Consider the following 55361-nt stretch of genomic DNA (forward strand, 5'->3'; position numbering starts at 1 on the left):
CATAAACCACGACGCATAACTGAGGGTGGGTCAAATCTCGGTGAAAATACCGGGTCAGTTCTCAGTGACAATCAACAGGCCGCCTATACTAAGCTTCTAACGGCTGCTGCACAGGTTGTTGGAAAGCTCTGTTCAGGTGAATCTCCCCTAACCCTGCCGTATACAGTGAGCGACTACACGGAATTTGCTCAGCTTGAGCGGAAAGCACAGGCACCTGGTGCCGAAATTCGGCCAGATCAGGACATTGAAACGCAGAAAAGGAAGCTGGAAGCCGCCGAGGGGGTGCATCACAAGGCATCCCGGTTCGCTGCGGTCTGGGAAGTCTTGGGCGAGGCCAAGCAGAAGAACCTCGCGGACTGCGAACGGCTTCGTTTATTTGCCAACAATCAGACAGAATTCCTTCGCATTAGCCGCTGCCGTCCCCTTGAGCACAAGGAACCTATCCTAATTTTGGATGCTGACGCGGATACCGAAATTCTGACTGCGATTGGGTGCGATGTGCAAGTTGAACATAGGCTATCGCTACGGCCGAACGCGCATATAGTGCAGGTCCACGATCAACAGATGTCCAGCACAGCGCTGTTAAAAAGCGAACAACAGCGCCAAGGCTTCTGCCGGGTAATTGCAAGGGAAGTATTGCGAGATCAGCTCTCAAGAAAAGAGGGTGTTCTTGTTGGAGCTACCAAGAAAGTAGTCAGGAAAATATTTGAAGACGCGGGTTGGGATTTCAGCGCAAAGAGCGACGAAGAAATTTCCCAAATTTTGCTAAATACTAAGTTACATGGTGCCGATTGGCTTTGGTTCGGAGGCCGGTCGTTAGGCTCAAATCGTTACGAAGGTTGCGGAACCGTCATCGTTCTTGGACGTCAGGAGTTGCCGATCTCGGTTCTCGAAGATCAAGGTCGCGCATTCTGGGGCGATACAGCCAACAGTCCACTCGAGTTAGTGGCACCAGACTTGAATGGAAAACATCGGCTACCCTTGACTGAAGTGCCTTATGAAATGGCAGACCATAGTGGGTTTGCAGTGATGGTGCCTTGTCATCCAGATGCCCGCATCCGACGACTACAACTTCAATCTCGGGAGTTGGCTACACGTCAATTAGTCGAGAGGCTTAGACTGGCCCATGCTCGCTTTCGAAAACGAGTTATTCTGGTTTGCAATATTCCGATACCTGGTCTGCCTGTAAATGAATTAGTCACCTGGAATGAATTGCAGGGAGATCGCATTGAGGCAGCTATTGCGCTGGCATTGGTCGACGGAAGAATGGTCAAGTTCGACTACAAAGGTATTGCAGCAGGAGCCCCAAGCGTTTTCAAAAATGAACATGCAGTGAAAGGATATCTAAAACGCAATAAGGCTTCAAAGCGGCTGCTAAGTAGATTCAAAGAAGCTGCAAAGACCTTTGGAGGGACCCTTCACCTCGAAGACTGTGCAGCTATTGTAGCACCAGCCGAGGACTCTTGGTCAGTGAAGGATTTGACTTTCTAAAGGAGTAATAGCGAATGGAACGCTGCGGCGTTGGACTACTGGCTGGGCAAGGACGTCGTCAGAAATCTTCTTTATTGGGTTAGCGATCAGGGTCAACAATGCCCCCGCCAGTGGGTCGTCCACGGACAAGGTATCGCAATAAGGAATCCGGTCATCTACACCCGTTATTCTTCTCCCCCTTGAGGAGATGGTAAGGCGCATTCGCGATAAATCGGCGCAGGCGCTCCGGATCGTGCGGCCGGTCCCGACCGCTAACCCGAGCCAAGTAGGCCATATAGGCGATCGTCACGCCAGCCAGAACAACCGACGCGATTGACACAACAATGTCAAAGGTAGCCATGTCCTCTCCTTTGTTCCGTCGTCCATGTCACAATGACCAAGATACATATAGCACGGGTTCTGTCGTAAGGCATGCCGAACCACGGACATTTTGCAGGGGGCCCTTCGTTTGTGACGACGAAACAAGCTACGCTGCCGAAGTTCGGCAAAGAGGCTTTACACCGCGTGCAAACGGGAATGGGCTAATCAGCTCTTGGTGCGATCGCCAAAGACCGGCATAGGGGCATATCATCCATCTTCTTCATTTAACGGATTGCCGACCCGGAAAGACTCTATTTTTGGATCAGTCGAACATAACCACCTTGCTCCTATCACCATAGAAGCAAAGCATTTTGACGAAGATTTCTGACACCGACACCACCATTTTCCACGCAGCGGACGCCGGAGGCCTGGTAAGGGCCACCCAAGAGACGATCTCCGCCCTGCGCCGGCATGGATTCACCGAACATGCGGCGGTGATCCGGCGCGCCACAGCGCAGTTCGTCGCTGGCCGTTCACTGGTGAGGTCGGGACACTGCGCCACTGGTGGGCTCTATTTGATCCTGCGTGGGACCTTTTGGCTAATAGCCCGATTGACGATCCTTGCATCGCTGATGAGACAGCTGACATTGCCAACTCCTATATTTACTGCGAGCTCGTCGCTCTCGGGATCAATCCCAGTAAGGACGGCGTGAATACAGTGACTACATGGTCAATCACCTATGCTGACCTGAACAATGCTTATGAGACCCTGACTACCATGCCCCAGCTGACCGACCCTGCACTTGAAGCGCGCGTTAGCCAAGTGGCGGAGCTGCTGGACCAGCTGACCTACGACACCTGCGCAGACACACAGGAAGAGCTTGAGGGAGAAACCCTCGCGGCCGCTGTATTGGCGGCATGATGGCAATATCGTATGTCGATCAGATATGACCTCCACCATTGATGAACTGTTCTCACCCGGCATCACTCACATCAAAGTTCGATGTTGGGAGTGCGGTCATACGGTGACCCGCAGGCCTGGCGATGTGCCCGACGGCATTACCCAACACGAGTTCGAGCGCCGGTCTGTCTGCAAGTGCGGCACAGGCTGGCCACAGGTGACCAGATATCCGCGTAAAGCCTCTACGTCGATGTCGGCAGTTTCGCGAGACCGGTGAGTTGTTTGGTGATGCACAGACCGTGCGCGCTGCACGGCAGAAACTTTAATCATGCTGGTCCCGTTACTCCCCCAGCAACGATGAAGTCGCAATCACGCGACAGTCGTAAGATCAAAGGGTCGTAGAATGAAACTGATTATGACAACAGCCGCCATCGCCCTGATTTCCACTGCCGCTCTGGCTGACACATCGACCTACCGCCATGACCTCTTCCTGGATACCTCGATCGGTGCTGAGAAGACCTTCGGTGATGAAGCCCGCATGCTGGCACCCCTTGAGTCGACCAAAGCCAATGACATCACATTCAGCACAGCCGACAACAGTTTCGACGCGGACACAGTCATGAGCACCCGCTCCGCAAAGCGCAGCCCCGGCGAAGGCTACATCTACGGTGGCTACGGCCCCGGCAACGACAGCCGTTAAGTAACAGTAGATCAGAGATCGCTGTTTTCCCTCAGTGCGCCAGATTTAGGTTCTGGCGCACTTTTGCAATCGTAGCAATTGCTCCGAAGGCCGGTGACATGTCACCGCTTGACAGAACTTCCCCCAATGCTTGAAGAGGCTAATATCTTCAGTTGGCACTATTCACATTTTGCAAGTGCGGCACAGGCAGGCCACACGTGTCCCGGTTTCCCAGCAGGAAACCGACATCGAGGTGATAAGCTTCACGCGAGGGAGACGACATGAAACCCAAGGCGCCCAGATTTTCGTTCAAAGACCGCGCAGCTGAGAAAGCCGCCGCGCGCGAACGCGATGAAGAACTACTTCGTTCAGGTGAAGTTTCGCCCGCGGATATGGCGCGCGCTAACGGCGGTTCCGTCCGAGGGGTGCGTTACAAAGGCCCAGCAAAGAGCATTCAGGCACTCGCTGCGTCCCAGCCGTCAGAGGACGACAGCGCCTGACCTGCGGTGACCCGACAATGAAGAAGAAGAGGAAGATGCCGCGCTTAATACGCTCTGTCATGCGCGGCAGGGCGAAATGCCGATTGAGGTCGATATCCATAATATCTGAAGGATCACCGGCACGAATATTGTCAATTCACTACTCCGCCAACTTGAGCCAGCCCTTAGCATTTCGTGGTGCAGCTCGTGACCGGTCTCGTGGACTCGACGCTATGTTTAACCAAGGCTGGAGGTCAACTTAGCGGATTTTCCTGCCGTTTGCTGCCGCTGCTCAGTTTGCGCTGCGATTGCGAGGACCTTTGGAATGAAGGGCGGAAACCGGACTTTCTCTGCACGTGCGAATTCAACCCTACCAGATCATGGTGGCAGACGTTCGGACGATAATAAGTATCAGAGCAAAGCGCGACCTGAATGAAAAATATAATGTTGCCCTTTTCATGCAGACTACCTCATGATCGATCTTGATTTTTTTTCAGTTGAGCAGTCTGTCTGAGACTATTAACGGAATTTGCTAAGTAATCCGTAAATTTTTATGTTCTGCCCAAGCCGAGATCCAAGCCTCCAAACCCCAAGACCGAGCTTATCTGCGCGAACATCTAACCCGACTAAATACTTAGGTTGAGGAGACGCGATGACTGGCAATGAGCCCACATGTTGCGGCGCCACTAAGCTACAGCAATTTCATGGGCATCATCGAGCATCTGATTGAAGCTACCGCTCCTTCTAATCAAGTGATCTATCTTTGCGAGGTTCGCCTGGCAAAAATCATTTCGCAAAGCTCTATCCTTAATTCTTCGCCCTTCATCGACGAGAACTGCATTCGGTAGCGCAGATAGCGCAGCAAGAAGCAATGCGTTGGTTTCTCCGATTGGGATTTGCTCGACTTGTCGCTCCGGATCATCGGGCAAGACTCCCACGCACCATGATTCTGAATTGTGCAAAGCTGCACAAATCACGTGTTTTTCAGCTTTAGCACCTTCCAGCGATAACTCGCTAAAATTCACAATCGCACGCTTCACGGTATCGATATGAGAGAGACCCTCAGGAATTTCCCCTGCATGCTTTTTGCAAAAATTAATAAACCCTTCATCTGCCGCGCAATCAGAGTCCAAACAGATTATTATAGCATCGCACTTTTTTGACGCGAGTCGACCACTGAAAAGTCCACGACCTAAAATAGATACTTGCCTTTGCTTGAGGTTATTATTTTTGAGCCAGAGAAGCGCATTTGACCACCCGCAATTCATTTCGCTTGTCTTGTCGAGCCCTGGCTGCAGGTCAATAAAATCTGCAGAAACGCCCCTGTCAGAAAGCGCTGTTGAAAGAAAATTTGCCACTGTAATGAAATCCGTGGCCCCCTCACATACGAGACCAAAGCGCATTAAATATCGCTCCCTAATGCGCCCTCGATTTCGCCATCGATCCACATCTCGGACAATCGGCGCCCTTGACTAATTTCATGCCATTCAGATGGCGACATGCCACTTGGGGGCTGCAGTCTTTCGATCATGGTTTCACCATCCTCAGATCTTGAAACTACAAAAATACGGGTAGCGTCGTCAAAAATGTCGAATGCATCCAAAGATGTCGGATTATGGCTGGTGAGGAAAACCTGCTCCGGCCCCCTGCTGAGCGAGTATTTGGATTTCGCCTCTGTAGAATAAATTATTTCATCCAGAAGAAGGCGCGTTAATCTCGGATTCAGCGCGCTATCCACATTGTCCATAGCGAAAATCTTTGGGGATTGCTTGTGTGCGATGAGCATTGCAGCAAACAATAGGAACAGCGTCCCCTCACTACTATCATACACGGAGAGCTTATTGCGTTTGGCGTGCATAAAGCTGTCAACAAAGTATACCATATCTTCATTTGCCAGCTCCATGTCGCTGGAGGTGGTAAATTCAGAAAGCTTACCGACTTGGAACGAGGACGCCCAGCCAGGAGCAAACGGCAAATGTGCCGCTCGATTGACAAGGGTTACCTCCGGATCATTTCTCTCACCTTTTTTCCTCGACCGGTTTGGGACAGGCAAATCATGAAGAAAGGTCTTTACCGCGATTGGTAGGCCTTCACCATGCAGTCCAATTGGAGGTGTATCTACCGAACCTACTCTACGCCCTCTCAAAAATTCAGTTTGAGGCGCGTAGATGGCGTATTTGGAGATTTTCTCAATTTCTTCAGAAGCCTCTTCCGGATAATCAAAGATACTTCGAGTTTGATCCCAAATGCCTCTGTATTTGTCCATTCCGCGCTTCAAGCGGCTACCCATAGCGGTCGCACCATTCGGGCTTCTCGCGAAAAGTTTTTCTCCTGCTTGCTGAAAGTTTTCGTGCGAGAATGCAAGCGCAGTGTCGATCTCGGATGAACTCAAGGTGCAAGTATACTGAACATCACAGGAGGCTTTAGCTTTCAAAGTAAATGTTCGCGGGAGATCTTGGTATTTGAAGGCCGACTTCATCAAGGCGGGCGGTGTAATTCTGACGCCTTTGCGACGAAAATCGCTATCTGAGAGACCTCTGCTTAGAGCCGCAGAGATGATACCTATTGCCTCAAGGAAGTTGGATTTCCCACTACCGTTGCCACCGATAAAAATATTGACCCTACCAAGTTCAAGCTTTAGCGCGCGGATCGACTTGAAGCGCTCGATTTCGATTTCTGTGATCACGGGTCTGCCTCAATTTGGCCCGGTGAGGGGTCTTTGAACAAAGCTCTACACGCCTTTGAGCCGGATGGCAAATGCGGCGTTTGGACCTCCATGCCGCTAAGGCTTTGAAAAGGAAAGTTTTATCCCGCTTCGACCCTGTTCAGTTTGGATGCGTCTCGAAACTTGAGGCCCAACTCGGTGAGTAGATGTCCTCGCCGTGTATCGTGTCGGCAGAAAAATCCGCTTTGATTTTGCTGCACGGCAGCAATCGGCTGGTTTGTGAACTGCAGCTTTGGGCCGGCCGCACCAAGCGCGCCCATGATGCCACTGCGAAGCCTCCAACGGCTTACGCGGTCAGTTTGGAGCTCAAAGCGGACGTAGCGCTTCGAGGCTCAGAAACGCTCAACCGTGGCGTTGCCGCCGAGAGATCGACGGCTGTTGATCAGAGACTAAGAGCCTTCTCTGCCTCGCTGTGTTCAAAGGCGTCTGCGAGAGATTTCAGATCTTCTCCACCAACACCGAATTGCCGCATGAGAGGTCTCCACCGGTTGGCGATGACTGATGCCATTGCACGCACCCGCTTGCGCGCCTCGTGCTCCGATAGGTCGAAGAACTCCGCAGCGGCCACCGCAAGATCGAGTGACGCTACAAATGGCCCTCCTTCTATGATCGCCGTCTCCAGATAGCGATGGCGTCCCGCTTGTGGGTTCACATCAAAGAGCGGAGAGAGCCGCCAAAGGCCGTTGTCGGCGTAGATGAAGCCGTGGTTCTTCAAGTGATCATCCGTGTTGGTGACAAGGACGTTGAAGGCCATTCGCGCCCAAAGCTCATGCAGATCTGCCCGCGCAGCTTTACTGATCATCCGGATCGCCTCTGCGATCTCCGTATAGGAGCCTTGACCCGCTCCGGATCGATTAAGAGCCGTGCGCGCTGAAAAATAAGGGACACGCATGCCTGCCCGCCGATCGAAGCGCTTGATCAGGGCCACTGGATGGTCAGAGTTTTCCAGCACCAGGCGCGCATCTGGCGCACGCAGGCCGCATTCCCGCGCCAACTGGAGCGTCGCGACCTCGATGCGCTCCACAGGCCTCTGGTCTCTCAGGGACGAGAACTTAGCAATCCAGAGCGCGTTGCGGTCTTGCACATTTACCTTCGGTCGAGCGCCGCCAATCGAGGCGCCGGCGTCTGCGATCAGGCGCAGATCCTCGCTCGACACCTCGCGTCGCTGCTCGACCCCGAGCGTGATCTCCCGGAGTGCGTCAAGCTGGTTGAGGTTCGGCACTGGTGCGCGATGTCCACTGATGATCCCGCCGCCTTCTCCAGTGAACCGGAGTGCACCCTGACGCGTGGCATCATCCAACAGGGTAAGCATATCGAATTCACTGAGATCGGGGCCGTGAACGCGCGCCATCAAGAGACGTCCCCATGCATCAGGGGTTGCATCCTGAAAAACGGAAGGCAGGCTGTCGCGCTGATCGCCTGAGGATGCCTTGGTCACATAGGAGGGCGCTATTCGGAGCGGCAGGTGAGGTGCGATCGCGAAAGCGCGGGCATCGTCCAGCCAGCTTTCGAAATATTGAAATTCGGAATGATGGCGGCGCGACCCATGGGTGAACCGCAGCTTACCTACTGGCAAGAGTGCGCTTCCAAGGCAGACATGGGTGACCTTCTGTTTCGGAGCGCCCGGGGCCATCAGAAGCCTATTCCTTCATCATCGCCGTCGTCCTCATGGCGGCTATCCGGAACTCGTGTGCCGCCGCGCTTTACATAGGATATCCCCCGCTTGGGAATCGCGTCGACTGCGAGGGACAGGCCCACAGCATCCTCTTCTATTCGCAGGATCTCTGCGAGTGCATCGGGCTCCCCGAGCGCCGCAAGCACCCCGGCCAGTTTCCCGATGCCCACACCAGCATCGCCCCGCTCCAGACGCTGGATCGTCTTTTCTGACACGCCTGCGCGCTCGGCGAGATCAAGGATGGCAAGACGACGCGCGAGGCGCGCTTGTTTGATGTTGCGGCCAAGGTCTACTAAAGCTCTCTGAGCACGAAGATTCGACATTGCGGGTCTTATGTGGCTTTTAAAGTATAGATGTTGGTCATATATGACCTATTAACCGGCGAACTTCAACTAACAAGGTTGGAGCGGACCAATGGGCTCGGCGTATCGTTGCAAGATATGGTTGATATCTTGCCGCTGTCGGTATCCGAAACGCCACAGCAGGCGAAAGTTTTTCCAGAGAACACTAACACTACGGCGCCAGGGGCTGCGTCTATTCTCCAAGCGCGTTCTTGGCCTGAGGAAGGTCTTTATCATAGACAAGGTTCCCGTCCTCATCGAGGCCAACTCCAGTTCCAAGACGTCGGCGTCGTTCGAAAAAGGCTTCCTCTTCGGGCCCAGGCTGGCCCACCTTCTCTATAAACCATTCAGTCCACTTGGGGTCTGATTCATCCGGTTTTGGGTGTGTCATCCCTGTGTTCCTACTCTGCTGGACTGAGTCTATCATAAAAATGACGCTAAAACCGGGTGGCGCTAAATCTACCCCAGCGCCGCCTTAGCTTGGTTGGTTAGAAAACTTGATTGTGGACTAAGAGGTAGCAAAATCGAGATTAACAGGTGCCCCCACCCTCTTCTGTGACGTGAACTCTGAACCTGTGGCACATCGGCGATAGCGCACAGCTGTAATCGAGGTGGCGTCGCGCGACTTTCCCTAAGATAATTGCGTTACGTGGCCAATGGAACCAGGGCCGCAATTCTGGGACAATGTGAGTGGCCGTGTTCAGCCGCCTTGGAGTTGAGCTATGGGAAGATATATCACCAATCCAGATTGCTGGTTCCGAGCCCCTTACGCTTTCAATCTGGAAGATTTTGGGCCTTACCCCTAAATATTCAGTCCCGAATTTACCTCCGGTAAGGTCTATGACGAGTTTTCACCATTTCTTTCAAGAATATCTTCTCGCCCATTCTGTCGTATGCCGATATTGCATCACGCCGCTGCCGTTCACGGAAGAACTCCTCATACATTCGTATGAAGTTACCAGCCGCAGCGAGAGTTTCTAAAGGAATTTTAGGATGGTTAATATTCCGTTGCAGCCCCTCAATTATTCCTGCGAGTCGACTGGCCAACTGCTCGTCATCCTCACCGGCAAGGGCGTCTTGGCGGAGTTTCTCCGGTCGCGCGGAAAGGAGCTTCGAAACCTCTGGTCCGTTTCTCACAGATCTTAGAACCCTAAGATGGCGTTTGAAAATCTCAATCTCCGATGGCGGAATCGGCATGGCCTCCAGGGCTTCACGCACGAAGTGTTCGATCGGCACCCAATCGCTCCACGGTCGCTCCCCCTCGAGGAGGGGGAACAGATAGGAAGGTTCGGAGAAATCCAGAGGAAGAGAGAACGAAGCCTTGATCGGCCCTCGCCGCTTCGGTTGATAGGTCGCTTCCATCGTCAGTTGTGCGCCCCTGTAGCAAACCGCCACGTAAGTTGATCCTGCGTTACTCTCGGCGACAGTGCCGGATGCAACCATAGCATCTCCCTCTTCCATTACTTCGAACGGAAGGTCACCATCTTCTCCTGAGTTGCTCTTCCCTCCACCTGAACGAGGGCCAAGCCCCCCCTCAAACTTGTTGCCCTTCTGTTTCATGACGCACTCCTATGCACCAGGCGTAGTCTATTACCTTCATGCAATGCCTTGGGATAATCTGCGAGCGGACTTCGCACGCGCGCTGTATCGAACGGAACTTTACCCACCTCCTTCAGAAGGCTTGGCATGCTGATGCCCTTTTGCGCGTAGGACTTCTCTCCTTCATCCAACGGTTCGTGCCCCATGAGTTTGCGCCGGTGGGCCCCCGGACAAGACGCGTCTAATAGACGGTGGTGGAAAGTGGTGCGTAGGGCGTGGAAATCAAGCCCGTGCCAATAGACGTCATTTGTGCGGCGATAATACCCGAATGTCTTTGTGAAATTCTCGGTGTAGGTGCCCTTGTTCGCACCTCGCTTAAGCGAAGGAAAGAGGCGACGTTGGCTGTTCTTTTTTGCCCGCTCAGCCAATTCCAAGAAACCCAGTTCAATCAAAGCCGGATGCACAGGAACCTTTCGTGTCGCATTTGCCGATTTGACTGAATCTCCCAATTCCTGCCGCACGATGACGTAGGCGACCTTGCTGTCCCATTGAACATCCATCGGTCCCAGTTGGGCGGCCTCTTCACTGCGAAGTCCCATCAGGGCGGCAATCAGCGGCATCCAGAAGAGTGGATCTGCGTCGCCATTCGCCTTCCCCTGAAATACTGGAGACGCCAAAAACTCGTCAAACCGATCGTCCCAGGGCTCACGCTCCAGCAGGGCCTCCGTCGCCTTCAAAGCTTTTTCTTCACGGTTGGTGAAGGAGCAGATATCGAAGGGATTCACTTCAATAACACCGAGCTTCTTGAGCATGGTGCCCACTCTATTAACGGAGCGGACAAGCCGCACGAAGGTATTCACGCGCAGTCGTGGTTCAGCCTTTGCCATGCGGAGATCGCGAATTTCTGCCTCATTCGTGATGCCGTTTCGCCGGGCTTCGCGCTCGGCCGCATCCATGGCTGCTGCTTCGCGCTTATCAACTTTTGCGTTTAGCGCTCGGTAGCTCTTCGCAGTATATTTTCTACCCTTGCCATGGTATTTTGATAGCCTCCGGATCATTTCGATTGTGCTTTCAATGTCGTCGGGAGACGCTTGCGTAAACTCTTTCGCTCGAAACTCCTCGGCCCAAATTTTGGAAGCCGTCCTCACTGAGGAAAGCGATGACTTTTGCCACTTGTCCCCTACTGCCTTGTCCGGTTTCTGATGCCTTTGCCATTCATCGCCGAACCCTGCGGACTTCAAGGCGGTATAGACCAAGAAGCCGTCTGACACCTCCATTGCACCACCTTTCTTTAAAGCTGCGAGAACCTCAGGAGAGCAGGACTGCAGCACACCTCGGCTTCTCAATAGGGCGTGGAGCCCTTCCTCCTGTGTAGGCGTCGAGGGCGCGGGTGTGTGTTCTTCAAGAACCTCAGTTTGAAGTGGCGATGCTTTGGATGATGCAAACCAAGATCGGGGAAACAATTTCATGGCTTCTTCCTTGTCAGTTGGAGAGATGGACGTCATCGTCGTGGGAGTTTGGGCATTTGCGCCAGGGTTTGATTGTTCAGCAATCACGCTGGAAAAGTAGGGACTCGGACCGGGGAACTCTCCTTGGTCGCGCCGAACCTTCTCTTGGCTCGCATCGAGCATCACGCGAGTAGCTTCGTAGGCGAGAAGGCGCGCCTGTTCGCTCGCCGCAGCGGGGAGTTTGATGCCAAGATGGTTGGCAACATGCCGCAGCGGTTCCTGCACTATGCTGTAATCATGCTGAAAGAATGCCTTTCGCAGGACCGCCTGTCGGGCGGCCTCTCGTTCGAGCGCCGCCTGCGCGAGCTGCGGCGACCTCGGATCCGCCAGTGCACGCTCGCGATCCCCCGCCTCAATTTCGAACCGGGCAAAGGCTGTCAGCAAAGTTGTGGTATCTTGGGGAGAAAGACTCATGCTTGTCGCTGCGTAGAGGAAAATCTGATCGCTGATGGCGCTGAGCTTGCGAGCAAGATCAGCAGCCTCCGGAAAAGCATGGGTTTTCAGCGCAAAACATATGGAGATTTGCGAATCGACGGTTTGAATCCCCGAATTTTCCTCTTGCAAATTAGAAAGTCCCTCCGAATGCGCGATCGCCCTTCGCAAACCGCATTCGGTTTGGGTCGGTTTGACTCGATCTGGGGTAAATTTTGTCGATAGGGGGCTATCCGCGATCTGGTTCAGACGAAGGATTGAGCGGGGGATTCGTCGTCGCCAAACGTATCCCTGAGGCCGAAGTTCGAGATGAGGAATGCGCGCGTGTTTGGAACGGGCTTTTGGCACCAAGTGTGACTCCTTGTGACTCCGCTGTGTCCGGAGTGTGTAAGGCGGTGTGTCAAAACCTGTGTCCGAAACGCGAAAAGCGCCCCCGAGGGAGCGCTTTTTCGTTTGTTTCCAACCAGTTCAGAGGAGGTTGGCTCCGGCGGTAGGGATCGAACCTACGACCAATTGATTAACAGTCAACTGCTCTACCGCTGAGCTACGCCGGAATTCCTATGTCTGTCTTTCGGGCAACGCCTTCGGACAGCGGCTCTTTAACGCGGGCGGTCCGGGGTGCGCAAGAGCAATTGACCGATTGAAGCGAATTTTTTTCGATTATCTGCAAACGCCCGTGAAATGCGTCCCTCGCCACGGTTCCCTACGGGGCTCAGCATCACAGGTCCGTGACACATCCCCTCCTCCGGCGCTTAGGGCTGGACGGGTTGCGCGGGCTGCGATTGAAACTGGGCTCGTATGAACAACTCAATGTCCTGAAAGGGAAAACATGACCTTCCTCTCCCCCTACCAGCCGCAGATACTCTCGCTTTTCCGTATCATGTCGGGGCTCTTGGTGCTGCAACATGGCACGACCAAAATCCTTAGCTTTCCAGCCGGGCCGATGAACAGCGTGTCGATCGCCTCAATGGGTGGAATTGCGGGCGTGATCGAATTGGTCTTTGGCGTCTTGCTGGTGATCGGCCTGTTCTCGCGCCTGTCAGCCTTTATCCTGAGCGGCTTGACGGCGGTGGCCTATTTCATCGCGCATATGCCGCAGGGGTTCTTTCCGCTGCTGAATGGCGGTGAACTGGCGGCGCTTTACAGCTTTGGCTTTCTCTACCTTGCCGCCGCCGGGCCGGGGCCGTGGTCGGTCGACGCGATGCGCGGGCAAGGCTGAAAACAAAACGGCATGGCCCCGGAACGGGCCATGCCAAACTCACAGGGGTAGCGGCCCTAATTAGAAACCCGCCGCCTGCCCGTCTTTGCGCGGATCGGATCCGGCGGAATATCCGCCCTCGGGCAAGCGCTGCACCAGCTGCGCGCCGCCGAAGCCGAACGCGTTGTCCGGCGCTTCGACATGGACGACATGACCCAGATCGCGCAGCCCTTGCAAAAGCTCGGGCGCCATCGCTGGTTCGCAAGCCACTTCCAGCCCCGACAGAATGCGCCAGCGCGGCGCATCGGCGGCGACCTGAACGTCCTGCCCCCAAAGCTGCGTGCGCAGCAACAGTTGCATATGGCCCTGGGCCTGAATCGGGCCGCCCATCATGCCATAGGCCATCAGGGGCTGGCCGTTCTTCATCGCGAAACCGGGGATGATCGTATGGAAGGGCCGTTTGCCCCCCGCCACGATATTCTGATGCCCCGGCTCAGTGGTGAAGCCAAAGCCGCGATTCTGCATCGACACGCCCGTCCCCGGCACCACCACGCCCGAGCCGAAGCCCGCGTAGTTCGACTGGATGAAGCTGACCATCATGCCCGAGGCATCGGCCGTGCTCATCAGAACCGTGCCGCCTTGCTTGGGCGCGCCGGCGCCAAAGTCCTGCGCCTTCTCGGTTGAGATCAGCGCGGCGCGGGACTTGAGGTATGCGGGATCGAGCAGCGCCTTTTCGTCGACCGCCGTCATGGCCGTGCGGTCCGCCACATAGGCATGCAGATCACTATAGGCGAGCTTGCAGGCTTCGATCTGCAAATGCACCGCCATCAGGTCGTCTGCGCCATGCGCCCGGATGTCGCTATGTTCCAGAATGCCGAGCGCCATCAGCGCGGCGATCCCCTGCCCGTTTGGCGGAATTTCATGCAGTTCCACATCGTCAAAACTTTGGCTGATCGTGCCACACCATTCGGGCTTACTGGCCGCCAGATCCGCCATGGTCATCGCGCCGCCATTGGCCTTGGCATGGGCCACGATCTCTTCGGCGATCTCGCCTTCGTAAAAGGCGCGGCCATTGGTCTCGGCGATCAGCCGCAGGGTGCGGGCCGCGCCGGGATTGCGGAACCGCTCCCCCGCTTTCGGGGCGCGCCCCTCGGGGAGGAAGGTCTCGGCAAAGCCCGGCTGCTTGCCCAGAACCTCGGCCCCGCGCGCCCAGAGTGTCGCGATAGTGGGCGAGACGAGGAAGCCCTCTTCGGCATAGCGGATCGCCGGGGCCAGCACCGTCGCCAGATCAAGCTTGCCGAACTTCTCCATCAATTCGACCCACGCGCTGACCGCGCCCGGCACGGTGACACTGTCCCAACCATGCTCGACCATGCCCTCAGGGAACCGCTCAGGCGACCAAGCGGCAGGCGCGCGGCCCGAGGCATTGAGCCCGTGCAGCTTCTCCCCGTCCCACAGGATGCAGAAAGCGTCAGAACCCAGCCCGTTGCCCGTAGGCTCCACCACCGTCAGCGCCGCGGCGGTGGCAATCGCCGCATCCACCGCATTGCCCCCCTGCTGCATCATCAAGAGACCGGCCTGCGTGGCCAAGGGCTGAGAGGTCGCGACGACATTGTCGGCAACCACGGGAGATCGGTGGGACGGGTAAATGGGATCGTGACGAAGCATGGCTGTCCTTTGCTTGGGTAAGGCCAGCGGCGCGGTCAAACCGGCCGCTTGCGGCGTTGCCGGCAAAGTGAACGTGAATGCATCTGCATGCAACTGCCCAGCGGGAGAATTCCGCGGGGATAACGTGCTTGTTGGCGGCTTTGTTACCCGCCGCTGCCCGCAGACCTGCGCGCCTTGGCGCGCAGCAACTTGCGGTGGTGGCGGAAGCTCCGCTCGCAATGGCCCGGGGTAAAGATCATGACCCAAAGCGCCCAAAGAACCCTCTCCTCCCGGTATTGCCACGCCCTTGCACAGAGCGACTGATCGGCATCGGAGAAGATGCAATTATGCAGGATGCGAGACCAGTCTCTTACGTTAACCAACATCTGGAACCTCCCTTTCGCTGAGCGATGGGGCGTCTCGCCGCCATCGCCAAGGATCTGGTCCCCCCGGACGTTTAGAATGCTGGCCGAAAATTCTGCCGAGAATAAGGCGGAGGGCTGGTGAGACCGTGCCGGGCAAATGTTACAAAGTTGCAAAGCGGGGGTACGCTGCGGCGCATGCGATGACGGCCCGGTCGGGGGCGGTGCTATCGTGCAGGTGTGGGTGGCGGAGACGAAGGGATTCGAACCCTCGAGACCCTTCCGGGCCTACTCCCTTAGCAGGGGAGCGCCTTCGACCACTCGGCCACGTCTCCGTCGACCCGTCTAAAGAGGTCGCGCCCGAGGGGCAAGGCGAAATTCGTGGGAAATTCTGCATTTCTTGCGGTGGGTTTCTTTTTCCGCCCGCTGATCCGCTGCGCTGAGACGGAATGCTCCTTGATCAACCGTGCCGCTGGTTAGAAACAGCCGCGCTCGTCGCCTCAGGCAGCGGCATTTCCCGGCCATTTGGCGCGGCTGTAGCAACTTACACGGCAGCGTGAATAACTTGTGAAACAATGCGAGGCGCAGAGCAACTGTTTGAATAAACAACGAAAAACAGACCGCAGCCTTCCTTCGAACAAGCAAAACGCCCCGCCATCCCCACAAACTCGCAACCGCAGCGAAACTTTCGCGGCGGAGCGCCCGTTACTTCACCACAAACGATGACATCGCAATGACGCGATTTAACAGAAACCTGAAGGAACACGCTATGAAACTCATCATGACCACCGCCGCCGCCGCTTTGATCTCCACCGCTGCCGTTGCCGACAACTCCACCCGTCACAACGACATTTTCCTCGACACTTCGGTGAACGCTGACGCAAGCGACGTCTATGGCAACAATGACCGTATGCGGAACCCGCATGCCTCGACCAAGGCAAACGACATCATGCTGAACACCGCCGATACCGACAAGAACCGCGACACCGTGATGAGCACGCGCAACGCCCTGCGCAGCCCCGGTGAAGGCTATGTCTACGGTGGCTTTGGCCCGGGCAACGACAGCAAGTAAGCTGTTGCCCTAACAAACAAAAAGCCCGGCAGCGCGCGCTGCCGGGCTTTTTATGTGGGCGGAGGCCTCGGCCCCTCCCTCGCTGATCAGGTGTTGAACAGGAAGTGCAGCACGTCGCCGTCTTTGACGATATAGCCCTTGCCTTCGGCCCGCATCTTGCCGGCTTCTTTTGCAGGGCCCTCGCCGCCGAGGCTTACGAAATCATCATAGGCGATGGTCTCGGCGCGGATGAAACCCTTTTCGAAATCACCGTGGATGACGCCAGCCGCCTTGGGCGCAGAGGTGCCGGATTTGATGGTCCAAGCGCGCGCCTCCTTGGGGCCGACGGTGAAATAGGTCTCTAGGTGCAAAAGCTCATAGCCCGCGCGGATCAGCCGGTCGAGCCCGGCTTCCTTCAGCCCCATTTCCTCAAGGAACATCTCAGCCTCTTCGGCGTCGAGCTGGCTGATCTCTTCTTCGATCTGGGCCGAGATCACCACATGGGAATTGCCCTGTGCGGCGGCCATCTCGGCGACTTTGGCGGAATGTTCATTGCCCTCGGCGGCCTCGGATTCGCCCACGTTGCAGACATAGAGCACGGGTTTGGTGGTCAGCAGTTGCAGCATGCGCCAAGCCTTGGCGTCATCTTCGTCGACATCGACCACGCGGGCGGGCTTGCCGTCTTCCAGCGCTTCCAGCGCCATGCGCATCAGACGCTCTTGCTGGACCGCCTCCTTGTCACCGCCGCGCACCTTGCGGACGATATTCTGCAGGCGCTTCTCGATGCTCTCGATGTCGGCCAGCATCAGTTCGGTGTCGATGGTCTCGGCATCGGCCACGGGGTCAACGCGGCCTTCGACATGGGTCACGTCGCCGTCTTCAAAACAGCGCAGCACATGGGCGATGGCGTCGACTTCGCGGATGTTGGCCAGGAACTGGTTGCCCAGACCTTCGCCTTTCGACGCGCCTTTCACCAGTCCGGCGATGTCGACGAAGGTCATGCGCGTGGGGATGATGCTTTTCGAACTGGCGATCTCGGCCAGCTTGTCGAGCCGCGCATCAGGCACCGCCACCTCGCCGACATTGGGCTCGATGGTGCAGAACGGAAAATTCGCCGCCTGTGCCGCTGCGGTGCGGGTCAGCGCGTTGAAAAGGGTCGATTTGCCGACGTTCGGCAGACCGACGATGCCCATTTTGAAACCCATGACGATACCCCTATAAAAGCTGCGCGTGTGTTAGGGGTAAGGGCCGCAAAGCGCAAGGCTCAGCGCGCGCGTCGGTCCTGATGCGCCTGATAGATCAGTATCCAAGCCAGCAGGATGAACATCGGATGCGTCAACCCGCCTGAGAAGATGATCGCGGGCAACCAGATCAGGAAGACCACGATGGACAGGATCGGCCGTCCGATCAGCAGGATCGACAGCGGCGGCAGGAAAAGGGCGAGTACATAATTCATGGCCCATGAGATAGGAGGCTTTGCGCAGAATGGAAGGGCGCGGCATGCCATAGGCGCCCACGGGAGGCGAATTTTGCCGCCCCCTGCCCCGCGGTGGATTGATTTTCACCGCGACATTCGGCATTGCCGAGGAAAGCACCAAATGAGGCAAGCCACATGACCCGTATCGACGCCAAATTCGAAGACCTCCGCGCCCGCGGCAAAAAGGCGTTTGTCTCCTATGTGATGGCGGGCGACCCGGATTTCGACCGTTCGCTGGAAATCGTGCGCGGCCTGCCCGCTGCCGGGGTCGACATCATCGAACTTGGCCTGCCTTTCACCGATCCGATGGCCGATGGCCCAACGATCCAGCTTGCCGGTCAACGCGCCCTCGAAGGGGGCATGACGCTGAACCGCACGCTGGAAATGGTCCGCGCCTTCCGCGAAAATGACGACACGACCCCGATCGTGCTGATGGGCTATTACAACCCGATCTATTCCATGGGCGTCGAAAACTTCTTGAAAGAGGCCAAAGACGCCGGGATCGACGGGTTGATCGTGGTCGACCTGCCGCCCGAAGAAGACATCGAGCTTTGCCTGCCCGCGCAGGACGCCGGGTTGAACTTCATCCGCCTCGCCACCCCCACGACAGACGACAAGCGCCTGCCGCGCGTGGTTCAGAACACCTCCGGCTTCGTCTATTATGTCTCGATCACCGGCATCACCGGCTCGGCCGAGGCGAATGCCGCCGATGTCTCGCCCGAGGTGGCGCGCATCCAAAAGGCCAGCGGCCTGCCTGTCATCGTGGGCTTTGGCGTCAACACGCCCGAGAAAGCCCGCGCCATCGCCGAAGTGGCCGACGGTGTGGTGATCGGTTCGGCCATCGTCAGCCGGATCGCCAATGGCGACAGCGCAGAGGATGTGCTGGGCTTTGTGAAATCACTGGCCGACGGGGCGCATTCAGCGTAACCCCCCTCGCCTCTGCAAACGACCCCAAGCCCGCGCTGCCCCACTGGCCGCGCGGGCTTTTTCGTCGCCGCAGCCTTCCCAATTGCCAAGCCCCCCACCAGTTGCTACCAAAAGTTAACCCATTCAGCACAGGTGGCCCATGCCCGTCATCACCAGCATCGACGATCTCAAACGTATCTACAAACGCCGCGTCCCGCAGATGTTCTACGACTACGCGGAATCGGGCAGCTGGACCGAACAGACCTTCCGTGAGAATTGCAGCGACTTTGACCAAATCCGCCTGCGCCAGAGGGTCGCCGTGGATATGTCGGGGCGCAGCACGGCGACGCAGATGATCGGCGAAGACGTGGCCATGCCGGTGGCCCTCGCCCCCGTGGGCCTGACGGGGATGCAATGTGCCGACGGGGAAATCAAAGCCGCGCGCGCAGCCGAAGCCTTTGGCGTGCCCTTCACCCTGTCGACCATGTCCATCAACTCCATCGAAGACGTGGCAGAGGCGACGACGAAACCCTTTTGGTTTCAACTCTATACCATGCGCGATCAGGACTATGTCAGCCGCCTGATCCAGCGCGCGAAGGACGCGAACTGCTCGGCCCTCGTCATCACGCTTGATCTGCAAATCCTCGGTCAGCGCCACAAAGACCTGAAAAACGGCCTTTCCGCCCCGCCCAAACTGACGGTCAAAACGCTTGCCAACCTTGCCACCAAATGGGGCTGGGGGCGCGAGATGCTGGGCGCCAAACGGCGGCATTTCGGCAATATCGTGGGCCATGTGCATGGGGTCACCGACAACGCCGACCTTGGCGCTTGGACGGCGGAACAGTTCGACCCTTCTCTCGATTGGGACAAGATCGCCAAGATCAAAGAGCAATGGGGCGGCAAGGTCATCCTCAAGGGCATTCTGGATGCCGAGGATGCGCGCATGGCGCTGAAAGTCGGGGCCGATGCGATCATCGTCAGCAACCACGGCGGGCGGCAGCTCGATGGGGCGCTAAGCTCGATCCGCATGCTGCCAGAGATCCTCGACGCGGTGGGCGACCAGATCGAAGTGCATCTCGATGGCGGTATCCGCTCTGGACAGGACGTGCTCAAAGCCATGGCGATGGGGGCCAAAGGCACCTATATCGGGCGCGCCTTCATCTATGGGCTGGGCGCGATGGGGCAGCCGGGCGTGACCCGCGCGTTGGAGGTGATCCACCGCGAGTTGGATCTGACCATGGCGCTCTGCGGAGAGACGCAGATTGCCAACCTCGGGCGGCACAACCTGCTTATCCCGCGCAACTTCGGCGGTGATTGGCAGGAACGGCCACGCGATCCGGGCACATGCTGATCTTTCTCAGCCGCAACCTTACCTTTCTCGCCACGCCGAAAACCGGGACCACCGCTGTCGAAATGGCGCTGAAACCCGAGGCCGAGATCATCTTTTCGCGGGGGCGCAAACATCTGACTGCCCTGCGCTATCGGCGGCGCGTTCTGCCCTTTTTGCAGGAAACCTTCTCGGCCTCCCCCGAGGCCTTGGCGGTGATGCGCAACCCTGTCGACCAAATCCGAAGCTGGTATCGCTACCGCAGCCAGCCCCGGCTGGATGGCAAACCGCTCAGCACCAAGGGGCTGAGTTTCGAGGACTTCGCGCTTGAAGTCATTTCCGACACGCCTCCGCCCCGCGCGCAGATCGGCAGCCAGCTTTCCTTTCTGACCTCTGACCATGGCGACCTGCTGGTCGAGCACCTCTTCGCCTATGAACGCCAACCGGCCTTTCGCGACTTTCTGGCCGAAAGGCTGGGGCGGGAGGTCAAGCTTAAACCCAAGAACGTCTCACCCGATCTGCCCACGCCCCTGTCGCGTGAGGTCGAATCCCGCCTGCGCGCCGCACGCGCCAAGGAGTTCGCCCTCTATGACCGGCTCATGGCGGCGGACGGCTATCTGCGCACGCCGCAGGAATAGCGCCGCCCCCGCCCTTTTGCCCTTTCCAGCCGGGCAAAACCGGTCTATACGCGCGGCTTCACGCGGGAATACAGCCTTGGAGGATTCCCGCCCTAACAAATTTGGAGACTAAAATGGCCGGAGAGATTCCTGATCTTGAAGCCCAGGTACGCGCGGGGACAGGCAAGGGCGCCGCTCGCCAAGCACGTCGTGACGGCATGGTTCCTGGTATCGTATTTGGTGGCGACAAAGAGCCGCTGCCGATCAACATCCCTTTCAACAAGCTGCTGACCAAGCTGCGCGCAGGCCGCTTCAAAGCGACCCTGTTCAACCTCAAGGTTGAAGGCCACGACGACGTTCGTGTGATCTGCCGCGACGTTCAGCGCCACGTTGTCAAGGACCTGCCCACGCACATCGACCTGATGCGCCTCAAGCGGACCACCAAGATCAACCTGTTCATCAACGTCGACGTCAAAGGCGAAGAAGAATGCCCCGGCCTGAAAAAGGGTGGCGTGCTCACTCTGGTCCGTCCGGAAGTTGAACTGGTCGTCACCGCCGCGGACATCCCCGAGCATGTGACCGTCGACATCACCGGCCTCGAAATCGGCGACAGCGCGACCATCAGCCGCGTCGACCTGCCCGAAGGTGTGAAACCCACGATCGACCGCGACTTCGTCGTTGCCACGATCTCTGCACCTGCTGGTCTTGCCGCGTCGGATGACGACGATGACGACACGGCAGCGGACGAAGTGCCGACAACCGAAATGGGCCCGCCCGACGGTGAATGATAGCGCGCCGCAAGGCAGTGCTGAAACGGGGTCGCATCACGCGGCCCCGTTTTGCGTTTGGGGCCCGATTTCTTTCAAAGAAATCGCCCCGGAATTTACAAAAATTCCGGCGACCTTGGGGACATTCTCCCGCCCCGCTTGTTAAGATAGGCGAAACCAAAGGAGACCTCGCCCATGAAACTGATCGTCGGCCTCGGCAATCCGGGCGCGAAATATGCCCGCAATCGTCACAACATCGGCTTCATGGCGCTGGACCGCATCGCCGAAGATCACGGGTTCTCCGCATGGAAAGGCAAGTTTCAGGGCAGCGTCAGCGAGGGGCGTTTCGGCTCTGACCGGGCGGTGCTGCTCAAGCCCGAAACCTTTATGAACAACTCCGGCCAATCGGTTCAGGCGGCGATGAAGTTCTACAAGATTGACCCCGCTGATGTGATTGTTTTTCATGACGAATTGGACCTCGCCCCCGGTAAGGTCAAATGCAAGACCGGCGGCGGCCATGCAGGCCACAACGGGCTGCGTTCGATCCACGCGCATATCGGGGCGGACTATGACCGCGTGCGCATGGGCATCGGCCACCCCGGCCATAAGGACGCGGTGGCGGGCTATGTGCTGCGCGACTTTCCCAAAGCAGACGAAGGCTGGCTGGACGATGTGCTGCGCGGCGTCTCGGACGGGGCGGCAGACCTTGCACGGGGCGACACCGGGCGGTTTATGAATGCCGTGGCGCTCCGCGTGGCCCCGCCCCGCTCGGGCACCGGCAGCAAGGGGCCTAAGAAACCCACCGAAGCCCAGCCAAAGCCCGCCCCCAGCAAGCCCGAGCCGGAGGCAGAGCCCCAATCGCCGCTGCAAAAGCTGATGGACCGCTTCCGCTGACGCTTTCGGCCTCACGCCCCTGCTGACGCCCCTCCTGACGCAATGTCGGGCTGGCCCCCGCCCCCGCGCCGTGGTTCACTGCGGGCCAACAGGGGGGGATATCATGCGTACATTCGGAAAATGGCTGGGCCGGGTCTTGCTGGCGCTTTTGCTGGCGGCCATCGTCATCGGTCTTTGGAAGCGGGAAGAGATCGAACGGCTTTTGGCGGTGAACTCGCTCTTCTCCGAAGAGAAGATCGTTCACAACTTCAGCCATATGGACGGTGCTTTCCTCTCCGCCCCCGTTTCGCGCGGAGACGGGCTGACGACCGAGCTTCCCTATGGCCCCGAAACCGAACTGCCAAAGGCGGCGGACGACTGGATCGCGGCGCGTGACGTGACCGCGCTGGTGGTGCTGAAAGACGGTGCCATCGTCTATGAGAACTACTTCAAAGGCACCGGCCCCGAGGACCGCCGCATCAGCTGGTCGGTGGCGAAAAGCTATCTTTCGGCGCTGGTGGGCATCCTTCTGGAGGAGGGCCAGATCGCATCCCTCGACGATCCGGTGACCAAATATGCCCCCAGCCTGAAGGGCAGCGCCTATGACGGGGCCAGCCTGCGCAACGTGCTGCATATGGCCAGCGGCGTCACCTTTGACGAAGATTATCTGGACTACGATTCGGACATCAACCGCATGGGCCGGGTGGTGGCGCTTGGCGGCAAGCTCGACGATTTCACCGCCGAATTGTCCGAGACCTTCACCGCGCCGGGCAGCCAGTGGCAATATGTGTCAATCGACACCCATGTGATCGGCATGGTGGTGCGCGGTGCCACCGGGCGCAGCGTGCCGGAGTTGCTAAGCGAGAAGGTCATCGCGCCCTTGGGGCTGGAACATGCGCCCTATTACATCGTCGATGGCTCCGGCACCGCCTTCGTGCTCGGGGGCCTCAATATGACCACGCGCGACTATGCCCGTTTCGGCCAGATGTTCGCCCAAGGTGGGCAATGGAACGGCCAGCAAATCGTGCCCGAAGACTGGGTAACAGAATCGACCAGCCCCACTGCCCCCACCGGCGAAGGGCGCATCGGTTATGGCTATCAGTGGTGGATCCCTCAGGGCGCGTCCGAGGGGGAATATATGGCGCGCGGCATCTATGGGCGGTACATCTATGTCGACAGCGCCCGCGATGTGGTCATCGCCACCAATGCCGCCGACCGTAAATTCCGTGAGGCCGGGGTGGCGGAGCAGAACATCGAGATTTTCCGCCAGATCGCGGCGTCGCTCGACAAGGAAAGCTGAGACAGAAAGGAAGCCATGACCCCGGACGACAGCATCAACGTTCTGAACCAGCCCCTCGCCATTTGCGGGACCGATCCGGTCACGGGCTTTTTCCGCGATGGCCGTTGCAACACCTGCGCACAGGATCAGGGCAGCCATACGGTCTGCGCGGTGATGACGGCGGAGTTTCTGGCCTATTCGAAATATGTCGGCAATGACCTCAGCACCCCGCGTCCCGAGTTCGGCTTTGCCGGGCTGAAGCCGGGCGACGCATGGTGCCTCTGTGCCGCGCGGTTCCTGCAAGCCGCGGATGAGGGCTGCGCCCCGCGGGTGCATCTGGCCGCTACGCATCGGCGCGCGCTTGATATCGTGCCGCTGGAGGTGCTGCGCGACCATGCCATCGACCCGAGTGAGGATTAACCATGCGCCTGCCTCTCTTGCCCCTCCTGCTGCTTCTGCCCGTCACCGCTTGGGCGGAAACCACGCTCCGCCCCGCCGATAGCGCCCGGTTGGAGACCTTCGACGCCGCCTTTGGCGATGCCATGATGCAAGCGCTGAACGGGGGCGACGCGGGGGATGTGGCGATCTTGACCCGCGCGCTCTCTGGGCAGCCTCAGGTCGCATTCTCCGCCGATTTGCAGGGCGATTGGTCTTGCCGCACGATCAAGCTGGGCGGGATCAGCCCGCTTGTGGCCTATAGCCCGTTCAAATGCCGCTTTACCGCCAGCAATCGCGGCTTCACCTTTGAAAAACTCACCGGATCACAGCTTACCAAGGGCGAGATCACCCTGCGAGAAGGCCGCGCGATCTATGCCGGGGTGGGCTATGTCCGGGGCGAAACGCCGTCCGATTATGCCGATCTGCCCGAAGATTTCACCTCAGGCGGCAAGGTACAAAGCGACGTGGCCGTGTTCCAGCGGGTCAACCCCACCCGCGCGCGGCTGCTGTTCCCGTCACCGGCAGTGGAAAGCGATTTCGATATTCTGGAACTGACGCGCTGAGGCGCCACGCCGCCCTTAGGCCGCGTGGCAGAGATGCAGTTTCGACTTGGGACGTGGCATCAGGGAATCGTCCATCAAGTCTTCGATAAAGGTGCTGAGAAGCTGGGTCCGCCCGGTCACGCCCGCCTTGCGGTAAATCGCATTGGTCTGCGCCTTCACGGTGCCTTCCGACGTGCCGCGCATCTCGGCAATATCGCGTGTATTCAAACCCTTGGTGAGGAAAATCGCCACGTCGCGCTCTGCCGGGGTGAGGTGCCATTCGCGAAAGTGTTCTTCGAGCACATCGGCGAATTCCACCGTACAATGACGCAGCGCCGTCTCTGCCCGCTCGGCACGCTGGAGACTCATCCGCAGTGCCATCCAGCCCAGAACGACCCCGAGAATCAGACCTAAAACCTGAATGCCCTTGTTCGGCCCAATGTCAGCCAGCGGGGTGCCGAAAAGCGTCACGCCGCGCCCCTCCAGTGCAAAAACGAGCACGAAATAGACAGTGGCGTTGAACTGTAGAGCGGCGATAACCCACAGTGCGATCTTTTTCTTATTATTCATGGTGAAGCCTTGCCTTGGTGTTCGCCGTATTTAACCGCGGCGCACCGAAGTGCAAGGGATGGCGGGCATGCGCCCTGATCAACCCTTAGTGATTTGGCACCCGCCCCGGGGGGCGAGTGCATTCTCTTGAGGCCAGTTCAGGGTTGCTTGGCTGGCCGGAAGACTGTTTTACCGCAATGCCTTAGCAGGCATCAGGCCGATATCAGCGCGGGAAACGGTTCACTTTTTCGGCGTCTTGCGCGGCGGGGAAGACGGTGACGGTCACGTCAGATGTGTCTTCTGCGCGGAAGGTGCCGTTGTTGAAGATGTCCAGTTTCACATTGTCGACCGCGTCGTTGCGGCTGGCGTAGGAAACGCCTGCATCAGCTTTGTCGTTATAGCCGATTTGCTGGCCTTCCATGCCCTGTGCGAAAGCGGCGGAGCCTGCGGTGGCAAGGATCAGGGCGGTTGTTACGAGTGTCTTTTTCATGTCGTGTCCTTTCGGGGGAAAGTTAGGGTCGCGCAGCGATCAGCGCGGGAAACGGTTGACCGAAGCGTCGCTCTGCGCGGTCGGGAAGACGGTGATGGTCACGTCGGACAGGTCTTCGGCGCGCAGGATGCCTTCTTTGAAGACTTCCAGCTTGGTCTCATCCACGGCTTCGCTGCGGCTGGAGTAGGAAACGCCATTGTCGGTCTTGTCGTTATAGCCGATGCGCTGGCCTTCCATGCCTTGAGCGAAAGCAGCGGTGCTTGCGGTGGCGAGGATCAGTGCGGTTGTTGCGAGTGTCTTTTTCATCGTTTTAGCCTTTCGGGGGAGAAAGTTAGGGGGAGGAGCCGTGGCCCGCGTTTAGCGGACGAAACGGCCATCTTCTTGTGCGTCTTGTGTGGTGACGAATACGGTCGCTGTTGCCTCCGCAGGTGTTTCGGCGCGCAGGTCGTCAAAGCTCAGAGCGTCGGAAGTGACGTTGCGTGTCGAATAGGCGGCATCTGCGTGATCTGCGGTATAGCCGACCTGCTGGCCTTCCATGCCCTGTGCGAAGGCGGCGGTGCCTGCTGTGGCAAGGATCAGTGTGGCGGTTGCGAATGCGTTTTTCATGTCGTGTTCCTTTCAGTCCCGGGTTGGGTTGCGAGCCGCTCATCGGTGACGCGGCGTCGTTGGGATGACAGGGAAAAGGGCATTCGAGGGGGGATTGGCTATCTGCCCCGGGTTTAAATCGTCCGATCTAAACCCCTGTAAGAGCGTCATAAACTTTGGTTTACGAAGCCAATCGGGCGCGAAAAACGGGGGCAGATTGCCTTTGCGTCAAGCCTGCAAGGGCGAAACGGGGTTTCGCGGGCAGGCGCGCGGGCTACAACGAAAGGCTAGCCGGTCTTTTCGCGATGTGAAAGTTTTTTCGCGCTTTTTCAGCAAAGAACTTTGGCCCCTACCCAAAGTTTATGCGCAAATCACGTACCGCGCGTTGTCACATAAAAAACGGGCCCGCGTTTTCACGCGGACCCGTCAAACTCGACTCGGATTCAGATGGGAATCTAGGCGAATTCACCCATGTCGAAGTCCAATGCGCGGGCGACGGTGAAGATGTCCTTGTCGCCCCGCCCGCACATGTTCATCACCAGCAGGTGATCCTTGGGCAGCTCCGGCGCGATCTTCAGCACATGGGCCAGCGCGTGGCTCGGCTCCAGCGCCGGGATGATCCCTTCAAGCGCGCAGCAGAGCTGGAACGCCTCCAGTGCCTCGCGGTCGGTGATCGAGACATATTGCGCCCGGCCGATGTCATGCAGCCAGGAATGCTCAGGGCCGATGCCGGGATAGTCCAGCCCGGCAGAGATCGAATAGCCCTCAAGGATCTGCCCGTCGTCGTCCTGCAACAGATAGGTCCGGTTGCCATGCAGCACGCCCGGACGCCCACCGGTGAGCGAGGCGCAATGTTCCATCTTCTCGTCCACGCCCTTACCGCCGGCCTCAACACCGATGATGTTCACCGATTTGTCGTCGAGGAAGGGGTAGAACAGCCCCATGGCGTTAGAGCCGCCACCGATGGCCGCGATCACTGTGTCGGGCAGACGGCCCTCGGCCTCTTCCATCTGGGTGCGGACTTCCTTGCCGATGATCGACTGAAAGTCGCGAACCATCGCCGGATAGGGGTGCGGTCCGGCCACGGTGCCGATGCAGTAGAAAGTGTCGCGCACGTTGGTCACCCAGTCGCGCAGCGCGTCGTTCATCGCGTCTTTCAGCGTGCCGCGACCGCTCGTCACCGGCACCACCTCGGCGCCCAAAAGGCGCATGCGGAAGACGTTGGGGGCCTGCCGCTCCACGTCATGCGCGCCCATGTAAACCACGCATTTTAGGCCGAACTTGGCGCAGACCGTCGCCGTGGCCACGCCGTGCTGGCCCGCCCCGGTCTCGGCGATGATGCGTTTCTTGCCCATGCGGCGGGCGAGGATGATTTGCCCCAACACGTTGTTGATCTTATGCGCGCCGGTGTGGTTCAACTCGTCGCGCTTCATATAGACCTTGGCGCCGCCCAGATGCTCGGTCAGCCGTTCGGCGTGATAAAGCGGGCTGGGGCGGCCAACGTAATGGGTCCAAAGGTCGTGCATCTCGGCCCAGAAACTGTCGTCGGTCTTGGCCTTCTCATATTGTTCTTCCAGCTCAAGAATGAGCGGCATCAGCGTTTCCGAGACAAAGCGCCCGCCGAAATCGCCGAAACGGCCCTGTTCGTCGGGGCCGGTCATGAAGCTGTTGAAAAGATCGTTGGCCATTGCGCCTCTCCTAGAATGTCGCGTCAGCCTTACCGCAGCCCGCCTGCCTACGCCACCATGAGTTTCGTCAAGCGGCGGCAGGGGGCGGTGCGGGGCGCCTAGTCGAACAGTTTGAACAACTCGCGTCTGACCGCATTCTCCAACTCATCTTTCACGATATCCTCGGTCGAGCGGGTGTCGTCGGGTGCGATGTTCAATTCTTCCTGTATTTTCTGGCGCACCACATCCTCGGCCCGCTGCTTTTCCTCGGCAAAGTTCAGGTCGATCGCGGCACGCAGATCGGCCTTGATCTCAGGCTCGGCCCAAGGCCCCCTGATCCGCACCGGCACCGCCAGCCCGCCGCGCGACGCATTGACGCGCAGCGCCTTGGGCGTGACCGTATAGTCCAGCCTCTGCGCCCCCAGATCGACCTGCCCTGCCCCCGTCGCGTTGAAGTTCGGCAGCAGCATCAGCAGATCGTCGTTGCGCAAAACGCCCTTGGCGATCTCGAACGTCGCTTGGACGGAATCGAACACCGTGCTGCCGCCTTCGGCATCGACGGAACCAAGCAGCGCGTCCAAGTCGATCCCCGCAATCGTGCCGCGCCCCATGGTCAGCGCGCCAGAGCCGCTGAGCGAGCGCATGATCGCGTTAATAGACTGCCCCACCCCGAGGAACGACAGTTCGGCATCGCCCGCCCCGGTAAAGCGCGTCACCCCGGCGGTATCCTCCAGCAGGTCGCGCATCTGCACGCTCTGCGCTTGCAGCCTGCCGCCCACGGACAGGCCACCGCGGTTGTTCATCACAAACTCCCCCGCAACCTTGCCGCCATAGGCGTTCATATCCTGTAGATCGAAGACCATACGCGCGCGCTCATTGCGCAGCACGGCGCGGGTGGGGCCGAGGTCGAGCTGACCCAGATCGATGCTTTCCGCGCTCAGCGCGATATTCCCGTCAAAGGCGGCGAGCCAGTCGGCGTTGATCTCTTGCTGGGACCAGCCCTCTGTCTCCGCCGTGGCGGTGCCGTCGGCGCCTGCGGCCTGATCGCTTTCCTCGGACAGGGCCGAAAGGTCCAGCGCCCCGGTCCGCAGGTTTGCGGTGACCCGCGGCGTGCCGTTCAGGGCCAGATCGGCCTGCCCGGTCAGGCTGTTGCCACCCAAATCCACCGCGAGATTGCGCAGCGACAGACGCCGATCCGCCGTCAGTGTCAGCCCAGAGCGCAGATCGACCGACCGGCCCAAACCGCGCGGCAGCGTCACAGCGCCCGCGCCGAGCGACGCCAGAAACCGCGCCGTATCAGGGCTGTCTATGCGGATATCCCCCGCCAGCGCCCCGTTGAGCGCGCCGCGCCCATCGAACAGGGCTTCACCCCCGCCCGTCGTAACCTCCGCCCGCAGCGGCTGCACGCCGCCCTCCAGAAAATCCGCGAAACCTTCGATCCGCGCGGCAAGCTTAACCGGCTCGCCTGCTGGCGCCAAGCTGGCCGTGATCTCCGCCGCCCCGCCCCGCTCGGGCCAGTCCAGCGCCAGATTGACACCATCATAGCGCAGCAGGTCCGCCCCTTCGGCGTCATAGATCAGCGTGGCATCGGTCACCGTCAGCTTCTGAATACTCAGCGGGCGGCGGCTGGCGCTCGGCGCGCTCTCGGTCTCGATCCGCGCGCCGCTGGCGCTGTCGGTGAACTGCCAGCTTGCGCGCCCATCAAGACGTTGCTCCAGCCGGATCACCGGGCTTTGCGCTGCGATATTGGTGATGCGTATCTCACCGCGCAAAAGCGCGCCCGCGTCCACCCCAATCGCCGCATTGGCCGCCGTCAGCAGCGCGCCCTTGTCGGTCCAATCGGCATTGCCGACCTCAAGCCCGCCCGCGGTCACCCCCAGCACCGGCCAGAGCGTCACCCCCACATCGCCGGTGATCGACACTTCGCGCCCGGTCATCCGGCTGAGTTGCTCACTGGCGATCCGCGCGATCCGTTCGCCGGGCAGCAGGAACAGCGCCCCCAGCATGATCACGACGATCAGCAACAGCGCGCCGATGACCCGTATAATCCATCTCATGGCTCTCTCCTCCTGCCCGGCGGCTCTTTCCCCGCTCATCCGCTTGCCTTATAGCGCAAGCCATGAGCACAAACCCACCCAATCTGCGCCCCGACCTCGCCCCGCAGGCGAAGATCAGCGATCCCGCCCGCCCCGGCCAGCCGACCATCGGCATGGTCAGCCTCGGCTGTCCCAAGGCATTGGTCGATTCCGAACGCATCCTGACCCGGCTTCGCGCCGAGGGCTATGGTGTTTCGCCCGATTACGCGGGCGCCGATGCGGTAATTGTGAACACCTGCGGGTTTCTCGACAGCGCCAAGGCGGAAAGCCTCGACGCCATTGGCGAGGCGCTGACCGAAAACGGCAAGGTGATCGTCACCGGCTGTCTGGGGGCCGAGCCGGATTATATCCGCGAACATCACCCCCGCATCCTCGCCGTCACGGGCCCGCATCAATATGAACAGGTGCTCGACGCGGTGCATGGCGCGGTGCCGCCCGCGCCTGATCCTTTCATCGATCTTCTGCCCGCGCAGCAGGTCTCGCTCACCCCGCGGCACTACAGCTACCTCAAGATTTCCGAGGGCTGTAACCACAAGTGCAAGTTCTGCATCATCCCCGACATGCGCGGCCGGTTGCAAAGCCGCCCCGCCCATGCCGTGATGCGCGAGGCCGAGCGGCTGGTGGATAACGGCGTGAAGGAACTCTTGGTCATCAGCCAAGACACCTCCGCCTACGGGGTCGACATCAAACATGCCGAAGACCGCGGCCACCGCGCGCATATCACCGATCTGGCGCGTGACCTCGGCTCCCTCGGTGCATGGGTCCGGCTACACTACGTCTACCCCTACCCGCATGTGCGCAAGCTGATCCCGCTCATGGCCGAGGGGCTGGTGCTGCCCTACCTCGACATCCCCTTCCAGCACGCGCATCCGGACGTGCTGAAACGCATGGCCCGTCCCGCCGCCGCGTCGAAAACCCTCGATGAGATCGCCGCATGGCGCGACACCTGCCCCGACATCACCCTGCGCTCGACCTTCATCGTCGGCTACCCGGGTGAGACGGAGGCGGAATTCCAGACCCTGCTCGATTGGCTGGACGAGGCGCAGCTCGACCGGGTCGGCTGCTTCCAATACGAAAACGTCGAAGGCGCGCGGTCGAACGCGCTGCCGGATCATGTGGCGCCTGAGATCAAACAAGACCGTTGGGAGCGCTTCATGGAGAAGGCACAAGCCATTTCAGAGGCCAAGCTCGCCGCCAAGGTCGGCAAACGCCTCGACGTGATCGTGGATGAGATCGACGAAGACGCCGCCACCTGCCGCACCAAATCCGACGCGCCCGAGATCGACGGCAATCTCTTCATCGACGAGGATTTCCAGAACCTCAAGGTCGGCGATATCGTCACCGTCGAAGTCGAAGAGGCGGGCGAATACGATCTTTGGGGACGTCAGATCACCTGACGCCCCCGCGGGCTGCTCTTAGGCGTAAGCGCCTGCCGAATAGGTCAGCTCATAGCTGTGGCTGTAAAGCTCAAAGACGATGCCGAACGGGTCTTCGACATAGACCATGCGGTAGGGTTTCTCGCCCGGGAAATATTCCCGAACGGGCATCCGCTGCTTGCCGCCCGCCGCGATGATCCGCTCCAGCAGACCTTCCACATCGGGGTCTTGGATGGCGAAATGGAAGGTGCCGTGGCGTTTATGCTCCAACTTTTCCTCGGGGGCGTAGTTGCCGGGGAACTCGAAGATTTCGATCCCGATGCCATCCGCTGTCGCCAAATGGGCGATGCGCAGCGATCCCCAGCCGGGGCCGAAGACATCGGTGCACATGACGCCGATGGCGGTGTCTTCTTCCACCGCTTCGGTGGGCTGCATCACGACATAGAACCCAAGAACTTCGGAATAGAATTTTACGGCGGCATCAAGGTCCGGCACGGATAGGCCGATGTGGGAAAAGGTACGGGGGGTGGTCATATGCGGTCTCCTGTTTGCGTTGAGGTTGAGATAGACAGGCGCACCCCACATGTGAAATTATCAAATCTCATCGAAATCATAACGAAGCGTTTTCCATGCTGAACGCCACCTGGCTTGAGACCTTCACCACCCTTTGCGAGACCGGTCATTTCACCCGCACGGCGCAGCGGCTCAACATGACCCAGCCGGGCGTGTCGCAGCATCTGCGCAAGCTGGAAGACCAGTTGGACCAGCCGCTGATCGCGCGCGAGGGCAAAAGTTTCACCCTGACCCCGGCGGGCGAAGCGCTGTTTGAAACCGGCCTTGCCCGCCGCCGCGAAGAGCAGCGCCTGCGCGAACGCATCGCGACCGACCTGCCCGACCGGGGCGTGGTGCATATCGCCTGCTCCGGCAGTTTCGCCATGCTGCTTCAGCCGCTGCTGCTGGAGTGGATGGCCCAAGCGCCCGACCTCTCCCTCCACCTCGAAGCCGCACCCCAAGCCACGATCCGCGCCGGGCTGCTCGATGGGCGGTTTGATCTGGGCGTGCTGGCCGATGACCCGGCCCATGCAAGGCTAGAGGCCCGGCATCTGGGGCGCGAGGAACTTTGCCTCGTGCTGCCGGTTAATGCATTGGAACAAATAGAAAGTTTTGCCGATCTCGAAAGCCGCGGCTTCATCGCCCATCCCGATGGCTTCGCCTATGCCGACGATCTACTCCAGCTTAATTTCCCGGACAGCTATCCGGGGGCCGACCGGATGCGCCTGCGCGGCTATGTAAACCAAATCGGCCAGATCCCGGCGGCGGTGGCGCGGGGCGTGGGCTATACGCTTTTGCCCCGCAGCGGGGTCGAAACCTTTGCCGCCAAGGACCGGCTCCGGCTGCTGCCTCTGCCCAAGCGGCGTTGGCACGACCTCTGGCTCGCCACCCGGCGCGGGCGCCCCCTGCCGGCGCGGATGGTGAAGACAGCGGAACTGATCGCAGAGGCGGCGGAACAGCTACGATAATGTATCGCATCGCAGATATTGCGGAACAAAACACCCCCGCTACTAGATATACCACCATGGAAGGGCAAGACTACGAAGAGACTTGAACATGTTCCCTTTCTGTTCTATATGTGGAACGCAGTAGCAGAGGAATGACCACATGTCTTTTCAACCTCAGTTCCCCGGCATCTTCGACCTTGAGCAGCAAGGTCGCCCGCCCCGTGGCGGCGATAGCGCGCAGCCCAAACAGGCCGACCGCCGCATGCCCGCGACCGAAAAACAGATGCAGTACGCCCAGTCCCTCGCCAAGCGAACGGGCGAAAAGCTTCCCAAAGGCATCGAAGCGGATCGCGCGGCGGTGTCGGAATGGATCGACGCCCATAAACCGCAGGCGTTGGAGGGGCCCTTTGCCGCCTACCCTTCCGCCAAACAGGTCGCCTTTGCCGAACGCATCGCGCGGTTGAAACGCCGCGATGTCCCGCAGGAGTGTTATCGCGACAAGACCCTGATGTCGCGCTGGATCGACGGCAACAAACCGCGCTGATTCAACGGGCGCTGCGCTTTACCTTTCGTCACCCATGGCAGAGGGCGGTTTCGCTGCTACCTTTCTGTCATGGGCTATCCGACCTCCATCGCTGAGACTTTGGCCGACGGCACCGTGCATGTGCTGAGCCTTGGCTTCGCCATTCCCGCCAGCATCCTTTTGATGGTCCATGCCGCCGGGCAAGAGGGGCAGTTGACCGCAACGGCGATCTACGCGGGCTGCATCCTTGCCTCTTTCACCGCCTCTGCCATCTATCACTTGCTGCCCTTCGACCGCAGCCGCGCCTTTCTGGGCCGGGTCGATCATGCGGCGATCTACTTTAAGATCGCGGGCACTTATACGCCGCTGGTGATGGTGATCGGTTCGGGCTTTGCCTATGGCATCCTCGGCGTGGTTTGGGCGCTGGCGGTGATCGGCGCGGTGGCCAAGCTCTGGTTCTGGCGCACCGATGCGCGCGGGTCACTCGCGCTCTACCTCGGTATGGGCTGGCTGTCGGTGCTGCTGATCTACCCGATGTGGCACAATTTGCCGGGGGCGGCACTGGCGCTGGTGGCCGCGGGCGGGCTGACCTATTCGGCGGGCACCTTGGTCTATGCCCATCCCGGCATGCGCTATCAGAACGCGATCTGGCATGTCTTCGTGCTGGTCGCCACGGCCTGTTTCTTTGCTGCCATCGCGCTCAGCCTTTAGCCTGCGGGCGCATCCAGATAGGCCCGCACGCAGGTCTGCACATGGCGAAACCGATCGCCGCCCAGATGTTTGCCGCCGTACCAGCGGGTGACGACGATCAGATGGTCGGTCAGCCCCTCGCGCTCCAACATCCGCAGGATCACCATGCCCGCGCCGGATTCGCCATCGTCGCCTTTGAGCGGGCCGCCATCCGACAGGAGCACCGCCCAAGTGTTATGGGTGGCCTTGGCGTAGGATTTGTCGCGTTTGAGGTCTTTCAACGCGGCATCCACCTCGGCCCGGTCGCGCGCAGGGCAGCCCGATACCGCATATTTCGACCCGCGGTCGTTCAGCACCTGCCCCAGTTTGCGCAAACCGTTACAGCCCCGCCATGGTGCGCCGCACGATATCAATCCGGGCGTTATTGGGCGGATGGGTGCCAAGGAAGCGGTCGCCGGGATCGGGAATGCGGGTAAAGAACTCGGCGCCGCGCAGCGGGTCATAGCCCGCCCGCGCGGTGATGATCGTGCCAAGAGCGTCGGCCTCAAGCTCGAAATCCTTGGAATAACGCCGCGCGCCGACCTCTGCGCCCAATTCCTGCGCCGTGCGTACGGCATTGGCATCGCCCCCGCTGAGCGTGGCGAGACCGGCAAAGATCACCGCCCCCGCCATGGCGTTTTGCTGCTGCCGTTCAATATGGCCCGCGATGTGATGCGCGGCCTCATGGCCCAGCACGAAGGCAAGCTCGTCTTCGTTGCGGGCATCGGCGATCAGCGCCAAGGTGAATGCCACGATGGGGCGGCCATTTTTATCAAGCGTTTGGAAGGCATTGGCCGGTTGGCCGGGGCGGTCGTCGACCACGATATTGAAATCACAGTTCATCCCCGTCGTCCGGGTGCGACACTCCCGTTCGGCCACGGGTTCAAGCGTGCGGACCACCTGAACAAAGCTCCGCGCCGCCGCGCTTGCGCTCAGCCGCGGGCTTGGCTGCCCCGTGGTCTGTGGCCTGTCGGCCGGGATTGGGCCTGTTTGGATCGGTGCCACCTCACAGGCAGAAAGCAGGGCGATGACGGCAAATGCGCCAAGGGCATTTAACAATTTCACGGCTGATCCTCGCTCGGGGGTCCTTGAGCCACCTGTCTATCATGACGCCCTGCCGCCGCCACCCCCGTTCACGGCGCTTTGACACCCCACGGCGGTCTTGCGCTTGGCGTCACAAACCCTGTCTTGCGCTCGCGGGCACAAAGCCTGTCTTGCGCTCGCGGGCACAAAGCCTAATGTGCCCTCATGTTTACCATCGAGCATGAATTCGACGCCACCGTCATCACTCTGATCGACGAATCCGACGCCCCCCTGCGCGAGGACGTCACCGTCTCTGCCTTCGCAGGGCAGATCACGATCGAGCAATGGGACGCCCGAACCGACCGTGTGGCCAAGATCACCCTGTCCCCCGCGCAGCTGAGCGATCTGACGGCGGCACTGAACCTGCCCGAGGGCATCTACCGAAGCAATTCCTGAGGATCGTCACATGGCCACCGGCACAGACATCAAGACCTATTTCAACGGCGCATGGCACGACGGCGATCTGCCGACCATCAAGGCCGCCGACCACGGCGCATGGCTGGGCACCACCGTTTTCGACGGGGCGCGGCTGTTCGACGGGCTTGCCCCCGATCTGGAAGCGCATTGCGCCCGGATCAACCGCTCGGCCCGCGCGCTGATGATCACCCCCACGGTCGAGACCGAGGATATGATCGAGATGTGCCGCGAAGGGTTGAAGAGCTATTCGCGCGATCAGGCGGTCTATATCCGCCCGATGTATTGGGCGCTGGCGGGCGACGAGTTGGGCATCGTGCCGCGCGAAGGCGCCACCGGCTTTGCCATCAGCCTTGAGGCCATTCCCATGGCCCCGCCCGAGGCCGCGACCACCCTCACCCGCACCCGCTTCCGCCGCCCGGTGCTGGAGGATAACGTGGTCAACGCCAAGGCGGGCTGCCTTTACCCCAACAACGCCCGCATGATGGTCGAGGCGCGGTCCAAAGGGTTTGGCAACGCACTGGTCGCCGATGCCATGGGCAATGTCGCCGAAAGCGCCAGCGCCAATGTCTTCATGGTCAAGGATGGTGAGGTTTTTACCCCCATCCCCAACGGCACCTTCCTTGCCGGGATCACCCGTGCGCGGCATATGTCGAACATGCGCGAGGCGGGGATGAAGGTGCATGAGACCGTCCTCAGCTTTGACGACTTCCATGCCGCCGATGAGGTCTTTCTGTCGGGCAATATGATGAAGGTCACGCCTGTCAGCGCCTTTGACGACACGCAATATGGCACCGGGGACAACCAGAACCCGGTCACGCGCCGGGTGCGTGAAATGTATTGGGATTGGGCCGCAAGTCAGCGCGGCTGAAGGCCCGGACGGCGGCGGCGCGCGAAAGCAATTGCCAGCGCCGCCCGCCCGCGCCATGATCGCACCGCACCGGGAGGAGGTGCGGAGAGAGGGTTTGATGCGGAAATTCCTAGTGGTGCTGGACGATAGCACCGAATGTTTGAATGCCATGCGTTTCGCCGCCCTGCGCGCGGCGCGCACGGGGGGCGGCGTGGCCGTCCTGTCGGTGATCCCACCCGAAGAGTTCAACCATTGGATCGGCGTTGGCGACCTGATGCGCGAAGAGGCACGCGAACGGATCGAGGTGCATTTCGAGGTTTTCGCCAAATGGATGCGCGACAAACAGGGCGTCGATCCTGAGTTGATCATCCGCGAGGGCGAACCGACGGATGAGATCATCCAGCAGCTGTCCGACGACCCCGATATCGGCGTTCTGGTGCTCGGCGCCAGCGGCGACCGCAAGAAAGGTCCCGGCCCGCTGGTCACGCAATTGTCGCGCTCTGCCGGTGCCCTGCCCGTGCCGATCACCATCGTGCCCGGCGATCTGAGCAAGGAACGGCTCGAAGCGATCACCTAAGCGCTCTGCCGCCCGCCCAATGCCCGGCGCCGCAATTTAGAACGGTTCTAAACCTTGACTTGCCGCCCGCGCAGGCGCATATCAGGAGCCACGCCGAAAGCGAGGTACACCCCATGTTCATCCAGACCGAATCCACTCCGAACCCCGCAACGCTCAAGTTCCTGCCGGGTCAGACCGTGCTGGAGATGGGCACCGCTGATTTCCCCTCCCCCGAAGCCGGGGCGACCTCCCCGCTGGCCCAACGGCTGTTTGCGGTCGAGGGCGTGACCGGTGTGTTCTTCGGCACCGATTTCGTCACCGTGACTAAGCAAGATGCGGTGGAATGGGACCATGTGAAACCCGCCCTTCTGGGCGCCATCATGGAGCATTTCCAGTCCGGCGAGCCGGTCATGGCCTCTGACCACCAGCCCACATCCGGCCACGCCGCGCATGAGGGCGAAGACGGCGAAATCGTCGGCCAGATCAAAGAGTTGCTCGACAGCCGCGTGCGCCCCGCCGTGGCCCAAGACGGGGGCGACATTACCTTTCACGGCTTTGAGCGCGGCGTCGTCTATCTGCACATGCAAGGCGCCTGCGCCGGTTGCCCCTCTTCGACCCTGACGTTGAAAATGGGCATCGAGAACCTGCTGCGCCACTACATCCCCGAGGTCATAGAGGTGCGCCCGGTTGCCTGAGCATGGCGCGAGCGGGCCGCTGATTCTGGCCTTTGACACATCGGCCGCGCATTGCGCGGCCGCTTTGCTGTCGGGCGATCGGATCTTGGCCTCCCGCACCGAGCCGATGACCAAGGGTCAGGCCGAGCGGATCATGGTCCTTTGCGAGGAATTGTTGAGCGAGGCCGGGCTGGCCTATGCCGACCTCACCGCGCTTGGCGTCGGCATCGGGCCGGGCAATTTCACCGGCATCCGCATCGCCGTTTCTGCCGCCCGCGGGCTGGCGCTTGGCCTTGGCATTCCGGCGGTTGGGGTCGATGCCTTCGACGCGCTGCGCGAAGGCCATGACGGTGCCTGCGCCTGTGCGGTGGATGCGCGCCGCGATCAGGTATTCCTGCAAGGCTTTGACAATCCGGCCATTTCCGCGCCCGCGCTCTATGATGCAACAGCCCTCCCGGCCTTCACCGGCCCGCTGATCGGCGCGGGCGGAGAGCCACCAGCGATGCCCGTGGCCGAAGCCATCGCCCGCATCGCCGCGCGCCGCTTTGCCAGCAATCCGCCGCGCCCCGCGCCGCTTTACCTGCGCCCCGCCGATGCCGCGCCCGCCCGCGACGCGGCACCGGTGCTGCTGCCGTGACACCGGCGGCCCTCGCCGCGCTCCACGCTGCGGCCTTCACCCAAGACAGGCCGTGGCAGGAGGCGGAATTCGCAAGCCTGCTCGACAGCCCCTTCGTGCAGCTTTTCATCCGCCCCGGCGGCTTTGCCCTGACCCGCACCATCGCGGGCGAATCCGAACTGCTGACGCTTGCCGTGGACCCTGCGCAGCAGCGCCGGGGGCTGGGCCGGGCGCTCCTGCGCGACTGGCTGGCGGCCCTGCCCGCCAACTGCGAAAGTGCCTTTCTCGAAGTCGCTGCCGATAATCTACCCGCCCGCGCGCTCTATGCGGATCAAGGCTTTGCCCAAATCGCCACCCGCCGTGCCTATTACGCGCGCAGCGGCGTCCCACCCGTGGATGCCTGCATCCTGCAACGCGTCTTGACCCATGGTCACGCTGGCGATCCGGGCGGCTTGCCCTCAAAAAGCGGTTGACCCTACCCCCCGCCTGCGCCCTAGATTATACCTGATCACATGATCCACAAACGCCGTGGCGGCAGCATCTGATTGACCGCCCGACACCACAACCCGGGAGACACCAAATGACCCTCATGACGAAATTCCTCGGCGCTGCTGCGGGCCTCGCGCTCACCGCGGGCGCGGCAGCCGCTGAACCGGCGCTGATCTTCGACCTCGGTGGTAAGTTCGACAAGAGCTTCAACGAAGCGGCCTTCAACGGTGCCTCCCGCTGGGCCGAAGAAACCGGCGGCAAATTCGCCGAGATCGAGATGCAGTCCGAAGCGCAGCGTGAGCAGGCTCTGCGCCGCTTTGCCGAATCCGGTGCCAACCCGATCATCACCATGGGCTTCGCTATGGCCGATCCGCTGGCGACCGTCGCGCCCGACTATCCCGACACCAAGTTCGCCGTGATCGACGTGAACTGGCTTGACCTGCCCAACGTGCGTCAGGTCAGCTTTGCCGAACATGAAGGCTCCTACCTCGTTGGCGTCATGGCCGCCATGGCCTCCGAGAGCGACACCGTGGGCTTCGTCGGTGGCATGGACGTGCCGCTCATCCGTCACTTCGGCTGCGGCTATGCCCAAGGCGTCAAGGCGACCAACCCCGACGCCACCGTCATCGCCAACATGACCGGCACCACCCCTGCCGCGTGGAACGACCCGGTGAAGGGCTCTGAGATCACCAAAGCGCAGATCAACCAAGGCGCTGACGTGGTCTATGCCGCGGCGGGCGGCACTGGCGTGGGCGTGCTGCAAACCGCTGCCGACGAAGGCATCCTGTCGATCGGCGTCGACAGCAACCAGAACCACCTGCACCCGGGCAAGGTCCTGACTTCCATGCTGAAACGCGTCGATGTCGCCGTCTATGACGCGATGATGGCGGGCGAAGACCTCGAAGTCGGCGAAGTCGTGACCCTGGGCCTTGCCGAAGAAGGTGTTGGCGTTGCCATCGACGAACATAACCAAGATCTCGTGACCGAAGAGATGAAGGCCGCTGTCGACGAAGCGCGCCAGAAGATCATCGACGGCGAGATCAAAGTGGTCTCCTACTACGAGAACGACAGCTGCCCGGCACTGGACTTCTGAGCCCAATTTATCCACAATCGACACCCGGGGCCGCGCCGATCATCGGCGCGGCCCCTTTTAAAACCCCACAGCGTGACCGGGGCAGCGATGGACCAACGCCAGATCAAGGGCTGCAACGCCCGCAGGACCTTTTGACATGACCGATACCGCCCCCGCGATCGAACTCAAGGGCATCTCCAAGGCCTTCGGCCCGGTACAGGCCAACAAAGATATCTCCATCCGCGTCATGCCGGGCACGATCCACGGCATCATCGGCGAGAACGGCGCCGGGAAATCGACGCTGATGTCGATCCTCTACGGCTTCTACAAGGCCGACGCGGGCGAGATCTTCATCAGTGGCCGCAAGACCGAGATCCCCGACAGCCAGGCCGCCATCGCCGCCGGCATCGGCATGGTGTTCCAGCACTTCAAGCTGGTGGAAAACTTCACCGTTCTGGAGAACATCATCCTCGGCGCCGAGGATGGCCGCCTCTTGAAGCCCTCGCTGTCGAAGGCGCGCAAGACGCTGATCGAACTGTCGAAGGACTACGGCCTCAACGTCGACCCCGACGCGCAGATTCAGGACATCGGCGTCGGCATGCAGCAGCGCGTGGAAATCCTGAAAGCGCTCTACCGGCAGGCCGATATCCTCATCCTCGACGAGCCCACGGGCGTGCTGACCCCCGCCGAGGCCGACCAGCTGTTCCGCATTCTCGGGCGTCTGCGCTCCGAGGGCAAAACCATCATCCTGATCACCCACAAGCTGCGCGAGATCATGGAGATCACCGACACCGTCTCGGTCATGCGCCGCGGCCAGATGACCGCCACCGTGAAAACCGCCGAGACTTCGCCGCAGGAACTGGCCGAGCTGATGGTCGGGCGCAAGGTGCTCTTGCGCGTCAACAAAGAGCCCGCCACCCCGGGCGAGGTGATCCTCGACATCAAGGGCCTGCGGGTGGTCGACGACAAGGGCGTCGAGCGGCTGCGCGGGATCGACCTGCAGATTCGCGCCGGCGAAGTGCTGGGCCTCGCGGGCGTTGCGGGCAACGGCCAGTCGGAACTCTTGGAAGTGCTGGGCGGCTATGCCGACGGCACCGGCAGCGTCACGCTCAACGGCACGCCGCTGGACCTCTCGGGCAAGAAGAGCGACGGCCAGTCGCGCCGCGCGCGCGGCGTGGCCCATGTGCCCGAAGACCGCCAGCGCGAAGGTCTGATCATGGATTTCCAGGCTTGGGAGAACAACGTCTTCGGCTACCACCACGACGACCGTTTCAACAGCGGCATGCTGATGGACCATGCCGCGATCCGCGCAGATGCCGAAGACAAGATGGCCCGTTTCGACGTGCGCCCGCCCGACCCGACGCTGGCCGCCAAGAATTTTTCCGGCGGCAACCAGCAGAAGATTGTTCTGGCCCGCGAGATCGAGCGCAACCCAGACCTTCTGCTCATCGGCCAGCCCACCCGCGGCGTCGACATCGGCGCGATCGAGTTCATTCACGAGCAGATCATCGCCCTGCGCGATCAGGGCAAGGCGATCCTGCTGGTCTCGGTCGAGTTGGAAGAAATCCTCGCCCTGTCGGACCGCATCGCGGTGATGTTCGACGGGCAGATCATGGGCGAACGTGCCGCCGACCAGACCGACGAAAAGGAGCTTGGGCTGCTGATGGCCGGGATCACCGATACCGAGAACGAACACAGCGTGGCCGAGGTCGAGGCCAATCTCGCCCGGGCGGGCGGCGACGCGCGCAAGGAGGTCTGAGATGGACGTGATGCCGAAATGGGCCGAGGTGATCCTCGTGCCGCTGATCTCCCTGCTGCTGGCCGCCGTGCTCTCGGCGCTGGTGATCCTGTCGATCGGCGAAGACCCGGTCGCGGCGGTGAACCTCATGGTCAAGGGTGCACTCGGCTCGACCTATGGCTGGGGCTACACGCTGTATTATGCCACCAACTTCATCTTCACCGGCCTTGCCGTCGCCGTGGCCTTCCACGCGCGCCTGTTCAACATCGGCGGTGAAGGTCAGGCGATGCTGGGCGGCCTCGGCGTGGCGCTGGCCGCGCTCTACATCCCGTGGCCGCATTGGACGCTGGCACTGATCGGTTGCGGCGTCATGGCCGGTCTTCTGGGCGCCATCTGGGCCGCGATCCCCGGCTGGTTGCAGGCCAAGCGCGGCTCGCACGTCGTGATCACCACGATCATGTTCAACTTCATTGCCGCGGCGCTGCTGAACTACGTTCTCGTCAACGTCATGCGCCCACCGGGCAGCATGGACCCGGCCAGCGCCCGCTTCCCCGAAGCCGTGCATCTGCCGACCCTGCACGAGCTGCTCGCCCCGCTGGGCATCGCTTTCTCCAAATCCGCACCCGCCAACGTCTCGCTGCTGGTGGCCGTCGGCGCCTGCGTGGCGATCTGGATGCTGATCTGGCGCACCCGTCTGGGCTATGAAATCCGCGCCTACGGCCATTCGCAGCCGGCGGCGAAATACGCCGGCATCTCGCCCGTGCGCATCACCATGATCACCATGATCATCTCGGGCGCGCTGGCGGGGCTGATGGCGATCAACAACGTCATGGGCGAAAGCGAACGTCTGGTGCTGAACGCGACCGAGGGCGCGGGCTTCATCGGCATCGCCGTGGCGCTGATGGGCCGCTCGCACCCGGTGGGCGTCTTCTTTGCCGCCCTCCTGTTCGGCTTCCTCTACCAAGGCGGCGCGGAGCTTGCGCTCTGGACCTCGATCCCGCGCGAGCTGATCGTCGTGATCCAGGCGCTCGTGATCCTCTTCACCGGCGCGCTCGACAATATGGTGCGGATGCCGCTGGAGCGTCTCTTCTTGATGTTCCGCCGCCCCGGCCCGCCCAAACCCGGCCCGCGCAGCGCCCAGTCGGAGAGCGCGGAATGAGCCCCTATACCCCCCTGAGAAAGCGGGTCTGACCTATGGACTACATCACGCTCATCCAATTGCTCGACAGCACCGTGCGGCTGGCCACGCCTCTGCTTCTGGCCTGTCTTGCCGGTCTCTTCTCCGAACGCGCGGGCGTTTTCGACATCGGGCTCGAAGGCAAGATGCTGGCCGCGGCCTTCTTCTCGGCGGCACTCGCGTCGCTCACCGGTTCGGTCTGGCTGGGTTTGGCGGCGGGCATCGCCTCCTCGCTGGCGCTCAGCGCCGTGCATGGCCTCGCCTCGATCACCTTCCGCGGCAACCAGCTGATCTCCGGCGTGGCGATCAACTTCCTCGCCGCCGGCATGACCGTGCTGATCGCCCAAGACTGGTTCGCCCAAGGGGGCCGCACCCCCTCGCTCTTTGGCGGCGCGCGGTTCGAGCCGATCACCCTGCCCTTCGCTGAGGCGATGGAGAGCGTGCCCGTCATCGGCCCGCTCTACGAAGAGCTGATCTCGGGCCATTCGATCCTCGTCTATGCCGCCTTCCTCGCCGTGCCGCTGACATGGTGGATCCTGTTCCGCACCCGCTTCGGCCTGCGCCTGCGCGCGGTGGGCGAGAACCCCGCCGCCGTCGACACCGCCGGTGTCTCGGTCGTGGGTCTGCGCTATGCCGCCGTGGCCATCGCGGGGCTGCTCTGCGGCGTGGCGGGCGCCTACCTCAGCACCGCGCTACAAGCGGGTTTCGTCAAGGACATGTCGGCAGGCCGCGGCTTCATCGCGCTGGCCGCGCTGATCTTCGCCAAGTGGCGCCCGTGGTACGCACTCTGGGCCACGCTGCTCTTCGGCCTCTTCGGCGCGCTGGAGACCCGACCGGACGTGATCCAATCGGTCATCGGCATCAAGGTGCAGGGCCAACTTCTGGGCGCCCTGCCCTATCTGATGACCGTGGTGATCCTCGCCGGTTTTGTCGGAAAAGCGATCCCGCCGCGCGCAGGTGGCGAGCCCTATGTGAAAGAACGCTGACACTTCCTTCCGGCCCTTGCACCCGAGGGCCGGATCGGCGCAACCTGTCAAAGTGGTCGCCTCACCGCGACAAGCTATGTTGAACTGCGCGGCCGTTCGGGGCTAGGAAACGTCATGCAAATCTACCTGCCCATTGCCGAAGTATCGGTCAACGCCTTCCTCCTTTTGGGGTTGGGCGGCATCGTGGGCATCCTGTCGGGCATGTTCGGCGTCGGCGGCGGGTTTCTGATCACGCCGCTGCTGTTCTTTGTCGGCATCCCGCCCGCCGTGGCGGTGGCGACCTCGACCAATCAAATCGTGGCCTCTTCCTTCTCGGCGCTTCTGGCGCATCTCAAGCGAAAGACGGTCGATTTCCGAATGGGCTGGGTGCTGCTGGCCGGGGGTCTGATCGGCTCCGGCATCGGCATGTTCATCTTCAACTACCTGAAATCGCTCGGCCAAGTCGATCTGCTGGTGACGCTTTGCTATGTCGTCTTCCTTGGTATTATCGGCGGGCTGATGTTCGTGGAATCGCTCCGCGCCATCCGCCGCACCCGCAAGGGGGGCCGGGTCAAACGCAAGAAGCACTATTGGGTGCATGGGCTGCCGTTCAAAATTCGCTTTCGGGTTTCGGGCCTTTATATCTCAGTGATCCCGCCGGTGCTGGTGGGCGCGGCGGTCGGGATGCTTTCGGCGATCATGGGCGTGGGCGGCGGTTTCATCATGGTCCCTGCAATGATCTACCTGCTTGGCATGCCGACCAAAGTGGTGATCGGCACCTCGCTTTTGCAGATCATCTTCGTCACCGGCTTTACCACCATGCTCCATGCCACCACCAACCAGACGGTCGACATCGTGCTGGCGGTGCTCCTGCTGGTGGGCGGCGTGCTCGGCGCGCAGGTGGGCACGCGGATCGGCGTGCGGATGCAGGCCGAACAGCTGCGCATCCTGCTCGCGGTGCTGGTCTTGGCGGTCTGCGGCAAGCTGGCGCTCGACCTGTTGCTGGAACCCGCGGAGCTCTATTCGCTCAGCCCGGTGGCGGCGGAATGATGCGCGCGCTGATCGCCTTTCTTGGCCTGTGTTTCACGGCCCTGACCGCCACGGCGGAAGAAGAAATCGTGCTTGGCCTCAGCCAGGCCGAAGTCTCCATCACCACCAATTTCGACGGGTCCGAGATCCTTGTCTACGGGGCCGTCAAACGCGAAACCCCGATCCCCGATGGCGCGCCGCTCGAAGTTGTCATTACCGTCTCCGGCCCCTCGGCCCCGGTCATGGTGCGCCGGAAAGAGCGACGCTTTGGCATCTGGGTGAACACCGCTGCGGTTGAGGTCGACCGCGCACCAAGCTTCTACGCCGTGGTCACCTCCGGCCCGCTGGCCGAGGTGCTCAAACGCATCGAAGACCTGCGCCACCGCATCTCCATCCCCCGCGCCATCCGGTCGGTCGGCGCCCCGATGGAGATCGCGGACCCCACCCAGTTCACCGATGCGCTGATCCGCGTGCGTAAGGATGCGAACCTGTACCAAGTCATCGAAGACGGGGTGAAGGTCGACGAACAGACCCTTTTCCGCGCCGCCGTCGCCCTGCCCGCCTCGCTCACCGAAGGGGCCTATGACACGCGGATTTTCCTCACGCGCGGCGGCGATGTGGTGGCGCAATATGAGACGATCATCGACGTGCGCAAAGTCGGGATGGAGCGTTGGCTGTTCAACCTCGCCCATCAACAGGCGTTTCTCTACGGGCTGCTGTCGCTCTTCATCGCGGTTGCCGCGGGCTGGGGCGCCTCCGCCGTCTTCGGCCTCATGCGGCGCTAAGCCGCGCCATCCTCGGTCGCCTCAAGCGTCAGCGCCGCCGCAGGCGCGGCCCGCAGATCATCCACCCGCAACGGCCCCGAAGGTTTGCTGAGCCGGTTGCGCACCACCCAGATCAGACGTTCTTGAGCGCGGGTGATGGCGACATAGGCCAGCCGCTTCCACAGCGGCTGGCCTGCCTCACTCCGCCCCATCCGTGCGGCGGCATAAAGATCGGGCGCGAAGACCTGCACGTTCTCCCACTGGCTGCCTTGGGCCTTGTGGATCGTCACCGCCGCCCCATGCAGAAAGGTCGCCCCCATGCGCGCGGCGAAGGGTATAAAGGGTTCTTCTTCGTCGGGTTTCTCGATCTTTACGATCGAGGCGGCGCTCACCTGCGGGTCTTCGGCGCCGATCACATGCAAGCGGCTGAAGCCGGGCTTGCGCCCCTCGCCCAGATAGACCACCTGCGCGCCCTTGATCAGGCCGCGCGCCTCCAGATCCAGCCGTTTCTTGCGGTGTTTCAGCGGCAGTTCGATCCCGTCGCAGATCAGCGGCTCGCCCGCCAGCAACGCATCCTCCGGCGCGCCATGCACGCTGCGGAACGCATTGATCAGCCGAATGCGCGTCGCGTTGCGCCAGACCAGCACCGGGCTGCGCGCCATGAGATCGACTTCGACACGCTGGCCCCAGACCACCCGGTCGTCCTTGCGCGCCGCGTCTTCGATCATCCGCTCAAAGTCATGAAACTCCAACTGCGGATCGGCCAGCGCATGGGCGAGATCAAGGATCGGGTTGTCGGCCTCTTGCCGGTGGATGCGGTTGAGGTTCAACACGCGCTTTTCGGGTAGTTTCTCGAAGACCATCGTGCCCGACTGCCCCACCGGTGCCAACTGCGCCGGGTCGCCGAACAAAAGCAGAGTCGGGAAAATCTCTTTCAAATCCTCGAACTGCTTGTCGTCCAGCATCGAACTTTCGTCGACAAAACCGATGTCCAATGGCTCTTCCCGCCGCTTCCAGCCAGTGATGAAATCACTGCCGCGCAGCCCCGCCGCCGCCAGCGCCCCGGGCACGGACTTGTTGTTCGCGAAAAACGCCGCCGCCCGGTCCAACGCCATTTCGCTGAGGCCCTCGATCTCGGGCTTCTCACCGTTGCCGGTCAGCCATTCGGCGATGCGCTCATACTCGGGGTGATAGACCGGCGTATAGAGAATGCGGTGGATCGTCGTCGCAGGCACCCCGCGCAAGCGCAACACGCTCGCCGCCTTATTGGTGGGCGCGAGGATCGCCAAGGTCCGCTTCTCGCGCTTCTTGCGCGATTCGTAATCGCCCGAGACGATCTCGACCCCGGCCCCTTCCAGCGCGCGGTAAAGCTCGGCCAGCAGCAGGGTCTTGCCCGATCCGGCCTTGCCGGTCACCGCCATCACCTGATCCGGCCCGCCCGCAGGCGGCATCAAAAGCGAGTCGTCCAGATCGATGCCCGCAGAGCGCAGCATATCGGCCACCTTGTCATGGGCGGCGGCTTGGTCTTCGGAATAGGTGAGCGCGGTAGATGTCATTGGGCGACCCTAAATGAGCCCCGCGCCGGGGGCCAGATGGCTTTGCCCCGCGCGCCTGTGATTCATGTGGATTATCCGCCTCAGACGACGATCAGCCCCCGGCTCAGCGCCCGGGCGACCGCATGGGTGGTGTTGGACGCCCCCAGTTTGAAGCGGGCGCTTTCCACATAGGCGCGCAGCGTATGTTCCGAGATCGACAGACGGTCGGCCACCTGCGCGCGGCTATAGCCCACCGCCAGCAGGGTCATCGCATCCACCTCACGCGGGGACAGCGCCTGCACCGCACCCGGCGCCCGCTCCGGGGCCAGCGCCAGCGCCTTTTCATTGAAGCAATGGGCCGCCCAGATCAAATCGCGCCGGTGCCGCGCGGTGAAAGCGGCCCAAACCCTATCCGTGCAACTGTGGTTCGTGGTGAAAAGCGCGAATTGCCCATGCGGCCCCCGGATCGGGACCGAGAACCCCTGATCGCCGACCCCATGGTCCAAAGCATCCCGGCGAAACTGCCGCGCGGCGCGAGAGGACCAATCGAGGTCTTTCCAATCCACCGGCTCGAACCGGCGATAGCAGCCCGCGACCACAGGATCGATGCGCAGGTAGTTATGCGCCTGATAGCGCTCAGACCAAAGCGCGCCATAGGTGCCGCAGCCATATTGCACCCCCGCCGTGTCGACCCAGTGATAGACGACATGCAGAATGCCATAGTGATCGCGCAGGTCTTTGCAGGCCTGCCCAAGGGCGGGCTGGCCATCAGCCTGCGCCAGCCTTTCCCAAATCCGTTCCAGATGCGGCTCTATCCTCATGCGTCCGGCCCATGGCCCTTTCGCGTTGCAAGGACATCTCAGCCAGAGCGATCAGCGCCGCGTCGTCCAACTGTTCCGCCGTGCGCGGCAGTTGGTTCGCCATGGCAAAAGCCCTGAGATCGGCCAAAACGTCCAATATCCAATCATCTCGCATGAGGGTCGCCCAGCTTTGGTTAATGGCAGATTAATACAACCATAGCATGTACGAAATTTTGCACCATCCGCGCTTTCTGCCCCCCCATAAATAGCGGGGTTTCGGGCGCTAAGCCTCTGTTTCGACAGGACACCACGCAAAACCCCCGCAGCCGAAGCCACGGGGGTCTCATCTTAGCCGATCCGTGTCGCTCAGTCGCGGGCGACCAGCGTGTCTTCCAACGTGCGCAGCCCGGTCGTCGGCGCTTGAACCAGTACCGACATATTCCCCGGCTTATGCTCATTACGCATCATCTTCATATGCGCCTCGGGCAGATCGGCCCAGCTAAAGACCTCGGACATGCAGGGGTCGAGCCGCCGCTCCATCATCAGCTTGTTGGCGGCACTCGCCTGTTTGAGGTGGGCAAAGTGGCTGCCCTGCAAGCGCTTCTGGTGCATCCACATGTAGCGCACGTCGAAGGTCAGGTTGAACCCGCTTGTGCCTGCGCAGATCACCACCATGCCGCCCTTTTTGACCACGAAAGTGGAGACCGGGAAGGTCGCCTCGCCGGGGTGCTCAAAGACCATGTCAACGTTCACGCCCTTGCCAGTGATGTCCCAGATCGCCTTGCCGAATTTGCGCGCTTCCTTGAACCACTCCGCATATTCCGGCGTGTTCACGGTGGGCAGTTGGCCCCAGCAGTTGAAGTCCTTGCGGTTCAGCACGCCTTTCGCACCCAGATCCATCACGAACTGGCGCTTGCTCTCGTCGCTAATCACGCCGATCGCATTGGCGCCCGCAGTGTTGATAAGCTGGATCGCATAGGAGCCGAGGCCACCGGAGGCGCCCCAGACCAACACGTTCTGGCCGGGCTTCAGGTCATGCGGCTCATGGCCAAAGAGCATCCGGTAAGCGGTCGCCAGCGTCAGCGTGTAGCAGGCGCTTTCCTCCCATGTCAGGTGCTTGGGGCGCGGCATCAGCTGCTGGCTCTGCACCCGGGTGAACTGCGCAAAAGAGCCGTCGGGCGTCTCATAGCCCCAGATCCGCTGGCTGGGAGAATACATCGGGTCGCCGCCGTTGCATTCCTCGTCGTCGCCGTCGTCTTGGTTGCAGTGGATCACCACCTCGTCGCCGACTTTCCAGCGGGTCACCTTGTCACCCACCGCCCAGACGATGCCCGAGGCATCGGAGCCCGCGATGTGGTAAGGCTCGCCATGGCCGTCGAAGGGGCTGATCGGCACGCCGCGCGCGGCCCAGACACCGTTGTAGTTGATGCCCGCCGCCATCACGAGGACCAGCACGTCTTGGCTGTCGAGCTTAGGCACGTCGACCACCTCTTGCAGCATCGCGCTGTCCGGGTCGCCGTGCCGTTCGCGGCGGATCGCCCAAGCATACATCTGTTTCGGGACATGCCCCATCGGGGGCATCTCGCCCACTTCATAGAGGTCCTTTTGCGGGGCGTCATATTCGGCGTGTTTCGTATCCAGTGCCATGTGGGCCTCCTGCCGGTGATCGGTGTCTACAAGGTCTGTGCCGCACCGCAGAATCGCGGCGGCTCCCTTTCGGGATATGATCCGCCGCGCAACAATGCAACCCCTAGATGCCGCAGTTTGTAATTTTATGACCCAGCAGTCGCAGAAATTTCTGCCGCAGGTGCAGCATCCTCCGAGGGGAAATGTGCAATGGAATTAGCGTAGAAGGCCAAAACAGGCCCCTGCCCCTCGACGATCTCCAGCCCCTCTGGGCCTTCGGAAATGACGCCACGTTTCTCAAGCCGCGCGACTGCGCGGGCGACCCGTTCGGGCAGGACGTCCGGCTTCGGCACCCGATTGCGCGGTGGCATCTGCTCCAAAGTGGCAGCCACTTCGGCCAGCAGATCGGCCTCCTTCATCGGGCGGGCGGCCTGCAACATCACCCGCGCGATCAGCGGCACGGTCAGCACCGGCATCGCCTGCGCGATCCGGCCCATCAACATCTCGGACAACTCCGAGACCGGCACCCCGGCCCCGGTGCGACGCAGCGACAGCGGATCGCCAAAGGTCACCGCCGCCGTGCCAAAACGCGTGTCGCGCCCGCGCAGCCGCCGCCACATCTTGCGCATCACGAAGCCCACAACCACCGTGATCCGCGCCCCGAAACGCCGGTCCCCGCGCTGCCCGGCGGCGATCAACACGCGGTCTTCCAGCACCCGGTCATAGTTAATCGCCACGGGCACGAAAATGATGTCGCGCGCGCCCTCGGGGTCGAAGCCATCCACGACATAGGACAGGAGCCCGACCTTCGGCGGCTGCAAGGCCCCGGTCAGGCTCAAGCCGCCCTCGGGGTAGAAGGCCTGCGTCACCCCGCCCGTCGTGGCCATCTGCACATAGCGCGCCAAGACCTTGCGATAGAGCGCCCCGCGCGACCGGCGGCGGATGAAGTAGGCCCCCATGGAGCGGATCAGCGTGCTCAGCGGCCAAACCCGCGCCCATTCCCCCACCGCATAGCTCAGCGCCGAAGACCGCGCGGCGAGGTAGGTTACCAGCATATAATCCATGTTCGACCGGTGGTTCATGATGAAGACAACCGTGGCATCCCGCGGCAGCGCGGCGAATGTCGTCTCGTTACTCACCGCCGTCTCGACCCGGTAGACCGTATTGGTCAACAACCGCGCCAAACGGATGCCGAAACTGAAATAGGCAAAGGCCGAAAACCGCGGCACGATCTCGCGCGCATATTCCCGCGCCTTTTGAAAGGCCACGTTTTCCGGCACGCCGTTGCTGCGGGCATAGTTGACGATCTCTTGGCTGACCTCCGGATCATAGATCAACCGCTGAATCATGTCGTGCCGCCGCGCCAGTTTGAAGGGCTCGATGGGCCGCGTCAGCCGCTTGTTCAACCGCGCCACCGCCCGCTCAAGCCGCCGGCGAAAGAACCAACGCACCGAAGGCAGCAGAAAATGGCTCAGCGCCGTGACGGCTGCGAAAACCACGATGAGGATGAACAGCCAAAGGGGCAATTGCACAGTCTGCGTCATGGCTTAACCCTTACAGCGCGGGGGCGAGAGGACAATATTTATCTGTTTCCCGCCCGCCCAAACGGCCCAAGTGATGCCGCAACGCAGCGAATTGACAGAGGCATATTATTTCCCCTATCAACGTCATGACGCAACTTTATTGCCACCCAGATTCAAGAGGCCACGATGACCCAACCGCAGAAAGACCGCCCCTGGCTCATTCGCACCTATGCGGGCCATTCCACCGCCGCCGCGTCCAACGCGCTTTACCGCTCGAACCTTGAGCGCGGGCAGACCGGGCTTTCCGTGGCCTTCGACCTGCCCACCCAAACCGGCTATGACAGCGACCATGTGCTTAGCCGCGGCGAGGTGGGCAAGGTGGGCGTGCCCGTCAATCACCTCGGCGATATGCGCGCGCTGTTTGATGGCATCCCGCTGGAACAGATGAACACCTCGATGACGATCAACGCCACCGCCCCATGGCTGCTGGCGCTCTACATCGCGGTGGCCGCGGAACAGGGCGCGGATGTCTCCAAGCTGCAAGGCACAGTGCAAAACGACCTGATCAAGGAATACCTCAGCCGCGGCACCTATATCTGCCCGCCCGCGCCATCGCTCAAGATGATCGCGGATGTGGCCGAATTCTGCTATACGAATGTGCCGAAATGGAACCCGATGAACGTCTGTTCCTACCACCTGCAAGAGGCGGGCGCGACGCCGGAACAGGAATTGGCCTTCGCGCTGGCCACCGCCACCGCCGTGCTCGACGCGCTGAAACCCCGCGTCCCGGCAGAGGATTTTCCGAAATTGGTGGGCCGCATTTCCTTCTTCGTGAACGCAGGCATCCGTTTCGTCACCGAAATGTGCAAAATGCGCGCCTTTGTAGACCTTTGGGACGAGATTTGCCGCGAGCGCTATGGCGTCGAAGACCCCAAATTCCGTCGCTTCCGCTACGGGGTGCAGGTCAATTCACTGGGGCTGACCGAACAACAGCCCGAGAATAACGTCTACCGTATTCTCATCGAAATGCTGGCCGTGACCCTGTCGAAAAAAGCCCGCGCCCGCGCCGTGCAATTGCCCGCATGGAACGAAGCTCTCGGCCTGCCCCGCCCCTGGGATCAACAATGGTCGATGCGGATGCAGCAGATCATGGCCCATGAAACGGACCTTTTGGAATTCGACGATCTATTCGACGGCAACCCAGCAGTCGATGCCAAGGTCGAATTGCTGAAAGAAGGGGCGCGGGCCGAATTGGCGAATCTCGACGGTATGGGCGGCGCGATTTCCGCGATCGATTACATGAAAGGACGTTTGGTCGAAAGCAATGCCGACCGGCTGCGCCGCATCGAAAGCGGCGAAACCGTCGTGGTGGGCGTCAACAAATGGCAGCAAGGCGCGCCCTCGCCCCTGATGACCGGCGCGGGCGATATCATGCAATCCGACCCCGGCGCCGAGGCCGACCAGCTCGCCCGGCTCGACGCTTGGCGCAGCGCCCGCGACGCGGGTGCCGTGAAACAGGCGCTGGCCGATCTGCGCGCAGCGGCGCAGGCGGGCGAGAATATCATGCCCGCCTCCATCGCCGCCGCGAAAGCCGGGGTGACCACCGGCGAATGGGCCGCGCAGATGCGCGCCGTTCACGGGGAATATCGTGGCCCCACAGGGATTTCCGCAGGCCAATCCAACAAGACCGAAGGTCTGGACGACCTGCGCGACGCGGTAGACGCGGTCAGCGACAAATTGGGCCGCAGGCTGAAATTCCTCGTCGGCAAACCAGGGCTCGACGGCCACTCAAACGGGGCCGAGCAGATCGCCGTCCGCGCCCGCGATTGCGGCATGGATATCAGCTATGAAGGCATCCGTCTGACCCCTGCGGAGATCGTCGAAGCAGCACAAACGGAAGCCGCCCATGTGGTCGGCCTGTCGATCCTCTCGGGCTCTCACGTGCCCTTGGTCGAAGACTTGATGAAACGCATGGCCGAGGCCGGGTTGACCCATATTCCCGTCATCGTCGGCGGCATCATTCCCGAGGCCGACGCCACCCGTTTGCGCGCCGCCGGGGTGGCGCAGGTCTATACGCCGAAGGACTTCGAATTGAACGTCATCATGCAGGATATTATTACGCTTGCCGATCCCAAATCGGTGGCGGCGGAATAGGCTGACACAAAATACATCGTGCAATTAACTTATTGCCTCTATAATTCCCTCTACCAGCACAATCTGGAAAGGAAATATCAGATATGGAAAAAGACCTGAAATCCATGAGCCGCAAGGAACTGGAGAAACTTCTGTCGGATGTCAAAAAGGCATTGCAGGCCGCACAGGCGCGCGAACGCCGCGCCGCACGCAAGGCCGCGCAAAAGGCAGCGGCGGAATATGGCTTTTCCCTGAATGAGTTAGCTGATGAGGCCCCCGCGCCCAAGAAGGCCAAGAAGCCGCGCAAAGCGCCTGCCGGTCCGAAATCGAAGCCTCAGTTCGCCAATCCGGAGAACCCGTCCCAGACTTGGACCGGAAAAGGCCGCCAGCCGAATTGGTTCCGCGCCCAAGTAGAGAATGGTGCCGATCCGGAAACGATGCGGGTTTAATACTTCCCGAAATACGGGAATTTCGCGCCGGTTGAATAGCAATTCACCGGCGCTTTTTTATTGCTAACGGAAATGTGAATTCGATAGTCACCGCCCGCACGGCGCCGAGCGGAAGTTTACGTCACGCCCCCTGCCCAACCGCGGCCCTTGTGAAGCCCGCCTTGCGCGGGCAAAATGCGCCAAACATCAGGAGACAGAAATGACCGTCCATATTGGCGCAAAACCCGGCGATATCGCCGAAACCGTATTGATGCCCGGCGACCCCTACCGCGCGAAATGGGCGGCGGAGACCTTTCTCGAAGGGGCCGAACTGGTCAACGAAGTGCGCGGTATGCTCGGCTTTACCGGCACATGGCGCGGCAACCGGGTGACGATCCAAGGCTCGGGTATGGGCATGCCGTCGCTGTCGATCTACGCCAATGAGTTGATGACCGAATATGGCGCGCAGACCCTGATCCGCATCGGCTCTTGCGGGGGGATGCAATCCCATGTCGGCATCCGTGACGTGATCATCGCCATGACGGCGAGCACGATCACCTCGCCCTCCTCCGGCATTTTCCGCGAATTGAACTACGCCCCCTGCGCCGATTACGGCCTTTTGAGCGCCGCTGTGGCTGCCGCCGAAAAGCTGGAGGCCAAGACCCATGTGGGCGGGATCTATTCCTCGGATGTTTTCTATGCGGAGCGCCCCGATCTCGATGAGCAGATGGTGCGCCATGGCATCCTCGGTGTCGAGATGGAAGCGGCGGAGCTTTACACGCTGGCCGCGCGGCACAAGCGGCGTGCCTTGGCGGTGCTGACGGTGAGCGATCATTTGCAGACCGGCGAGGCGTTGCCGTCGGAGGATCGCGAAAAGAGTTTTGGCGATATGGTCGAGATTGCGCTGGAGGCGGCTTTCGCCTGAGTGCGGCGCCTGCTGAGAGAGCGGGATTGGTATTTGAAAAAGGATGAAGGGGCGCGGCGGGGGTCGCGCCTTTTTTCGTGGCTTGGCAGGTGGTGTGAGCGAGGGGGGGGGTGCTTCGTTGGTTGGCGCTCGCGTGTGGGGAGAGTGCGGAAGGTATTTGGGAAAGGATGAAGGGAGGGGGTGTGGCGCGTCTTTCAGGCGTGTTGACCGGCGAGGCGGCCGGAGTAGAGGCAGCCGCCCAAGAAGGTGCCTTCGAGGGCGTTGTAGCCGTGGTAGCCGCCACCGCCGAAGCCGCAGACCTCTCCGGCGGCGAAGAGGCCGGGGAGGATGGTGCCCGCAGGCGTGAGCACGCGGCCTTGGGGGTCGCTGTGTAATCCGCCGAGCGATTTGCGGGTGAGGATGTTCAGGCGCACCGCGATGAGCGGGCCGTTGGCCGGATCGAGGATGGCGTGGGGTTTGGCGGTGCGGATCAGACGGTCGCCACGGTAGTTGCGGGCGCCGCGGATCGCGGTGATCTGAGCGTCTTTGGCGAAGGAATTGCCCAATTGGCCGTCGCGGGCTGCGATTTGGGCGCGGATGTGCTCTAGGGCGACGGGGGTCTCGGGTGTGAGGGCGTTCATGCGATTGACGAGGGTTTCCAGATCCTCCGCGACGATGAAATCCGCGCCTTTTTCTTTGAAGGCCTCGACTGCGGCAGTTGCCCCCTTGCCGAGCCGTGCATTCAGGACTTCGCCCCATTTGCCGGAGGTGAGATCGGGGTTCTGTTCGGATCCCGAGAGGGCGAATTCCTTTTCGATGATCTTTTGCGTCAGGATGAACCAGCTGTGCTCGCCTGCTTGCAGGATGCGTTTGAGAGTCGAGAGTGTGTCGAAGCCGGGCAAGCAGGGCGCCTCCAT

At 60.9% G+C, this 55361-nt stretch carries 58 protein-coding genes and 2 tRNA genes (1 of these 60 running past the window's edge); 32 read left to right on the forward strand and 28 right to left on the reverse strand.

The features are described from left to right. The coding region (locus tag ACGYLQ_RS07505; protein WP_394441687.1) for a hypothetical protein at positions 1-1491 on the forward strand (1491 nt) is incomplete at its 5' end. Positions 1492-1642: 151 nt separating this feature from the next. Here the strand turns inward: ACGYLQ_RS07505 and ACGYLQ_RS07510 are convergent. Further along, entirely contained in the window at positions 1643-1831 is a 189-nt protein-coding gene (locus ACGYLQ_RS07510) for a hypothetical protein (protein WP_394441690.1), read from the reverse strand. A 669-nt stretch (positions 1832-2500) separates the two neighbouring features. Between ACGYLQ_RS07510 and ACGYLQ_RS07515 the strand changes: the two genes are divergently transcribed. Continuing rightward, complete coding sequence (locus ACGYLQ_RS07515; RefSeq protein ID WP_394441693.1) at positions 2501-2713, forward strand: hypothetical protein; 213 nt, start codon at positions 2501-2503, stop codon at positions 2711-2713. Positions 2714-3095: 382 nt separating this feature from the next. Continuing rightward, entirely contained in the window at positions 3096-3392 is a 297-nt protein-coding gene (locus tag ACGYLQ_RS07520; RefSeq protein ID WP_394441696.1) for a hypothetical protein, read from the forward strand. 1144 nt (positions 3393-4536) lie between these two features. Here the strand turns inward: ACGYLQ_RS07520 and ACGYLQ_RS07525 are convergent. The 8 genes from ACGYLQ_RS07525 to ACGYLQ_RS07560 form a co-directional block, all read right to left on the reverse strand. After that, the gene (locus ACGYLQ_RS07525; RefSeq protein WP_394441699.1) at positions 4537-5253 is read right to left on the reverse strand and encodes a hypothetical protein; all 717 of its coding nucleotides are present in this window, start codon (positions 5251-5253) and stop codon (positions 4537-4539) included. Continuing rightward, positions 5253-6536 (reverse strand): AAA family ATPase, encoded by a 1284-nt coding sequence (locus tag ACGYLQ_RS07530; RefSeq protein WP_394441701.1) that lies wholly within the window; start codon positions 6534-6536, stop codon positions 5253-5255. The genes ACGYLQ_RS07525 and ACGYLQ_RS07530 overlap by 1 nt, the downstream gene beginning before the upstream one ends. Before the next feature lie 421 nt (positions 6537-6957). Further along, entirely contained in the window at positions 6958-8208 is a 1251-nt protein-coding gene (locus tag ACGYLQ_RS07535) for a type II toxin-antitoxin system HipA family toxin (RefSeq protein WP_394441704.1), read from the reverse strand. Further along, positions 8208-8573 carry a helix-turn-helix domain-containing protein gene (locus ACGYLQ_RS07540; protein ID WP_276154741.1) on the reverse strand — a complete coding sequence of 122 codons (366 nt, stop codon included), beginning with the start codon at positions 8571-8573 and terminating at the stop codon, positions 8208-8210. Before ACGYLQ_RS07540 ends, ACGYLQ_RS07535 begins: the two co-directional genes overlap by 1 nt. A gap of 211 nt (positions 8574-8784) precedes the next feature. Continuing rightward, positions 8785-8982: a hypothetical protein gene (locus ACGYLQ_RS07545; RefSeq protein WP_394441707.1), complete on the reverse strand. Its 198-nt coding sequence runs from the start codon at positions 8980-8982 to the stop codon at positions 8785-8787. A 431-nt stretch (positions 8983-9413) separates the two neighbouring features. Beyond that, positions 9414-10151, reverse strand: a complete 738-nt coding sequence (locus ACGYLQ_RS07550) for a hypothetical protein (RefSeq protein ID WP_394441710.1) — start codon at positions 10149-10151, stop codon at positions 9414-9416. Next, positions 10148-12202, reverse strand: a complete 2055-nt coding sequence (locus tag ACGYLQ_RS07555; RefSeq protein ID WP_394441712.1) for a tyrosine-type recombinase/integrase — start codon at positions 12200-12202, stop codon at positions 10148-10150. The genes ACGYLQ_RS07550 and ACGYLQ_RS07555 overlap by 4 nt, the downstream gene beginning before the upstream one ends. A gap of 347 nt (positions 12203-12549) precedes the next feature. Next, a tRNA-Asn gene (locus ACGYLQ_RS07560) sits at positions 12550-12624 on the reverse strand. 275 nt (positions 12625-12899) lie between these two features. Between ACGYLQ_RS07560 and ACGYLQ_RS07565 the strand changes: the two genes are divergently transcribed. After that, a complete protein-coding gene (locus tag ACGYLQ_RS07565; protein ID WP_394441715.1) occupies positions 12900-13289 on the forward strand; it encodes a DoxX family protein in 390 nt (129 codons plus the stop codon). A gap of 60 nt (positions 13290-13349) precedes the next feature. Here the strand turns inward: ACGYLQ_RS07565 and ACGYLQ_RS07570 are convergent, their stop codons facing one another. Together ACGYLQ_RS07570 and ACGYLQ_RS07575 are read right to left on the reverse strand one after the other, a co-directional pair. Continuing rightward, a complete protein-coding gene (locus ACGYLQ_RS07570) occupies positions 13350-14936 on the reverse strand; it encodes a gamma-glutamyltransferase family protein (protein WP_394441717.1) in 1587 nt (528 codons plus the stop codon). Positions 14937-15522: 586 nt separating this feature from the next. Next, positions 15523-15612: transfer RNA gene (locus ACGYLQ_RS07575), tRNA-Ser, on the reverse strand. Positions 15613-16046: 434 nt separating this feature from the next. Between ACGYLQ_RS07575 and ACGYLQ_RS07580 the strand changes: the two genes are divergently transcribed. Further along, complete coding sequence (locus tag ACGYLQ_RS07580) at positions 16047-16349, forward strand: hypothetical protein (protein WP_067261696.1); 303 nt, start codon at positions 16047-16049, stop codon at positions 16347-16349. Between the two features lie 86 nt (positions 16350-16435). Here ACGYLQ_RS07580 and ychF read toward each other — a convergent pair whose 3' ends face one another. Together ychF and ACGYLQ_RS07590 are read right to left on the reverse strand one after the other, a co-directional pair. Next, positions 16436-17533, reverse strand: a complete 1098-nt coding sequence (ychF, locus tag ACGYLQ_RS07585) for a redox-regulated ATPase YchF (protein ID WP_394441720.1) — start codon at positions 17531-17533, stop codon at positions 16436-16438. Positions 17534-17592: 59 nt separating this feature from the next. Next, on the reverse strand, positions 17593-17784 hold the full coding sequence (locus ACGYLQ_RS07590; RefSeq protein ID WP_067261693.1) for a hypothetical protein: 192 nt from the start codon (positions 17782-17784) through the stop codon (positions 17593-17595). Between the two features lie 156 nt (positions 17785-17940). Here ACGYLQ_RS07590 and trpA point away from each other — a divergent pair, with 156 nt between their 5' ends. The 8 genes from trpA to ACGYLQ_RS07630 all read left to right on the forward strand — a co-directional run bounded on the left by trpA (position 17941) and on the right by ACGYLQ_RS07630 (position 24575). Beyond that, positions 17941-18732, forward strand: coding sequence for a tryptophan synthase subunit alpha (trpA, locus tag ACGYLQ_RS07595; RefSeq protein WP_394441723.1), 792 nt, complete (start codon positions 17941-17943; stop codon positions 18730-18732). A gap of 139 nt (positions 18733-18871) precedes the next feature. Continuing rightward, complete coding sequence (locus ACGYLQ_RS07600; RefSeq protein ID WP_067261685.1) at positions 18872-20062, forward strand: alpha-hydroxy acid oxidase; 1191 nt, start codon at positions 18872-18874, stop codon at positions 20060-20062. Continuing rightward, positions 20056-20676, forward strand: a complete 621-nt coding sequence (locus tag ACGYLQ_RS07605) for a hypothetical protein (RefSeq protein ID WP_394441726.1) — start codon at positions 20056-20058, stop codon at positions 20674-20676. The genes ACGYLQ_RS07600 and ACGYLQ_RS07605 overlap by 7 nt, the downstream gene beginning before the upstream one ends. A 113-nt stretch (positions 20677-20789) precedes the next feature. Then, a complete protein-coding gene (locus ACGYLQ_RS07610; RefSeq protein WP_271689377.1) occupies positions 20790-21443 on the forward strand; it encodes a 50S ribosomal protein L25/general stress protein Ctc in 654 nt (217 codons plus the stop codon). Positions 21444-21617: 174 nt separating this feature from the next. After that, positions 21618-22316 (forward strand): aminoacyl-tRNA hydrolase, encoded by a 699-nt coding sequence (pth, locus tag ACGYLQ_RS07615; RefSeq protein ID WP_136720417.1) that lies wholly within the window; start codon positions 21618-21620, stop codon positions 22314-22316. 103 nt (positions 22317-22419) lie between these two features. Beyond that, positions 22420-23595, forward strand: a complete 1176-nt coding sequence (locus ACGYLQ_RS07620; protein WP_394441729.1) for a serine hydrolase domain-containing protein — start codon at positions 22420-22422, stop codon at positions 23593-23595. A 15-nt stretch (positions 23596-23610) separates the two neighbouring features. Then, positions 23611-23994: a DUF2237 family protein gene (locus ACGYLQ_RS07625; RefSeq protein WP_394441732.1), complete on the forward strand. Its 384-nt coding sequence runs from the start codon at positions 23611-23613 to the stop codon at positions 23992-23994. 2 nt (positions 23995-23996) lie between these two features. Continuing rightward, on the forward strand, positions 23997-24575 hold the full coding sequence (locus tag ACGYLQ_RS07630; protein ID WP_394441735.1) for a DUF4893 domain-containing protein: 579 nt from the start codon (positions 23997-23999) through the stop codon (positions 24573-24575). A gap of 15 nt (positions 24576-24590) precedes the next feature. Here ACGYLQ_RS07630 and ACGYLQ_RS07635 read toward each other — a convergent pair whose 3' ends face one another. The 6 genes from ACGYLQ_RS07635 to ACGYLQ_RS07660 all read right to left on the reverse strand — a co-directional run bounded on the left by ACGYLQ_RS07635 (position 24591) and on the right by ACGYLQ_RS07660 (position 29902). Then, positions 24591-25124 carry a LuxR C-terminal-related transcriptional regulator gene (locus ACGYLQ_RS07635; RefSeq protein WP_209217422.1) on the reverse strand — a complete coding sequence of 178 codons (534 nt, stop codon included), beginning with the start codon at positions 25122-25124 and terminating at the stop codon, positions 24591-24593. Positions 25125-25326: 202 nt separating this feature from the next. Then, positions 25327-25593 (reverse strand): tryptophan synthase subunit beta, encoded by a 267-nt coding sequence (locus tag ACGYLQ_RS07640; protein WP_394441737.1) that lies wholly within the window; start codon positions 25591-25593, stop codon positions 25327-25329. A gap of 39 nt (positions 25594-25632) precedes the next feature. Further along, positions 25633-25899 carry a tryptophan synthase subunit beta gene (locus ACGYLQ_RS07645; RefSeq protein ID WP_271689370.1) on the reverse strand — a complete coding sequence of 89 codons (267 nt, stop codon included), beginning with the start codon at positions 25897-25899 and terminating at the stop codon, positions 25633-25635. Between the two features lie 51 nt (positions 25900-25950). After that, a complete protein-coding gene (locus ACGYLQ_RS07650) occupies positions 25951-26199 on the reverse strand; it encodes a tryptophan synthase subunit beta (RefSeq protein ID WP_394413178.1) in 249 nt (82 codons plus the stop codon). 434 nt (positions 26200-26633) lie between these two features. Continuing rightward, positions 26634-27866, reverse strand: a complete 1233-nt coding sequence (gene trpB, locus ACGYLQ_RS07655) for a tryptophan synthase subunit beta (protein ID WP_067263216.1) — start codon at positions 27864-27866, stop codon at positions 26634-26636. Positions 27867-27964: 98 nt separating this feature from the next. Continuing rightward, positions 27965-29902, reverse strand: coding sequence for an AsmA family protein (locus ACGYLQ_RS07660; RefSeq protein WP_394441740.1), 1938 nt, complete (start codon positions 29900-29902; stop codon positions 27965-27967). Positions 29903-29964: 62 nt separating this feature from the next. On the opposite strand from ACGYLQ_RS07660, the gene rimO reads away from it, so the two are divergent. After that, entirely contained in the window at positions 29965-31338 is a 1374-nt protein-coding gene (gene rimO, locus ACGYLQ_RS07665; protein WP_394441743.1) for a 30S ribosomal protein S12 methylthiotransferase RimO, read from the forward strand. 18 nt (positions 31339-31356) lie between these two features. Here rimO and ACGYLQ_RS07670 read toward each other — a convergent pair whose 3' ends face one another. Beyond that, positions 31357-31851, reverse strand: a complete 495-nt coding sequence (locus ACGYLQ_RS07670; protein ID WP_067261541.1) for a lactoylglutathione lyase family protein — start codon at positions 31849-31851, stop codon at positions 31357-31359. A gap of 95 nt (positions 31852-31946) precedes the next feature. Here ACGYLQ_RS07670 and ACGYLQ_RS07675 point away from each other — a divergent pair, with 95 nt between their 5' ends. From ACGYLQ_RS07675 to ACGYLQ_RS07685, 3 genes are all read left to right on the forward strand, one after another. Further along, positions 31947-32837: a LysR family transcriptional regulator gene (locus ACGYLQ_RS07675; RefSeq protein WP_394441745.1), complete on the forward strand. Its 891-nt coding sequence runs from the start codon at positions 31947-31949 to the stop codon at positions 32835-32837. A gap of 139 nt (positions 32838-32976) precedes the next feature. Then, complete coding sequence (locus tag ACGYLQ_RS07680; protein WP_394441748.1) at positions 32977-33360, forward strand: hypothetical protein; 384 nt, start codon at positions 32977-32979, stop codon at positions 33358-33360. Between the two features lie 69 nt (positions 33361-33429). Beyond that, on the forward strand, positions 33430-34050 hold the full coding sequence (locus tag ACGYLQ_RS07685) for a hemolysin III family protein (protein WP_394441751.1): 621 nt from the start codon (positions 33430-33432) through the stop codon (positions 34048-34050). Here the strand turns inward: ACGYLQ_RS07685 and ACGYLQ_RS07690 are convergent. Both ACGYLQ_RS07690 and ACGYLQ_RS07695 read right to left on the reverse strand, forming a co-directional pair. Next, positions 34047-34403: a YigZ family protein gene (locus ACGYLQ_RS07690; protein ID WP_394441754.1), complete on the reverse strand. Its 357-nt coding sequence runs from the start codon at positions 34401-34403 to the stop codon at positions 34047-34049. The two genes, ACGYLQ_RS07685 and ACGYLQ_RS07690, sit on opposite strands and share 4 nt — an antisense overlap. 4 nt (positions 34404-34407) lie before the next feature. After that, positions 34408-35127, reverse strand: coding sequence for a M48 family metalloprotease (locus ACGYLQ_RS07695; protein WP_394442132.1), 720 nt, complete (start codon positions 35125-35127; stop codon positions 34408-34410). 189 nt (positions 35128-35316) lie between these two features. On the opposite strand from ACGYLQ_RS07695, the gene ACGYLQ_RS07700 reads away from it, so the two are divergent. The 12 genes from ACGYLQ_RS07700 to ACGYLQ_RS07755 all read left to right on the forward strand — a co-directional run bounded on the left by ACGYLQ_RS07700 (position 35317) and on the right by ACGYLQ_RS07755 (position 45516). Then, on the forward strand, positions 35317-35547 hold the full coding sequence (locus ACGYLQ_RS07700; RefSeq protein ID WP_067261534.1) for a hypothetical protein: 231 nt from the start codon (positions 35317-35319) through the stop codon (positions 35545-35547). Between the two features lie 10 nt (positions 35548-35557). Next, positions 35558-36436: a branched-chain amino acid aminotransferase gene (locus ACGYLQ_RS07705; protein ID WP_394441757.1), complete on the forward strand. Its 879-nt coding sequence runs from the start codon at positions 35558-35560 to the stop codon at positions 36434-36436. Between the two features lie 97 nt (positions 36437-36533). Further along, a complete protein-coding gene (locus tag ACGYLQ_RS07710; protein ID WP_040700546.1) occupies positions 36534-36992 on the forward strand; it encodes a universal stress protein in 459 nt (152 codons plus the stop codon). Between the two features lie 113 nt (positions 36993-37105). Continuing rightward, complete coding sequence (locus ACGYLQ_RS07715; RefSeq protein ID WP_394441760.1) at positions 37106-37666, forward strand: NifU family protein; 561 nt, start codon at positions 37106-37108, stop codon at positions 37664-37666. Continuing rightward, entirely contained in the window at positions 37659-38282 is a 624-nt protein-coding gene (gene tsaB / locus ACGYLQ_RS07720; protein ID WP_394441763.1) for a tRNA (adenosine(37)-N6)-threonylcarbamoyltransferase complex dimerization subunit type 1 TsaB, read from the forward strand. The genes ACGYLQ_RS07715 and tsaB overlap by 8 nt, the downstream gene beginning before the upstream one ends. Next, the gene (locus ACGYLQ_RS07725) at positions 38279-38734 is read left to right on the forward strand and encodes a GNAT family N-acetyltransferase (RefSeq protein ID WP_394441766.1); all 456 of its coding nucleotides are present in this window, start codon (positions 38279-38281) and stop codon (positions 38732-38734) included. The genes tsaB and ACGYLQ_RS07725 overlap by 4 nt, the downstream gene beginning before the upstream one ends. A 107-nt stretch (positions 38735-38841) precedes the next feature. After that, on the forward strand, positions 38842-39843 hold the full coding sequence (locus tag ACGYLQ_RS07730) for a BMP family protein (RefSeq protein ID WP_271689361.1): 1002 nt from the start codon (positions 38842-38844) through the stop codon (positions 39841-39843). Between the two features lie 136 nt (positions 39844-39979). Continuing rightward, positions 39980-41581 (forward strand): ABC transporter ATP-binding protein, encoded by a 1602-nt coding sequence (locus ACGYLQ_RS07735; protein ID WP_394441768.1) that lies wholly within the window; start codon positions 39980-39982, stop codon positions 41579-41581. Position 41582: 1 nt separating this feature from the next. Then, positions 41583-42719 (forward strand): ABC transporter permease, encoded by a 1137-nt coding sequence (locus ACGYLQ_RS07740; RefSeq protein WP_271689359.1) that lies wholly within the window; start codon positions 41583-41585, stop codon positions 42717-42719. Positions 42720-42754: 35 nt separating this feature from the next. Next, positions 42755-43723, forward strand: coding sequence for an ABC transporter permease (locus ACGYLQ_RS07745; RefSeq protein ID WP_394413137.1), 969 nt, complete (start codon positions 42755-42757; stop codon positions 43721-43723). 114 nt (positions 43724-43837) lie between these two features. Then, positions 43838-44752, forward strand: coding sequence for a sulfite exporter TauE/SafE family protein (locus ACGYLQ_RS07750; RefSeq protein WP_067261874.1), 915 nt, complete (start codon positions 43838-43840; stop codon positions 44750-44752). Further along, the gene (locus tag ACGYLQ_RS07755; RefSeq protein ID WP_271689357.1) at positions 44749-45516 is read left to right on the forward strand and encodes a TIGR02186 family protein; all 768 of its coding nucleotides are present in this window, start codon (positions 44749-44751) and stop codon (positions 45514-45516) included. The genes ACGYLQ_RS07750 and ACGYLQ_RS07755 overlap by 4 nt, the downstream gene beginning before the upstream one ends. Here the strand turns inward: ACGYLQ_RS07755 and ACGYLQ_RS07760 are convergent. The 5 genes from ACGYLQ_RS07760 to ACGYLQ_RS07780 all read right to left on the reverse strand — a co-directional run bounded on the left by ACGYLQ_RS07760 (position 45513) and on the right by ACGYLQ_RS07780 (position 51000). After that, positions 45513-47051: an ATP-dependent RecD-like DNA helicase gene (locus ACGYLQ_RS07760; protein WP_067261876.1), complete on the reverse strand. Its 1539-nt coding sequence runs from the start codon at positions 47049-47051 to the stop codon at positions 45513-45515. The genes ACGYLQ_RS07755 and ACGYLQ_RS07760 overlap by 4 nt on opposite strands. Before the next feature lie 80 nt (positions 47052-47131). After that, positions 47132-47851, reverse strand: a complete 720-nt coding sequence (locus tag ACGYLQ_RS07765; protein WP_067261877.1) for a LuxR family transcriptional regulator — start codon at positions 47849-47851, stop codon at positions 47132-47134. Beyond that, the gene (locus ACGYLQ_RS07770; protein WP_082851964.1) at positions 47799-48005 is read right to left on the reverse strand and encodes a hypothetical protein; all 207 of its coding nucleotides are present in this window, start codon (positions 48003-48005) and stop codon (positions 47799-47801) included. The genes ACGYLQ_RS07765 and ACGYLQ_RS07770 overlap by 53 nt, the downstream gene beginning before the upstream one ends. A 191-nt stretch (positions 48006-48196) precedes the next feature. Further along, positions 48197-49477, reverse strand: a complete 1281-nt coding sequence (gene ccrA, locus ACGYLQ_RS07775) for a crotonyl-CoA carboxylase/reductase (protein ID WP_209217441.1) — start codon at positions 49475-49477, stop codon at positions 48197-48199. Between the two features lie 125 nt (positions 49478-49602). After that, complete coding sequence (locus ACGYLQ_RS07780) at positions 49603-51000, reverse strand: 1-acyl-sn-glycerol-3-phosphate acyltransferase (RefSeq protein WP_394441771.1); 1398 nt, start codon at positions 50998-51000, stop codon at positions 49603-49605. A 165-nt stretch (positions 51001-51165) separates the two neighbouring features. Here ACGYLQ_RS07780 and ACGYLQ_RS07785 point away from each other — a divergent pair, with 165 nt between their 5' ends. From ACGYLQ_RS07785 to deoD, 3 genes are all read left to right on the forward strand, one after another. Continuing rightward, positions 51166-53133: a methylmalonyl-CoA mutase family protein gene (locus tag ACGYLQ_RS07785; RefSeq protein WP_394441774.1), complete on the forward strand. Its 1968-nt coding sequence runs from the start codon at positions 51166-51168 to the stop codon at positions 53131-53133. A gap of 83 nt (positions 53134-53216) precedes the next feature. Further along, positions 53217-53561: an H-NS histone family protein gene (locus ACGYLQ_RS07790; RefSeq protein WP_271689351.1), complete on the forward strand. Its 345-nt coding sequence runs from the start codon at positions 53217-53219 to the stop codon at positions 53559-53561. 199 nt (positions 53562-53760) lie between these two features. After that, the gene (gene deoD / locus ACGYLQ_RS07795) at positions 53761-54465 is read left to right on the forward strand and encodes a purine-nucleoside phosphorylase (protein WP_209217445.1); all 705 of its coding nucleotides are present in this window, start codon (positions 53761-53763) and stop codon (positions 54463-54465) included. A 194-nt stretch (positions 54466-54659) separates the two neighbouring features. Here deoD and ACGYLQ_RS07800 read toward each other — a convergent pair whose 3' ends face one another. After that, a protein-coding gene (locus ACGYLQ_RS07800; RefSeq protein WP_394441777.1) for an FAD-binding dehydrogenase crosses the window boundary here: on the reverse strand, positions 54660-55361 show its 3' portion. 948 nt of this gene lie beyond the right edge of the window; 702 of the gene's 1650 nt are visible here — the last part of the coding sequence; the start codon falls outside the window, past its right edge — the gene reads right to left on this strand; the stop codon is at positions 54660-54662.

Source organism: Sulfitobacter sp. 1A12779, from assembly GCF_043557315.1.
In the GTDB taxonomy this organism is placed as follows: Bacteria; Pseudomonadota; Alphaproteobacteria; order Rhodobacterales; family Rhodobacteraceae; genus Sulfitobacter; species Sulfitobacter faviae.

Bases quoted from the DNA above. Each gene is read 5' to 3' on its own strand.
- ACGYLQ_RS07765 (WP_067261877.1), bottom strand. From the start codon at position 47,851: ATGAGGATAGAGCCGCATCTGGAACGGATTTGGGAAAGGCTGGCGCAG.
- ACGYLQ_RS07630 (WP_394441735.1), top strand. From the start codon at position 23,997: ATGCGCCTGCCTCTCTTGCCCCTCCTGCTGCTTCTGCCCGTCACCGCT.
- ACGYLQ_RS07700 (WP_067261534.1), top strand. From the start codon at position 35,317: ATGTTTACCATCGAGCATGAATTCGACGCCACCGTCATCACTCTGATC.
- rimO (WP_394441743.1), top strand. From the start codon at position 29,965: ATGAGCACAAACCCACCCAATCTGCGCCCCGACCTCGCCCCGCAGGCG.
- ACGYLQ_RS07710 (WP_040700546.1), top strand. From the start codon at position 36,534: ATGCGGAAATTCCTAGTGGTGCTGGACGATAGCACCGAATGTTTGAAT.
- ACGYLQ_RS07730 (WP_271689361.1), top strand. From the start codon at position 38,842: ATGACCCTCATGACGAAATTCCTCGGCGCTGCTGCGGGCCTCGCGCTC.
- ACGYLQ_RS07635 (WP_209217422.1), bottom strand. From the start codon at position 25,124: ATGAATAATAAGAAAAAGATCGCACTGTGGGTTATCGCCGCTCTACAG.
- ACGYLQ_RS07540 (WP_276154741.1), bottom strand. From the start codon at position 8,573: ATGTCGAATCTTCGTGCTCAGAGAGCTTTAGTAGACCTTGGCCGCAAC.
- ACGYLQ_RS07660 (WP_394441740.1), bottom strand. From the start codon at position 29,902: ATGAGATGGATTATACGGGTCATCGGCGCGCTGTTGCTGATCGTCGTG.
- ACGYLQ_RS07570 (WP_394441717.1), bottom strand. From the start codon at position 14,936: ATGCTTCGTCACGATCCCATTTACCCGTCCCACCGATCTCCCGTGGTT.
- ACGYLQ_RS07715 (WP_394441760.1), top strand. From the start codon at position 37,106: ATGTTCATCCAGACCGAATCCACTCCGAACCCCGCAACGCTCAAGTTC.
- ACGYLQ_RS07545 (WP_394441707.1), bottom strand. From the start codon at position 8,982: ATGACACACCCAAAACCGGATGAATCAGACCCCAAGTGGACTGAATGG.
- ACGYLQ_RS07780 (WP_394441771.1), bottom strand. From the start codon at position 51,000: ATGACGCAGACTGTGCAATTGCCCCTTTGGCTGTTCATCCTCATCGTG.
- ACGYLQ_RS07600 (WP_067261685.1), top strand. From the start codon at position 18,872: ATGCCCGTCATCACCAGCATCGACGATCTCAAACGTATCTACAAACGC.
- ACGYLQ_RS07770 (WP_082851964.1), bottom strand. From the start codon at position 48,005: ATGCGAGATGATTGGATATTGGACGTTTTGGCCGATCTCAGGGCTTTT.
- ACGYLQ_RS07640 (WP_394441737.1), bottom strand. From the start codon at position 25,593: ATGAAAAAGACACTCGTAACAACCGCCCTGATCCTTGCCACCGCAGGC.
- ACGYLQ_RS07685 (WP_394441751.1), top strand. From the start codon at position 33,430: ATGGGCTATCCGACCTCCATCGCTGAGACTTTGGCCGACGGCACCGTG.
- ACGYLQ_RS07565 (WP_394441715.1), top strand. From the start codon at position 12,900: ATGACCTTCCTCTCCCCCTACCAGCCGCAGATACTCTCGCTTTTCCGT.
- ACGYLQ_RS07605 (WP_394441726.1), top strand. From the start codon at position 20,056: ATGCTGATCTTTCTCAGCCGCAACCTTACCTTTCTCGCCACGCCGAAA.
- ACGYLQ_RS07735 (WP_394441768.1), top strand. From the start codon at position 39,980: ATGACCGATACCGCCCCCGCGATCGAACTCAAGGGCATCTCCAAGGCC.
- ACGYLQ_RS07590 (WP_067261693.1), bottom strand. From the start codon at position 17,784: ATGAATTATGTACTCGCCCTTTTCCTGCCGCCGCTGTCGATCCTGCTG.
- deoD (WP_209217445.1), top strand. From the start codon at position 53,761: ATGACCGTCCATATTGGCGCAAAACCCGGCGATATCGCCGAAACCGTA.
- trpB (WP_067263216.1), bottom strand. From the start codon at position 27,866: ATGGCCAACGATCTTTTCAACAGCTTCATGACCGGCCCCGACGAACAG.
- ACGYLQ_RS07625 (WP_394441732.1), top strand. From the start codon at position 23,611: ATGACCCCGGACGACAGCATCAACGTTCTGAACCAGCCCCTCGCCATT.
- ACGYLQ_RS07705 (WP_394441757.1), top strand. From the start codon at position 35,558: ATGGCCACCGGCACAGACATCAAGACCTATTTCAACGGCGCATGGCAC.
- ACGYLQ_RS07760 (WP_067261876.1), bottom strand. From the start codon at position 47,051: ATGACATCTACCGCGCTCACCTATTCCGAAGACCAAGCCGCCGCCCAT.
- ACGYLQ_RS07645 (WP_271689370.1), bottom strand. From the start codon at position 25,899: ATGAAAAAGACACTCGCAACAACCGCACTGATCCTCGCCACCGCAAGC.
- ACGYLQ_RS07550 (WP_394441710.1), bottom strand. From the start codon at position 10,151: ATGAAACAGAAGGGCAACAAGTTTGAGGGGGGGCTTGGCCCTCGTTCA.
- ACGYLQ_RS07520 (WP_394441696.1), top strand. From the start codon at position 3,096: ATGAAACTGATTATGACAACAGCCGCCATCGCCCTGATTTCCACTGCC.
- trpA (WP_394441723.1), top strand. From the start codon at position 17,941: ATGACCCGTATCGACGCCAAATTCGAAGACCTCCGCGCCCGCGGCAAA.
- ACGYLQ_RS07740 (WP_271689359.1), top strand. From the start codon at position 41,583: ATGGACGTGATGCCGAAATGGGCCGAGGTGATCCTCGTGCCGCTGATC.
- ccrA (WP_209217441.1), bottom strand. From the start codon at position 49,477: ATGGCACTGGATACGAAACACGCCGAATATGACGCCCCGCAAAAGGAC.
- ACGYLQ_RS07750 (WP_067261874.1), top strand. From the start codon at position 43,838: ATGCAAATCTACCTGCCCATTGCCGAAGTATCGGTCAACGCCTTCCTC.
- ACGYLQ_RS07755 (WP_271689357.1), top strand. From the start codon at position 44,749: ATGATGCGCGCGCTGATCGCCTTTCTTGGCCTGTGTTTCACGGCCCTG.
- ACGYLQ_RS07580 (WP_067261696.1), top strand. From the start codon at position 16,047: ATGAAACTCATCATGACCACCGCCGCCGCCGCTTTGATCTCCACCGCT.
- ACGYLQ_RS07650 (WP_394413178.1), bottom strand. From the start codon at position 26,199: ATGAAAAACGCATTCGCAACCGCCACACTGATCCTTGCCACAGCAGGC.
- ACGYLQ_RS07525 (WP_394441699.1), bottom strand. From the start codon at position 5,253: ATGCGCTTTGGTCTCGTATGTGAGGGGGCCACGGATTTCATTACAGTG.
- pth (WP_136720417.1), top strand. From the start codon at position 21,618: ATGAAACTGATCGTCGGCCTCGGCAATCCGGGCGCGAAATATGCCCGC.
- ACGYLQ_RS07785 (WP_394441774.1), top strand. From the start codon at position 51,166: ATGACCCAACCGCAGAAAGACCGCCCCTGGCTCATTCGCACCTATGCG.
- ACGYLQ_RS07790 (WP_271689351.1), top strand. From the start codon at position 53,217: ATGGAAAAAGACCTGAAATCCATGAGCCGCAAGGAACTGGAGAAACTT.
- ACGYLQ_RS07745 (WP_394413137.1), top strand. From the start codon at position 42,755: ATGGACTACATCACGCTCATCCAATTGCTCGACAGCACCGTGCGGCTG.
- ychF (WP_394441720.1), bottom strand. From the start codon at position 17,533: ATGGGTTTCAAAATGGGCATCGTCGGTCTGCCGAACGTCGGCAAATCG.
- ACGYLQ_RS07610 (WP_271689377.1), top strand. From the start codon at position 20,790: ATGGCCGGAGAGATTCCTGATCTTGAAGCCCAGGTACGCGCGGGGACA.
- ACGYLQ_RS07535 (WP_394441704.1), bottom strand. From the start codon at position 8,208: ATGGCCCCGGGCGCTCCGAAACAGAAGGTCACCCATGTCTGCCTTGGA.
- ACGYLQ_RS07675 (WP_394441745.1), top strand. From the start codon at position 31,947: ATGCTGAACGCCACCTGGCTTGAGACCTTCACCACCCTTTGCGAGACC.
- ACGYLQ_RS07510 (WP_394441690.1), bottom strand. From the start codon at position 1,831: ATGGCTACCTTTGACATTGTTGTGTCAATCGCGTCGGTTGTTCTGGCT.
- ACGYLQ_RS07680 (WP_394441748.1), top strand. From the start codon at position 32,977: ATGTCTTTTCAACCTCAGTTCCCCGGCATCTTCGACCTTGAGCAGCAA.
- ACGYLQ_RS07670 (WP_067261541.1), bottom strand. From the start codon at position 31,851: ATGACCACCCCCCGTACCTTTTCCCACATCGGCCTATCCGTGCCGGAC.
- ACGYLQ_RS07620 (WP_394441729.1), top strand. From the start codon at position 22,420: ATGCGTACATTCGGAAAATGGCTGGGCCGGGTCTTGCTGGCGCTTTTG.